The organism is Nonomuraea sp. CA-143628, from assembly GCF_050942315.1.
In the GTDB taxonomy this organism is placed as follows: domain Bacteria; phylum Actinomycetota; class Actinomycetes; order Streptosporangiales; family Streptosporangiaceae; genus Nonomuraea.
Genome location: NZ_CP192072.1, coordinates 2480443 through 2536174 on the forward strand (window position 1 = coordinate 2480443; position 55732 = coordinate 2536174).

General features: G+C 69.8%; 55 protein-coding genes and 1 tRNA gene (2 of these 56 running past the window's edge). 33 read left to right on the plus strand and 23 right to left on the minus strand.

Annotated features, from left to right (window positions below; genetic code table 11):
• Nucleotides 1-848 carry the 3' portion of a coiled-coil domain-containing protein gene (locus ACQP2T_RS11605; RefSeq protein WP_433516145.1) on the plus strand. 43 nt of this gene lie to the left of the window's left edge, so only the last 848 of its 891 coding nucleotides appear in the window; the start codon falls outside the window, past its left edge; its stop codon occupies nucleotides 846-848.
• Between the two features lie 157 nt (nucleotides 849-1005).
• Here the strand turns inward: ACQP2T_RS11605 and ACQP2T_RS11610 are convergent, their stop codons facing one another.
• Nucleotides 1006-2334: a GH1 family beta-glucosidase gene (locus ACQP2T_RS11610; protein ID WP_433516146.1), complete on the minus strand. Its 1329-nt coding sequence runs from the start codon at nucleotides 2332-2334 to the stop codon at nucleotides 1006-1008.
• Between the two features lie 122 nt (nucleotides 2335-2456).
• Between ACQP2T_RS11610 and ACQP2T_RS11615 the strand changes: the two genes are divergently transcribed.
• Nucleotides 2457-3107, plus strand: a complete 651-nt coding sequence (locus ACQP2T_RS11615) for a TetR family transcriptional regulator (RefSeq protein ID WP_357950523.1) — start codon at nucleotides 2457-2459, stop codon at nucleotides 3105-3107.
• Nucleotides 3108-3399: 292 nt separating this feature from the next.
• On the opposite strand, the gene ACQP2T_RS11620 is transcribed toward ACQP2T_RS11615, so the two are convergent.
• Nucleotides 3400-4323: an aldo/keto reductase gene (locus tag ACQP2T_RS11620; protein ID WP_433516147.1), complete on the minus strand. Its 924-nt coding sequence runs from the start codon at nucleotides 4321-4323 to the stop codon at nucleotides 3400-3402.
• Between the two features lie 88 nt (nucleotides 4324-4411).
• Here ACQP2T_RS11620 and ACQP2T_RS11625 point away from each other — a divergent pair, with 88 nt between their 5' ends.
• The 5 genes from ACQP2T_RS11625 (at nucleotide 4412) to ACQP2T_RS11645 (ending at nucleotide 9790) form a co-directional block, all read left to right on the plus strand.
• Complete coding sequence (locus ACQP2T_RS11625; RefSeq protein ID WP_363996845.1) at nucleotides 4412-4771, plus strand: MerR family transcriptional regulator; 360 nt, start codon at nucleotides 4412-4414, stop codon at nucleotides 4769-4771.
• Nucleotides 4772-4806: 35 nt separating this feature from the next.
• The gene (locus ACQP2T_RS11630) at nucleotides 4807-6237 is read left to right on the plus strand and encodes a penicillin-binding transpeptidase domain-containing protein (protein WP_433516148.1); all 1431 of its coding nucleotides are present in this window, start codon (nucleotides 4807-4809) and stop codon (nucleotides 6235-6237) included.
• 458 nt (nucleotides 6238-6695) lie between these two features.
• Complete coding sequence (locus tag ACQP2T_RS11635; RefSeq protein ID WP_433516149.1) at nucleotides 6696-7994, plus strand: ABC transporter substrate-binding protein; 1299 nt, start codon at nucleotides 6696-6698, stop codon at nucleotides 7992-7994.
• 60 nt (nucleotides 7995-8054) lie between these two features.
• On the plus strand, nucleotides 8055-8936 hold the full coding sequence (locus tag ACQP2T_RS11640; protein ID WP_358178362.1) for a carbohydrate ABC transporter permease: 882 nt from the start codon (nucleotides 8055-8057) through the stop codon (nucleotides 8934-8936).
• Nucleotides 8933-9790, plus strand: a complete 858-nt coding sequence (locus ACQP2T_RS11645) for a carbohydrate ABC transporter permease (RefSeq protein WP_358178360.1) — start codon at nucleotides 8933-8935, stop codon at nucleotides 9788-9790. Before ACQP2T_RS11640 ends, ACQP2T_RS11645 begins: the two co-directional genes overlap by 4 nt.
• On the opposite strand, the gene ACQP2T_RS11650 is transcribed toward ACQP2T_RS11645, so the two are convergent.
• From ACQP2T_RS11650 to ACQP2T_RS11690, 9 genes are all read right to left on the minus strand, one after another.
• Nucleotides 9780-10799: a 2-hydroxyacid dehydrogenase gene (locus ACQP2T_RS11650; protein ID WP_433516150.1), complete on the minus strand. Its 1020-nt coding sequence runs from the start codon at nucleotides 10797-10799 to the stop codon at nucleotides 9780-9782. The genes ACQP2T_RS11645 and ACQP2T_RS11650 overlap by 11 nt on opposite strands.
• The gene (locus ACQP2T_RS11655) at nucleotides 10796-11410 is read right to left on the minus strand and encodes a histidine phosphatase family protein (RefSeq protein ID WP_433516151.1); all 615 of its coding nucleotides are present in this window, start codon (nucleotides 11408-11410) and stop codon (nucleotides 10796-10798) included. The genes ACQP2T_RS11650 and ACQP2T_RS11655 overlap by 4 nt, the downstream gene beginning before the upstream one ends.
• A complete protein-coding gene (locus tag ACQP2T_RS11660) occupies nucleotides 11407-12957 on the minus strand; it encodes an FGGY-family carbohydrate kinase (protein WP_433516152.1) in 1551 nt (516 codons plus the stop codon). The genes ACQP2T_RS11655 and ACQP2T_RS11660 overlap by 4 nt, the downstream gene beginning before the upstream one ends.
• Nucleotides 12921-14396: an FGGY family carbohydrate kinase gene (locus ACQP2T_RS11665; RefSeq protein ID WP_433516153.1), complete on the minus strand. Its 1476-nt coding sequence runs from the start codon at nucleotides 14394-14396 to the stop codon at nucleotides 12921-12923. The genes ACQP2T_RS11660 and ACQP2T_RS11665 overlap by 37 nt, the downstream gene beginning before the upstream one ends.
• Nucleotides 14396-15631, minus strand: coding sequence for a sugar ABC transporter permease (locus ACQP2T_RS11670; protein ID WP_433516154.1), 1236 nt, complete (start codon nucleotides 15629-15631; stop codon nucleotides 14396-14398). The genes ACQP2T_RS11665 and ACQP2T_RS11670 overlap by 1 nt, the downstream gene beginning before the upstream one ends.
• Nucleotides 15628-16419: an ATP-binding cassette domain-containing protein gene (locus ACQP2T_RS11675; protein ID WP_225291926.1), complete on the minus strand. Its 792-nt coding sequence runs from the start codon at nucleotides 16417-16419 to the stop codon at nucleotides 15628-15630. The genes ACQP2T_RS11670 and ACQP2T_RS11675 overlap by 4 nt, the downstream gene beginning before the upstream one ends.
• Before the next feature lie 18 nt (nucleotides 16420-16437).
• On the minus strand, nucleotides 16438-17529 hold the full coding sequence (locus ACQP2T_RS11680) for an ABC transporter substrate-binding protein (protein WP_433516155.1): 1092 nt from the start codon (nucleotides 17527-17529) through the stop codon (nucleotides 16438-16440).
• Between the two features lie 235 nt (nucleotides 17530-17764).
• On the minus strand, nucleotides 17765-18730 hold the full coding sequence (locus ACQP2T_RS11685) for a sugar-binding transcriptional regulator (RefSeq protein WP_433516156.1): 966 nt from the start codon (nucleotides 18728-18730) through the stop codon (nucleotides 17765-17767).
• Nucleotides 18731-18852: 122 nt separating this feature from the next.
• Nucleotides 18853-19839 carry an ArsR/SmtB family transcription factor gene (locus ACQP2T_RS11690; RefSeq protein WP_433516157.1) on the minus strand — a complete coding sequence of 329 codons (987 nt, stop codon included), beginning with the start codon at nucleotides 19837-19839 and terminating at the stop codon, nucleotides 18853-18855.
• A 111-nt stretch (nucleotides 19840-19950) separates the two neighbouring features.
• Here ACQP2T_RS11690 and ACQP2T_RS11695 point away from each other — a divergent pair, with 111 nt between their 5' ends.
• Complete coding sequence (locus ACQP2T_RS11695; protein ID WP_433516158.1) at nucleotides 19951-21423, plus strand: MFS transporter; 1473 nt, start codon at nucleotides 19951-19953, stop codon at nucleotides 21421-21423.
• Here ACQP2T_RS11695 and ACQP2T_RS11700 read toward each other — a convergent pair.
• Entirely contained in the window at nucleotides 21389-22369 is a 981-nt protein-coding gene (locus tag ACQP2T_RS11700) for a LacI family DNA-binding transcriptional regulator (RefSeq protein WP_433516159.1), read from the minus strand. The genes ACQP2T_RS11695 and ACQP2T_RS11700 overlap by 35 nt on opposite strands.
• 69 nt (nucleotides 22370-22438) lie before the next feature.
• On the opposite strand from ACQP2T_RS11700, the gene ACQP2T_RS11705 reads away from it, so the two are divergent.
• Complete coding sequence (locus tag ACQP2T_RS11705) at nucleotides 22439-23620, plus strand: CynX/NimT family MFS transporter (RefSeq protein ID WP_433516160.1); 1182 nt, start codon at nucleotides 22439-22441, stop codon at nucleotides 23618-23620.
• A 14-nt stretch (nucleotides 23621-23634) separates the two neighbouring features.
• Nucleotides 23635-24309 carry a hypothetical protein gene (locus tag ACQP2T_RS11710; protein ID WP_433516161.1) on the plus strand — a complete coding sequence of 225 codons (675 nt, stop codon included), beginning with the start codon at nucleotides 23635-23637 and terminating at the stop codon, nucleotides 24307-24309.
• A 15-nt stretch (nucleotides 24310-24324) separates the two neighbouring features.
• Here ACQP2T_RS11710 and ACQP2T_RS11715 read toward each other — a convergent pair whose 3' ends face one another.
• A complete protein-coding gene (locus ACQP2T_RS11715; RefSeq protein ID WP_433516162.1) occupies nucleotides 24325-24882 on the minus strand; it encodes a cysteine dioxygenase in 558 nt (185 codons plus the stop codon).
• The gene (locus ACQP2T_RS11720) at nucleotides 24879-25739 is read right to left on the minus strand and encodes an amidohydrolase family protein (protein WP_433516163.1); all 861 of its coding nucleotides are present in this window, start codon (nucleotides 25737-25739) and stop codon (nucleotides 24879-24881) included. Before ACQP2T_RS11720 ends, ACQP2T_RS11715 begins: the two co-directional genes overlap by 4 nt.
• A gap of 213 nt (nucleotides 25740-25952) precedes the next feature.
• On the opposite strand from ACQP2T_RS11720, the gene ACQP2T_RS11725 reads away from it, so the two are divergent.
• On the plus strand, nucleotides 25953-26957 hold the full coding sequence (locus ACQP2T_RS11725) for a LacI family DNA-binding transcriptional regulator (protein WP_433516164.1): 1005 nt from the start codon (nucleotides 25953-25955) through the stop codon (nucleotides 26955-26957).
• A gap of 432 nt (nucleotides 26958-27389) precedes the next feature.
• On the opposite strand, the gene ACQP2T_RS11730 is transcribed toward ACQP2T_RS11725, so the two are convergent.
• Nucleotides 27390-27767, minus strand: coding sequence for a phage holin family protein (locus ACQP2T_RS11730; RefSeq protein ID WP_357950586.1), 378 nt, complete (start codon nucleotides 27765-27767; stop codon nucleotides 27390-27392).
• Nucleotides 27768-27921: 154 nt separating this feature from the next.
• On the opposite strand from ACQP2T_RS11730, the gene ACQP2T_RS11735 reads away from it, so the two are divergent.
• Nucleotides 27922-28197, plus strand: coding sequence for a hypothetical protein (locus ACQP2T_RS11735; protein WP_225291914.1), 276 nt, complete (start codon nucleotides 27922-27924; stop codon nucleotides 28195-28197).
• A gap of 114 nt (nucleotides 28198-28311) precedes the next feature.
• Here the strand turns inward: ACQP2T_RS11735 and ACQP2T_RS11740 are convergent, their stop codons facing one another.
• Entirely contained in the window at nucleotides 28312-29091 is a 780-nt protein-coding gene (locus tag ACQP2T_RS11740) for an FAD:protein FMN transferase (protein ID WP_433516165.1), read from the minus strand.
• Between the two features lie 49 nt (nucleotides 29092-29140).
• Nucleotides 29141-29854, minus strand: coding sequence for a hypothetical protein (locus ACQP2T_RS11745; RefSeq protein ID WP_433516166.1), 714 nt, complete (start codon nucleotides 29852-29854; stop codon nucleotides 29141-29143).
• A 52-nt stretch (nucleotides 29855-29906) separates the two neighbouring features.
• Here ACQP2T_RS11745 and ACQP2T_RS11750 point away from each other — a divergent pair, with 52 nt between their 5' ends.
• The 3 genes from ACQP2T_RS11750 to ACQP2T_RS11760 all read left to right on the plus strand — a co-directional run bounded on the left by ACQP2T_RS11750 (nucleotide 29907) and on the right by ACQP2T_RS11760 (nucleotide 31596).
• The gene (locus ACQP2T_RS11750) at nucleotides 29907-30299 is read left to right on the plus strand and encodes an OsmC family protein (protein WP_433516167.1); all 393 of its coding nucleotides are present in this window, start codon (nucleotides 29907-29909) and stop codon (nucleotides 30297-30299) included.
• A gap of 250 nt (nucleotides 30300-30549) precedes the next feature.
• Nucleotides 30550-31473: a nucleoside hydrolase gene (locus ACQP2T_RS11755; protein ID WP_433516168.1), complete on the plus strand. Its 924-nt coding sequence runs from the start codon at nucleotides 30550-30552 to the stop codon at nucleotides 31471-31473.
• Nucleotides 31474-31519: 46 nt separating this feature from the next.
• Nucleotides 31520-31596, plus strand: a tRNA-Lys gene (locus ACQP2T_RS11760).
• Between the two features lie 117 nt (nucleotides 31597-31713).
• On the opposite strand, the gene ACQP2T_RS11765 is transcribed toward ACQP2T_RS11760, so the two are convergent.
• From ACQP2T_RS11765 to ACQP2T_RS11775, 3 genes are all read right to left on the minus strand, one after another.
• Nucleotides 31714-32547, minus strand: coding sequence for an ABC transporter permease (locus ACQP2T_RS11765; protein WP_433516169.1), 834 nt, complete (start codon nucleotides 32545-32547; stop codon nucleotides 31714-31716).
• The gene (locus tag ACQP2T_RS11770) at nucleotides 32544-33509 is read right to left on the minus strand and encodes an ATP-binding cassette domain-containing protein (RefSeq protein WP_433516170.1); all 966 of its coding nucleotides are present in this window, start codon (nucleotides 33507-33509) and stop codon (nucleotides 32544-32546) included. Before ACQP2T_RS11770 ends, ACQP2T_RS11765 begins: the two co-directional genes overlap by 4 nt.
• Before the next feature lie 168 nt (nucleotides 33510-33677).
• A complete protein-coding gene (locus ACQP2T_RS11775) occupies nucleotides 33678-34418 on the minus strand; it encodes a TetR/AcrR family transcriptional regulator (RefSeq protein ID WP_433516171.1) in 741 nt (246 codons plus the stop codon).
• A 151-nt stretch (nucleotides 34419-34569) separates the two neighbouring features.
• On the opposite strand from ACQP2T_RS11775, the gene ACQP2T_RS11780 reads away from it, so the two are divergent.
• The 5 genes from ACQP2T_RS11780 to ACQP2T_RS11800 all read left to right on the plus strand — a co-directional run bounded on the left by ACQP2T_RS11780 (nucleotide 34570) and on the right by ACQP2T_RS11800 (nucleotide 39291).
• Nucleotides 34570-35640 (plus strand): isocitrate/isopropylmalate family dehydrogenase, encoded by a 1071-nt coding sequence (locus tag ACQP2T_RS11780; protein WP_433516172.1) that lies wholly within the window; start codon nucleotides 34570-34572, stop codon nucleotides 35638-35640.
• Between the two features lie 10 nt (nucleotides 35641-35650).
• On the plus strand, nucleotides 35651-36307 hold the full coding sequence (locus tag ACQP2T_RS11785; protein ID WP_433516173.1) for a cysteine hydrolase family protein: 657 nt from the start codon (nucleotides 35651-35653) through the stop codon (nucleotides 36305-36307).
• An 87-nt stretch (nucleotides 36308-36394) separates the two neighbouring features.
• Nucleotides 36395-37345 carry an acyltransferase domain-containing protein gene (locus tag ACQP2T_RS11790; RefSeq protein WP_433516174.1) on the plus strand — a complete coding sequence of 317 codons (951 nt, stop codon included), beginning with the start codon at nucleotides 36395-36397 and terminating at the stop codon, nucleotides 37343-37345.
• Between the two features lie 10 nt (nucleotides 37346-37355).
• Nucleotides 37356-38414: a hypothetical protein gene (locus ACQP2T_RS11795; RefSeq protein ID WP_433516175.1), complete on the plus strand. Its 1059-nt coding sequence runs from the start codon at nucleotides 37356-37358 to the stop codon at nucleotides 38412-38414.
• Nucleotide 38415: 1 nt separating this feature from the next.
• Entirely contained in the window at nucleotides 38416-39291 is an 876-nt protein-coding gene (locus tag ACQP2T_RS11800) for an NAD(P)H-binding protein (protein WP_433516176.1), read from the plus strand.
• Between the two features lie 64 nt (nucleotides 39292-39355).
• Here ACQP2T_RS11800 and ACQP2T_RS11805 read toward each other — a convergent pair whose 3' ends face one another.
• Nucleotides 39356-39568 carry a response regulator transcription factor gene (locus ACQP2T_RS11805; protein ID WP_433516177.1) on the minus strand — a complete coding sequence of 71 codons (213 nt, stop codon included), beginning with the start codon at nucleotides 39566-39568 and terminating at the stop codon, nucleotides 39356-39358.
• Between the two features lie 634 nt (nucleotides 39569-40202).
• On the opposite strand from ACQP2T_RS11805, the gene ACQP2T_RS11810 reads away from it, so the two are divergent.
• The 3 genes from ACQP2T_RS11810 (at nucleotide 40203) to ACQP2T_RS11820 (ending at nucleotide 43203) form a co-directional block, all read left to right on the plus strand.
• Nucleotides 40203-40976: an AfsR/SARP family transcriptional regulator gene (locus tag ACQP2T_RS11810; protein ID WP_433516178.1), complete on the plus strand. Its 774-nt coding sequence runs from the start codon at nucleotides 40203-40205 to the stop codon at nucleotides 40974-40976.
• A gap of 179 nt (nucleotides 40977-41155) precedes the next feature.
• On the plus strand, nucleotides 41156-42040 hold the full coding sequence (locus ACQP2T_RS11815; protein WP_433516179.1) for an SDR family NAD(P)-dependent oxidoreductase: 885 nt from the start codon (nucleotides 41156-41158) through the stop codon (nucleotides 42038-42040).
• A gap of 5 nt (nucleotides 42041-42045) precedes the next feature.
• Complete coding sequence (locus ACQP2T_RS11820) at nucleotides 42046-43203, plus strand: hypothetical protein (RefSeq protein ID WP_433519758.1); 1158 nt, start codon at nucleotides 42046-42048, stop codon at nucleotides 43201-43203.
• Nucleotides 43204-43233: 30 nt separating this feature from the next.
• On the opposite strand, the gene ACQP2T_RS11825 is transcribed toward ACQP2T_RS11820, so the two are convergent.
• Nucleotides 43234-44442, minus strand: a complete 1209-nt coding sequence (locus ACQP2T_RS11825) for a nucleotide disphospho-sugar-binding domain-containing protein (protein ID WP_433516180.1) — start codon at nucleotides 44440-44442, stop codon at nucleotides 43234-43236.
• 12 nt (nucleotides 44443-44454) lie between these two features.
• A complete protein-coding gene (locus ACQP2T_RS11830; RefSeq protein WP_433516181.1) occupies nucleotides 44455-44898 on the minus strand; it encodes a nuclear transport factor 2 family protein in 444 nt (147 codons plus the stop codon).
• Between the two features lie 169 nt (nucleotides 44899-45067).
• Between ACQP2T_RS11830 and ACQP2T_RS11835 the strand changes: the two genes are divergently transcribed.
• The 10 genes from ACQP2T_RS11835 to ACQP2T_RS11880 form a co-directional block, all read left to right on the plus strand.
• The gene (locus tag ACQP2T_RS11835) at nucleotides 45068-46018 is read left to right on the plus strand and encodes an aromatase/cyclase (RefSeq protein WP_433516182.1); all 951 of its coding nucleotides are present in this window, start codon (nucleotides 45068-45070) and stop codon (nucleotides 46016-46018) included.
• Nucleotides 46011-47531: a class I adenylate-forming enzyme family protein gene (locus ACQP2T_RS11840; protein WP_433516183.1), complete on the plus strand. Its 1521-nt coding sequence runs from the start codon at nucleotides 46011-46013 to the stop codon at nucleotides 47529-47531. The genes ACQP2T_RS11835 and ACQP2T_RS11840 overlap by 8 nt, the downstream gene beginning before the upstream one ends.
• Before the next feature lie 31 nt (nucleotides 47532-47562).
• Complete coding sequence (locus ACQP2T_RS11845) at nucleotides 47563-47865, plus strand: antibiotic biosynthesis monooxygenase family protein (protein WP_358539798.1); 303 nt, start codon at nucleotides 47563-47565, stop codon at nucleotides 47863-47865.
• Nucleotides 47862-48725, plus strand: coding sequence for an SDR family oxidoreductase (locus ACQP2T_RS11850; protein ID WP_433516184.1), 864 nt, complete (start codon nucleotides 47862-47864; stop codon nucleotides 48723-48725). Before ACQP2T_RS11845 ends, ACQP2T_RS11850 begins: the two co-directional genes overlap by 4 nt.
• Before the next feature lie 121 nt (nucleotides 48726-48846).
• A complete protein-coding gene (locus tag ACQP2T_RS11855) occupies nucleotides 48847-49593 on the plus strand; it encodes an SDR family NAD(P)-dependent oxidoreductase (RefSeq protein WP_433516185.1) in 747 nt (248 codons plus the stop codon).
• A gap of 46 nt (nucleotides 49594-49639) precedes the next feature.
• On the plus strand, nucleotides 49640-50788 hold the full coding sequence (locus ACQP2T_RS11860; RefSeq protein ID WP_433516186.1) for a cytochrome P450 family protein: 1149 nt from the start codon (nucleotides 49640-49642) through the stop codon (nucleotides 50786-50788).
• Nucleotides 50789-50800: 12 nt separating this feature from the next.
• Nucleotides 50801-52027: an FAD-dependent monooxygenase gene (locus tag ACQP2T_RS11865; RefSeq protein ID WP_433516187.1), complete on the plus strand. Its 1227-nt coding sequence runs from the start codon at nucleotides 50801-50803 to the stop codon at nucleotides 52025-52027.
• Nucleotides 52028-52038: 11 nt separating this feature from the next.
• Complete coding sequence (locus tag ACQP2T_RS11870) at nucleotides 52039-52809, plus strand: cyclase family protein (RefSeq protein ID WP_433516188.1); 771 nt, start codon at nucleotides 52039-52041, stop codon at nucleotides 52807-52809.
• A 123-nt stretch (nucleotides 52810-52932) separates the two neighbouring features.
• A complete protein-coding gene (locus tag ACQP2T_RS11875) occupies nucleotides 52933-54825 on the plus strand; it encodes a KedN5 family methylcobalamin-dependent radical SAM C-methyltransferase (RefSeq protein ID WP_433516189.1) in 1893 nt (630 codons plus the stop codon).
• A gap of 35 nt (nucleotides 54826-54860) precedes the next feature.
• Nucleotides 54861-55732 carry the 5' portion of a methyltransferase gene (locus ACQP2T_RS11880; RefSeq protein WP_433516190.1) on the plus strand. It continues 151 nt past the right edge of the window, so the window shows 872 of its 1023 coding nt (coding positions 1-872); the start codon lies at nucleotides 54861-54863; its stop codon lies beyond the right edge, outside the window.

Consider the following 55732-nt stretch of genomic DNA (forward strand, 5'->3'; position numbering starts at 1 on the left):
GGCTGTTCGCGTTCCCCCTTCCGGTCTCCGCGGCTCCCAACCCGGCCGAGCTGCGCAAGCTGACCAAGCAGGCGTCCCAGCTCAACGATCTCTATCGGGGGCAGATCCAGAGCCTGGAGGAAGTACGGATCCAGGCCAAGAAGGCCACCGACAACTCCGGTGACCTGGAGGCCCAGCTCGCCAAGGCCAAGGCCGAGGTGTCCGCGATCGCCCAGAGCACCTACATCGCGGGACCGCTCGACGGCGTCCAGCTGCTCGCCCCGGGCGTCGACCCCACCGTCGCGCTCGGCCAGGCGGCGAACATGACCTACCTGGCCAACGAGCGCGTCAGCAAGGTCCAGAGCATCCAGGGGCTGATCGACAAGTCGGCGGAGGCCAAGCGGACCGTCGCCGAGAAGATCGACAAGCTGAAAAAAGAGATCAAGACCATGCAGGGCAAGCGCCGCCAGATCGAGCGGCTCCTCGCCAAGTACGGCTTCCAGCAGCCGGGCGGCTCCTCGGGGCTCACGCCGCGTCTGATCGCGGTGCGGGCCGAGATCATGCGGAACTTCCCCATGCCGTACGGGGTGGGCTGTCTACGGCCTGGTGACCCCGGTGAGCACGGCAAGGGGCGGGCCTGCGACTTCATGATGTCGAGCGGCGGCCGGGCGGCCGCGGGGGCCGACGCCGACCGGGGTGACGCGCTGGCCGAGTGGCTGATCAAGAACGGGCCCCGGATCGGGGTGATGTACATCATCTGGAAGCAGCGGTATTACGACATCCGGTCGGGGGGTGGGTGGGATCCGATGTCGGACCGGGGTGGGGTCACCGCCAACCACTACGACCATGTGCATGTGTCGGTGTTCTAGCGGCTGTGCGGAACGGCGGTCCGTTGGGGCTGGGGTCCTTGGGTGGGATACTCCCTTCGGGGGAGCGGATGTGGACGGTCCGTTGTGGCTGGGGTCCCTAGGGTGGGATACCCCCTTCGGGGGAGCGGGGATGGACGGTCGGTTGTGGCTGGGGTCCTTACGGTGAGATACCCCCTCCGGGGGAGCGGGAGAAGCCTGCGATGAGGTCGCGGAGCCAGGTGTATGACGCCTTCGGGGTGCGGTGCTGGGTGGGGAAGTCCACGTGCACCAGGCCGAAGCGCTGGTGGTAGCCCTCAGCCCACTCGAAGTTGTCCAGTAGCGACCAGACGAAGTAGCCGCGCACGTCGACGCCCTCCGCCGCCGCCTGTTCCACCGCTCTGATGTGGCCGTCCAGGAAGGCGATGCGGCCCTGGTCGTCGATCGTGCCGTCCGGGCCGGGGACATCCTCCTGGGAGCAGCCGTTCTCCGTGACGTACACCGGCGGCAGCGCGGAGCCGTACCTGGCACGCAGGCCCGTCAGGAGTTCGCGCAGGCCGTCGGGGACGACCGGCCAGCCGAAGGCGGTGGTGGGGTAGCCGGTGATGCCGTGGTCGGTGAAAGGCAGGCCATCGTCCGTGGGCGCGCCGATGCGAGTGGGGTTGTAGTAGTTGATGCCCAGGCCGTCCAGGGGCGCGGAGATGACGGCCAGATCGCCGTCGCGGACCACGTCCATGGCGCCGATGGCCTTCAGGTCCGGATACTCGCCCAGCAGGATCGGGTCGTTGAACAGCCGGTTGTGCAGCGTGTCGTACGCGTCGGCCGCCGCCAGGTCCGCGGCCTCCGCCGAGACGGGCCAGACCGGGGTGCAGTTGTTCGTGATCAGCACCTGCCGCGCCCCGGCCGCGCGCATCGCCTGTACGGCCAGGCCGTGGCCGAGCAGCTGGTGATGGGCGACGGGCAGGGCGTCGAACAGCAGGGCCTGGCCGGGGGCGTGGACGCCCATGCCGTACCCGAAGGCCATGTGCACGAACGGCTCGTTCAGCGTGATCCACATGGGCACCCGGTCGGCGAGGCGCTCGGCCACTATCGCCGCGTATTCGGCGAAGTAGTAGGAAATATCGCGGTTCATCCACCCGCCCATGTCCTGCAGCGCCTGCGGCAGGTCCCAGTGGAACAGGGTCGGCACCGGCGCGATCCCCGCCGCCAGCAGGCCGTCGACCAGCCGGTCGTAGAAGTCGAGGCCCCTCGGCTCCACCCGGCCCGTGCCCAGCGGCAGCACGCGGGGCCAGGCGATCGAGAAGCGGTAGGCGTTGACGCCCAGGCCGGCCATGAGCGCGACGTCCTCGGGCCAGCGGTGGTAGTGGTCGCACGCGACGTCCCCGGTGTGCCCGTCCCGGATGCGGCCCGGCTCGTGGGCGAAGGTGTCCCAGACGGAGGCGCCCCTGCCGTCTTCCTTGACGGCGCCCTCGATCTGGTAGGCGGCCGTGGCCGTACCCCATAGGAACATGCGCACTCCTAAGCGATCTTCCGAGAAGAGATCATCCGAGACCGATCATCCGAGTCGGACTCATGTTAACTCGCGGAGGCTCGGGGAAGCCTACCTGGCGGTAATACGCCAAGATGGGGGGCATGACGAGTACCCTGCGCCGGCGTCCAGCCCAACGCCGCAGCGTGGAGCGAGTCGAACGGATGCTCGACGAGTGCGCACATTTGCTCGACGAGGTCGGTTACGAGGCACTGACCACCAAAGAGGTCGCGCGCCGGGCCGAGGTGCCGATAGGCACGTTCTACCAATTCTTCTCCGACAAGCAGGGCCTGGTGCGAGCGCTGGCCCTGCGCAACCTCGACGCCTTCCTGCAACGCATCACCGAGCGGCTCACGGAGCGGATCGCCGAGTCCGGTCTCGACCATTGGACCGACCTGGTCGACCTGGCCATCGACGAGTTCGTGGTGATGAAGCGGACCACCCCGGGATTCGCCGTGGTCGACTTCGGGGAGGTGCTGACGGCGCCGGGCGGGCCGGCGCTCAAGGGCACCGACCGGATGCTCGACGCCGCGCTGGAGAACAACGTCGTGGTCGCCGACCGGCTGCGAGCCCTCACGGTCGACCTGCTCGACGCTCCTGTCGGGCCGGGGCTCGACCGCGCCCTGCTGGTGGCGGTCGAGGCCACGGACGCGGTGCTCAAGCTGGCCTTCCGGGTACGTCCCGACGGTGACTCCGACCTGATCGCCGAGTGCAAGCAACTGGTCCACCGCTACCTGGCCGACCACCTGCCCTGACCACCCACCTGCCCTGACCACTCACCTGTCGGTAGCCGTTCCGTCTGCCGGACGTCTGCCGGACGGGTGCCGGTGCGGGTGCGGGTTCGCTAGCGGGAAGGGCGAGCGGTCTCGGAGATGTCCTCGACCAGCCACAGGCCGCCTCCCGCCAGCGCCAGTCGGCCTCGCGGCGCGCCGCGGGAGCGCTCCCGCGACCCCTTCGGCCACAGCCGCGACCCCTTCGGCCACAGCCGTGACTGCCCCCGCCACCTGCCGGGTCGTTCTCGCCACTTGCCGGGTCGCCGTGCCGGTCTCAGCACGCCGCGTCCAGCCGGGCGCGTAGTTCGTCGTCCAGCCGTACGTCCGCCGCGCCCAGGACCTCGTTTAGCTGGTCCATCGTGGAGACGCCGACGATCGGGACGTGCCCGTCGGCCAGCAGCCAGGCCAGTACCACCTGGTTGGGCGTCGCCCCCACCTCCGCCGCCACCTCACTCAGGACCGCGAGCCGCCGGGTCGTACCCGGATGCTGGTAAATGTCGGGCATCGGGCGGTCGGCCCGTGTGTAGGCGCCCGCCATCAGCGTGTTGTACGCCCACAGCGTCACGTCGGGCTCGGCGCGTACATACTCCAGCGTCTCGTCCGTCACCAGCGTGTGGGCCGCCTCGACCGGCCGCGTGAGCGGTCGCGGGCGCAGGTAGGTGTGCCGGAGCTGCAGGCATGTGTACGGCAGCCAGCCCCGCGCCGCCGACAGGTTCCTGGCCCGCTCGGCCCGCCAGGTGGCCAGGTTGCTGGTCCCCACGCTGCGGATTCTGCCCTGCCGGGCCAGGTCGTCGAACGCCCCCAGGGTCTCCTCCAGGGGTACGGAGCGGTCCTCGATGTGCGACCAATACACATCGATGTAGTCCGTCCGCAATCTCCGCAGGCTGCCCTCGATCGCCTTGCCGATGGAGGCGGCGGACAGTCCCTCCGCCGAGGCGAGCGTGTCGTCGCCGGGGACGGTGGGCCGGGCGCCGGTCTTCGTGCTCAGGAAGATCCGGTCCCGGTTGCCGCGCGCCGCGAGCCACGAGCCGATGGCCAGCTCGCTCTCGTCGCCCGTGCACCCCGGCATCCAGAACGGATAGTTGTTGGACGTGTCCAGCATGGTGCCCCCGGCCTCGACGAACCGGTCCAGAAGGGCGAAAGTGTCCTTCTCGTCGACCGCGGTGCCGAACGGGATCGTGCCCAGTGCGATGTTCATGGCCGTGATCGTGAAAGCTGGAGTGCACTCCATGTCAAGCCGGAGAATTGGTTGACCTGGAGTCGGCTCCAGGTGCGATGCTTTTGCCGTGAGCGTCTACACACCCGCGGAAGTGGTCGAGGAGACCGGCTTCACCCTGGACACGTTGCGCTACTACGAGAAGATCGGCCTGCTGGAGCCCGTCGGCCGTAACGCCGCAGGTCAGCGCCGGTTCACCGAAGAGGACGTCGGCTGGCTCGGCACGATCCGCTGCCTGCGTGACACCGGAATGCCGATCGCCGAGATGCTGCGCTTCGCCGCCTTGGTCCGGCAGGGCGATCACACGATCGCCGACCGCATCAAGCTCCTGGAGGAGCACGACGGCCGCGTTCGGGAGCAGATCGCCAACCTCACCGAGCGTCAGCGCTACATCCACAACAAGATTTCCTACTACCGCAGAGTCGTCTAGCCCTGTCTTTGGGGTCCGGTTGTTAGACCGGGACCATGGCCGGGCCCAGGGCGAGACGGATCAACATCCCGCTGCGCCGCGTCGCCAAGGGGTGCGCGATGCTGCTGTTCGCGGTGCTGGCCAACATCACGGTGATCCAGGGGTTCGGGGCGCGGGGGCTCAACGCCGATCCGCGCAACCAGCGCTCGGCCATCGCCAGGTTCGACCATCCGCGCGGCGACATCCTCACCTATGACGGCACGACCGTCGCCGTGAGCCGGGCGACGGCCCGCGGGCCGTACGCGTATCGCCGCGTCTACCCCCACGGTGAGCTGTACGCCCCCGTGACCGGGACGGCGTCGCTCAGCCGGACCACGGGCATCGAGGGGGCCGCCGACGACGTCCTGTCCGGCGACGACCCGAGGATCCAGGTCCGCTCGCTCGTCAGGCACGGCAGGGCCCGCGGCGCCGACGTCCGGCTCACGATCATCGACCGCGCGCAGACGGCCGCTTACGAGGGCCTCAAGGCGGCGGGCCGGTCGGGCGCCGTGGTCGCCGTCAACCCGGCGACCGGCGCGATCCTCGCCCTGGCCAGCTACCCGTCGTACGACCCCAACGCCTACACCACCACCGACCCCGCCGAGCTGGCCAAGACGGACCGGCGCCTGCGCGGCGACCCCACCGGGCCGCTGGTCAACCGGGCGGTCAGTCAGAGATATCCGCCCGGCTCCGCGTTCAAGCTGGTCACCACGGCCGCCGCGCTGTCGTCGGGCGAGTACTCGCCCACCTCACGGGTCGACGCGCCCGCCCGGCTGCGGCTGCCCGGCAGCACGGCCTTCCTATCCGGCTTGGGCGGGTCCTGCGGCGATGCCCGGCCGACGCTGCCGGACGCCTTCCGGTCCTCCTGCGACACCGCCTTCGCCGGCATCGGTCTCCAGCTGGGGCAGGACATCCTGCGCGACCAGGCGGAGGCGTTCGGCTTCAACGACCGCGACCTCACGATCCCGCTGCAGGTCACCGCCAGCACCTACCCCCCGAACATGGACCGGGCCCAGACCGCCCTGTCGGCCATCGGGCGGCATGACGTCCGGGCCACGCCGCTGATGATCGCCATGCTGTCGGCCGCCGTCGCCAACCACGGCGTCCTCATGCGCCCGTACCTGGTGGAGGACGTACGCCTTCCGGACGGCTCGCTCATCGACCGGGCCGACCCGGCGCCGTACCGGGTGACCATCCCCGCCACCCTGGCCGGCCAGCTCACCTCGATGATGCTCACGGTCACCGGTGCCGGCGGTTCCGGTACGGCGTCCGCCATCCCGGGCGTGGAGGTGGCGGCCAAGTCGGGGGCCGGGGAGGATCACGCGCTCTTCACGGCGTTCGCCCCGGCGGACACGCCGGAGGTGGCCGTGGGCGTGGTCCTGGAGCACGCCGCGCCGTCGACCGCCGCCCTCATCGCCCGCGCCGTCCTGGAGGCGGCACTCTCCTGAAGCGGGCGCTCACCGGGATGACCTCGGCACACTTCTCCTCCTACATATGGGGCCTGCACAGACCTCTCTACACATCTCCGGGGTCGAACGGTTACATCCTCGAATGGCCATCTCGACGCATGCGGCATCCCGTTCACATGTCTAACGTTCTGCATGTGATCGACCGCACCTTGCGATCTCGCCTCTCAGTCAGGGGGCGTCGTGGCTCGATCCAATGGGGCGTCGCGTGTCCAGGCGGAGCTTGGCCTCCTCGGAGGGGTGGGGGTCTGGTTCCGGACGCGTGACAGCGGGCTCGAGCCGCGCAGGGCTCGGGCCCGCCCACCACCTGCTGGTCGTCGCGCCTATGCGGACCTGTTACCAGCACATGCCTTGACGGCTCCAAGTGCGAAGTGGGTTGATTGCCCTACTGACAACGTTGTCAACCTTCACCACTCGGGGTTTCGAAGGGACGGTGTGCGATGCGACGACGGTGGTTGGCGGCCGTCGCGATCACTATGGCGAGCGTGCTCGGCCTGGCCGGCTGCGGTGGTAGCGGCGGCGGCGCAACGGCGAGCCCGCAGGCCACGGGTGGCGGCGAGAAGAAGCAGGTCGAGGTGTTTTCGTGGTGGACCGGGCCGGGTGAGGCCGACGGTCTGAAGGCGATGCGGGAGATCTTCGAGAAGGAGAACCCGAACTACACCTTCTTCGACGCGGCGGTGGCGGGCGGCTCCGGCGACAAGGCCAAGGCGCTGCTGCAGTCGAAGTTGCAGGCGGACACCCCGCCGGACACTTTCCAGGGTCACGCGGGCGCCGAATTGCAGGGCTACATCAAGGCGGGCGACCTGGAGGACCTCAACTCCCTCTACGACGAGTTGAAGCTGAAGGACGTCTTCCCCTCCCAGCTGATCGACCAGATCAGCGTGGACGGCAAGATCTATTCGGTGCCGGTCAACATCCACCGGTCGAACGTGCTGTGGTTCAACCCGAAGCTGCTGAAGGAGGCGGGGATCGCGGCCGCGCCCAAGTCGGTCGACGAGTTCATCGCCGACCTGGGCAAGGTCAAGGCCAAGGGCAAGATCCCGCTGTCCATCGGCTCGGAGTGGACCGTGGTGCACCTGATGGAGAGCGTGCTGCTCGGCTCGCTCGGCACCGACGCCTACAACGCGCTGTTCAAGCCGGGCGCCAACTGGGGCAGCCCCGAGGTGAAGAAGGCGCTGGAGAGCTTCAAGACGATCATGTCGTACGCGGGCGACCCGCAGGACGACTGGCAGCCCGCGGCCAAGCAGGTGGCCGACGGCGAGGCCGCGTTCAACGTCATGGGCGACTGGGCCTACGGCTACTTCCACAACCCGCCGGACGGCGGTCTGGGCAAGAAGTCGAAGGAGGACTTCGACTGGGCGCCCTCTCCCGGCACCGAGGGCACCTACCTGTGGCTGTCCGACAGCTTCACGCTGCCCAAGGGCGCCAAGAACCGTGACGGGGCCATCGCCTGGCTCAAGGTCGCGGCCAGCAAGGAGGGACAGGACGCCTTCAACCCGAAGAAGGGCTCCATCCCCGCCCGTAAGGACGCCGACCAGTCGCTCTACACCGACTACCTGGCGGACGCGCTGAAGGACTGGTCGAGCAACAAGCTGGCCGGCTCCATCCAGCACGGAGTGTCGGTGAACCAGCCGTGGCTGGCCTCGATCACCGAGGCGGTCGGCCTGTTCATCAGCAGCAAGGACGTCGCGGCCCTGCAGAAGGGGCTCGTCGACGCGGCAACGGCCAACGCGCAGTAATTGCGGTCACCCGGGTACGGCAGGCGTTTCGCGCCTGCCGTACCTCTTGGAGGGGATGTTGTGAGGCGGGCACGCACCTGGCTGCCTGGGTTACTCCTCGTCACGCCGTCCATCATCGCGATCGGCGTGTTCGTGTACGGCATGCTGGGCTGGAACTTCCAGCTGGCCATGACCGACAAGCACGACGAGGTGTCCGAGGGCAAGTTCGTCGGGCTGAAGAACTTCGTCGACATCTGGGACCTGCCTCGATGGCACATCTCGGTGCAGCACGCGATCATGTTCACGCTCGTGTTCGTGCTGGGCGCGCTGGTGCTCGGCTGGTTCCTGGCCTTCCTCATGGAGAAGGGGATCAGGGGCGAGGGGACGTTCCGGGCGATCTACCTGTTCCCGATGGCCATCTCGTTCGTCGCGACCGGCATCGTGTGGCGGTGGCTGATGAACTCGGGGATGGAGCAGCGGGCGGTCGGGCTCAACCGGCTCTTCGACTGGATCGGGCTGCCGCAGTGGCAGTGGTTCCGGGATCCGGACTGGGGGATGGCCGCGATGGCTCTCCCGGCAGTCTGGCAAATGTCCGGATATGTCATGGCGCTGTTCCTGGCGGGGTTCCGTGGCGTGCCGGAGGAGCTGCGCGAGGCGGCGCGGGTCGACGGGTGCAACGAGTGGGGCGTCTACCGGCATGTCGTGCTGCCGATGCTCCGCCCTGTGACGCTGTCGGCGCTGATCATCCTCGGGCACATCTCGCTCAAGGTGTTCGACCTGATCGTGGCGGTGTCGGGCAAGCAGATCATCACCGACGTGCCCGCCGTGTTCATGTGGGTGGCGGTGTTCGACTCCCACGACCCGGCCAAGGGCGCCACCATCGCCTCGTACATCGTGCTGAGCGTGGCCGTCTTCGTCATTCCGTACCTGATCTGGTCCGTGCGTAAGGAGAGGCGTTCATGACCGCGGTGATCGGGCGCCGGCGGGTGTCCACCGGGGTGCGGCTCGTCCTGTTGATCGCCTTCGTGGTGATCTTCCTGATCCCGATCTACGTCCTGCTGGTCACCAGCTTCAAGCCGCTCACCGAGGCGGACCCGAGCCAGGCGTGGAACCTGCCGCGGACCTGGACCTTCGAGGCGTGGCGCGTGGCGTGGGAGAAGCTGGCCCCGGGCCTGTGGAACTCCGTCCTGCTGGCCGTGCCGGGCTCGCTGCTGTCCTGCGTGCTCGGCTCCATGAACGGCTACGTGCTGTCGAAATGGCGCTTCCCGGGCGCGGATGTGCTGTTCACGCTGTTCCTGTTCGGCATGTTCATCCCCTACCAGGGGGTGATGATCCCGCTGGTGCAGCTCCTGGTGAACCTCAACGAGCTGACCGGGCTGCAGGGCGTCTTCTACGGCGGCATCCCCGGGCTGACGCTGGCGCACGTGGTCTACGGCATCCCGATCTGCACGCTGATCTTCCGCAACTACTACGTCACCATCCCGGACGAGCTCATCGAGGCGTCTCGGGTGGACGGCGCGGGGATGCTGCGTACGTACTGGTCGGTCGTGCTGCCGGTGTCCGCGCCGGCCATCGCGGTGGTGATCATCTGGCAGTTCACCTCGATGTGGAACGACTTCCTGTTCGCCGTCTTCCTCACCGGGCCGACCAGCTGGCCGACGACCGTCATGCTCAACAACATCGCCGGCGCCCAGGCCACGCCGTACAGCCAGCAAATGGCGGCGGCGATCCTGGCTTCAGTGCCGACGATGCTGATCTACGTGCTGCTCGGCCGGTTCTTCATGCGCGGGCTGATGGCCGGCGCGCTCAAGGGATGAGGGCCGCCGGGTTGGCCCAGTGCTTGAGCGGTTCCTTGCGGACGTAGCGGGCCACGTCCTCGGCGACGATCTCGGCGGCCTTCATGGCCGTCTCTTTGCTGGCGCCGGCCAGGTGCGGGGTCATCACCAGGTTGGGGGTCGTGAGGAGCCGCGACCCGTCCGGGATGGGCTCCTCGGGGAAGACGTCCACCGCGGCGCCGAACAGGTGACCCGACTCCAGCGCGTCGCACAGGGCGTCGTAGTCGAGCAGCGAGCCGCGCGCGCAGTTGACGATGACGGACCCGCGCGGCATCGCGGCGATCTGCGGCGCGCCGATCATGCCGATGGTCTCGGGGGTGGCCCGCGCGTGCAGGGAGAGGAACTGGGAGCGTTCGAGCAGCTCGGCCAACTCCACCTGTCCTGAAATTTCCACGTAAGGGTCGTAGACGAGGACCTCCGCTCCGAAGCCCTCCAGCATGCGGGCCACCCGGCGGCCGATCGCCCCGTAGCCGACCAGGCCCGCCGTTGAGCCCTCCAGCTCGGGCCCGACGTTGTCATAGGTGTAGTAGTCGCCCCGCCAGACGCCTCCCGCCAGGTCGGCGTGCGTCTGGGGGATGCGGCGGGTGGCCGCGAGGAGCATGGCCAGCGTGTGCTCGGCCGTGGCCACGGCGTTGCGTCCCGGCGCGAACGTGACCGCGACCCCCGCCTCGGTGGCCGCGTCCAGATTGGCGTTGACCGGCCCGCCCCGGCTGACACAGAACAGCTTGAGCTCCGGCGACGCGTCCAGCACCCGCTTCGTCAGGGGGGCCATCTGGGTCACGCATACCTCGACGCCGTGCAGCGCCTCGATCAGCTCGTCCTCCACATCGGACGCCTCGTCCACCTCGCTCACCCGGCCGAACGGCACCTCCGGCCACGGCAGCGTCAGCTCGCTGATCTCCACCTCACCGGGGACCGCGCGCCGGAGCGCGTCGATGAAGAGGCGGTTCTGGACGAAGTGGTCGCCGGCGGCGAGGACTCGGATGGTCAACGAAGAGCTCCAATCGGGGAGTTGTACCGCAGGATCGCCACCTGGCCGTTCCGCGGGCGGATCTCGGTGATGGCGCAGTTGTCCAGCTTGGGGAAGAGCCGCCGGTACTCGTCCAGCGGCACGCCCATGAGCCGGCACAGCGCGATCCTGATGACGGTCGTGTGGGCGACGACCATCACCCGGCCGTCGGGATGGGCGGCGGCGATGTCCCGCAGGCACTCGGTGAACCGGTCGGCCGCGAGCTTCGGGTCCTCGCCGCCCGGCAGCGGGTTCGTGGCGGGGTCGGCCTCGAAGGCGGCGCGGGCCTCGGGGAAGCGCTCGCGCATCTCCGCCGCGGTCAGCCCGTCGGCCTGGCCGAAGTCGAGCTCCCGCAGCCGCTCGTCCACCCGCACCTCGACACCCGCCGCCTCGGCGCTGGCGGCGGCGGTGATGCGGGCCCTGCTCAGCGTGGACGCCCAGACGGCCGACAGCCCGGCCCGGCCCGCCCAGGAGGCCAGCTGCCCGGCCTGGTCGAGGCCGCGCGGGGTCAGCTCGACGTCGCTGAGCCCGGCGTAGCGGTTCTCGGCATGCCAGACGGACTCGCCGTGGCGCACCAGTGCGATGTTGGTCATGGCGCGGTCCTCTCACGGGCGTGGTCGGCGGCGCTCGCGGGCAGCCAGCCGCGTCCTTCCAGTTCGGTGACGAAGCGTAGGTAGGTCTCGTCCATGCGGGGTCCAGCCGGGTCCACGACCGCGCGGGTGCGGATCATCCCGGCCGCGTCTCCCTTGTCTCCTGCGGCCAGTACGGCCATGCCGAGCGCGGGCTCGGCGTTCTCCCGCAGCGTGACGGGACGCCCGAGGACGTCGGCGCGCAGTTGGTTCCAGTACGCGCTCCTGGTGGCTCCGCCGGTGAGGACGATCTCCCCGTCCGCCGGGGCGCCCAGCAGGTCGAGATAGTCGAAGCAGAGCCGCTCGACGAACGCCGCGCCGCGCAGGATCGCCACGTAGCGCTCGATGTCGTCGGCGGGCCGGCCGAGGGTGAACCCCTCGGCCTCGGGCGCCACGAACGGGAACCGCTCCCCGCGCGACACGAGCGGATAGGTGACGACCGGCTCCGCCGCGGTGACGACCGGCTCCCCGGCGCCGCCGGTCGCGGCGGGACCGAAGCGGGCGGCGGGACCGAAGCCGGCGGTTGGGCCGTAGCGGGCGGCGGCCTGGGCGCTCAGCGCGTCGAGGTCCTGTCCGGCGAACTCGCGGGTCAGCACCCCCGCGCCCGTGCTCGACGCGCCACCCGGCAGCCAGGAGCCGTCCGGCGCGCGGTGCGAGTAGACGACGCCCAGCGGGTCGTGGATCAGCTCCCTGGTCACGCCCTTGAGCACCAGCGTGGTGCCCATGACGGAGTTCCAGCTGCCCGGCGTCATCGCCCCGGCGCCGAGCTGCGCCGCGCACCCGTCGGTGGTCCCTGCGATCACCGGGGTGCCGAGCGGGATGCCGGTGATCGCGGCGGCCTCGGCGCAGACCGTGCCGAGCGTGGTGCCGGGCCGTACGACGTCGGGCAGCGTCTCGGCGGACACCCCCAGCTCGTCGAACACCTCGTACGGCCACCGCTCCTCGATCAGGTCCACGCCGGTCTTCAGCGCGTTGCTCAGATCGGTGGCCACGCCGCGCCCGACCAGGCGCCGGTTGACGAAGTCGTTCTGGTGCGCCAGCCGCGCGCCCGGCGGGGCGTCAGGCAGCAGCCACAGCAGCTTGGGCAGCGCCCAGTTGGCCTGCATGCGCTGGTAGCCGAGCCGTTCCCAGACGGCCGCGCCCACCGAGTCGATCCGCGCCACCTCGGCCGCCGCCCGCCGGTCGTCGTACATCAGGCCGGGGGTCAGCGCGGTGCCGTCGGCGCTGGTCAGAAGGATCGTGCCCGAGGTCGCGGCCACGGCGACGCCGCGGATCCGCTCCGGCGGCACGTCGCGCAGCGCCTCGCGGGTGGCGGCGGCGAGCTGCCGCCACCACTCCTCGGGGTCCTGCTCGTGCCGGGGCCCGTCGCGGTGGCTGGTCAGCGGCCTGCTCGCCGCGCCGAGCACCTCGCCGCCGTCCGTGACGGCCATCGCCCGGACGCTCTGCGTGCCCAGGTCCACACCGATCCAGACGCTCACGAGCGCCCCCGCATCTCGGCGAGCAGCGGCCATGATCGGGCGCTGCTCTCGCGCAGCGCCAGGAAGTCCTGGTACGCCGTCCCGTACGCGCCGGACTCGGGTCGTACGGCATCCCGCAACCGGACGAACCGGTCGGCGGCCGCCTCGATGCTCGTGGCCGCGCCCGTGGCGACCAGGCCGACCAGGAAGGCGCCCCTGGCGCCGACCTCGGCGTCACCCGATCGGAAGACCGGCAGGCCGGTGACGTCGGAGATCATCCGCAGCCACAGCGCGCTGGCCGAGCCGCCGCCGCACACCCGCAGCTCGCGCGGCCCGTCACCGGAGGCGGCCAGGCAGTCCTGGATGACGAGCGTGAGCCCTTCGAGCACGGCTCGGGCGACGTGCTCGCGCCCATGCTCGAAGGACAGGCCGAGGAAGGCGCCCCTGGCCAGCGGATCGGAGAACGGCGCGCGCTCACCGGCGGGGGAGAAGTAGGGCTGGAACGACAGCCCGCCCGCACCCGGTGGGCCGGTGGCGGCCAGCTCGCCCAGCTCGGCCGGGCCGTCCAGGCCGAGCAGCCGGCAGGCCCACTGCAGGACCTCGGTCCCGGCGAAGGTGGGGAAGGCGCGCAGGTAGCCGTCGGGCATCGCGATCGTGATGCCGACGGGCTCGCCGTCCAGGTCGGGCCGCTCGACGACGGTCTCCGTGCAGAGCGTGGTGCCCAGGATGCTGCACGCCTGACCGGGGCCGACGGAGCCGGCGCCGATCGCGGTGGCGGCGATGTCGTAGGGCGCCATCACGACCGGCGTCCCGGCGGGTAGCCCGAGGAGCTCGGCGGCCTCCCGCGTCAGGGCGCCCACCCGGCGCGTGTCGTCGCGCAGCTCGGGCAGCAGGCGATCGGCCCACTCCAGGCCGAACATGGCCAGGAGCGCGGGGGAGTAGGCGCGGGTGCGCAGGTCCATGAAGGGGGCCGAGCCGTCGGACTCGTCGGCGGCCAGCTCGCCGGTCAGCCGGGAGAAGATCCAGCCGCCGCACGACAGGTTGGCGGCCGAGCGGGTCAGCCGGTCGGGGTCGTGCTCGTTCAGCCAGGTCAGGATCGCGTGGGGGAGACCCGAGGCGGCGGAGGAGCCGTTGACGCGGAAGGCGTCGGCGGCCAGCCCCGAGCGGTTCCAGCGGTCGACCGTGGCGGCGGCGCGGCCGTCGTTCCACAGGATCGCCGGACCGGTGGGCCGGCCCGCCGCGTCGACCAGCCAGCAGCCGTCTCCCTGCGCGGTCACGGCCACGAAGTCGGGCGCGGTGCCGAGCCGGGACGCGACCTCGCGGACCGTGCCGGCGACCGCGTCCCAGACGGAGTCCATGTCCTGCTCGGCCTGGCCCGGCGCGGGCCTGGAGACGGTGGTGCCGTGCCGGGCGACGGCCGTCTCGGCGCCCGTTTCGTCGTATCCGACGGCCTTGATGACCGTGGTCCCCGCGTCTACGCAGATGACCGCCATCAGGCTCGTCCGTGGGAGGTACGCGACTTGCGGGCGATCGAGTCGACGACCACCGCGAGCAGCAGGACGATGCCCGTGACCACGAAGCGGATGGAGGAGTCGAGGTTGAGCAGGGTCAGCCCGCTGGAGATCGACTGGATGACGATGATGCCGAGCAGCGCGCCGAAGGCCGTGCCGCGCCCGCCGAACAGGCTCGTCCCGCCGATCACCGCCGCGGCGATGGCGTTGAGGTTGACGTCGCCCGAGCCGCTGCTCTGGTTCGCCGCGGCCAGCCGGGCCGCCGCGAGGATGCCGCCCACCGCCGCGAACGACGAGCAGAGCACGAACACCGAGGTGTAGACGGCCTTGACGTTGATGCCCGCGCGGCGCGCGGCCTCCACGTTGCCGCCGACCGCGTAGACGGACCTGCCCCACTTGGTACGCGACAGCATGTAGTGCATGACCAGCACCAGCGCCACGAAGAAGATGAACATCCAGCCGATGCCGCGGGTCTGCCCGAGGTAGTAGACCACGAAGGCCAGCACGGCCAGCAGCGCCAGGCTCCTGACGAGCAGCATGGACAGGCTCCTGGCCGACAGCCCGGCGCGCCGCCGCTCCTGGGCGTGCAGGTAACCGCTGGCGAACAGCCAGACGGCCGCGATCACCGCGAAGCAGTAGGACAGCCAGGCTGGTACGAAGTCGAGCTGCGCGAAGTTCACCAGGCCCGAGTCGAACGGCAGGTTGATCGAGCCCTTGGCGCCCAGCACATAGAGCTGCAGTCCGAGGAAGGCCAGCAGGCCGGCCATCGTGATGACGAAGCTCGGCACCCCGAAGCGGTTGAACAGCTGCGCGTACACCCAGCCGATCACCGCGCCCATGATGACCGCGGCCAGGATGGCCAGCCAGACCGGCAGCCCCTTGACCACGAAGAGCACGGCGAGCACGGCCCCCGACAGGCCGCTGACCGAGCCGACTGACAGGTCGATCTGGCCGACCAGCAGCACGCAGACGATGCCCAGCGCGATGATGCCGGTCGCGGCCGACTCCAGCGTGAGGTTCACCAGGTTCGCGCTGGACAGGAAGATCGGGTTGAGGATCTGCAGCACCGTCCAGATGACGATGAGCCCCACCACGACGGGGATCACGCCCAGGTCGCCGCCACGGGCCCGCTCGACCACGTCGGCGATCGCGCCGCGCAGCCCTTCGTTCCCGCTCAGCCGCTCGTCCTGGCGGTCCGTGGTGAGCGTGCTGTTCATGAGGGCAGACCTTCCTTGCGGCGCGCCTGGCGCTGGGAGACCGCGTTGTCGGTGGCGCCGGTGATGGCGGCGATGATCTCCTCGGTGGAGACCGCGCCCACGTCGAACACCCCGTTGTTGCGGCCGAGCCGCAGCACGGCCACGGTGTCGGCCACGGCCTGCACGTCGGCCATGTTGTGGCTGATCATGATGACACCGAGGCCGTTCTCGCGCAGCCGCTCGACCAGGTTGAGCACCTCCGCCGTCTGGGCGACGCCCAGGGCGGCGGTCGGCTCGTCGAGGATGATCACCTTGGGGTCGCCGAGCAGCGACCTGGCGATGGCCACCGTCTGCCGCTGGCCACCGGAGAGCGCGGCCACCGGCACGCGGACACTCGGGATCTTCGCCGACAGCTGGCGGAGCAGGTCCCAGGAGCGGGTCTCCATCGCCACGTCGTTCAGCCGGAGCGGGCGGACCTCCTGGCCCAGGAACAGGTTCTGGATCACGTTGAGGTTCTCGCACAGGGCGAGGTCCTGGAACACGGTGGCGATGCCGAGCTTGTGCGCCGCCGCCGGCGTCGGGATGTGGATGTCCCGCGACTCGAAGGTGATCGTCCCCGAATCGGGCGGATGCACCCCCGACAGGATCTTGACCAGCGTCGACTTGCCCGCGCCGTTGTCGCCGACGATGGCCATGACCTGGCCCGCCGCGACATCGAGGTCGATGTCGGTGAGCGCGGCGACCGCTCCGAACGTCTTGCTGATCCCCCGCAGGGACAGAACGCTGTCCGCTTGCTGTGTGGGCGACAAGGCCGCTCCTCCCTAGCCCTACTTGATGTCCAGGTCGGCGCAGCCCTTGGCGTATTCGCCGGTGCACACTTCACTGGCCTTCATGATGCCGCTGTCGAACAGGACCGCCTTGATGTTCTCCTTGGTCACGACCGTGGGGACGAACAGCTGGGACGGCGTGTTGTAGAGCGTGGTCTTGCCCGCGGGCTTCTTGCCCTGCATGAACTGGTAGGCGACGTCGGCCGACGCCTCCGCCACGATCTTGATCGGCTTGGAGATCGTGTTGTACTGGTCGCCGGCGATGATCCGCTGGGCGGCGGCCGGCTCGGCGTCGTTGCCCGTGACCGGCGGCACCTTCACGCCGGCCGCCTTGAACGCGGCGATCGAGCCGCCGCCGGTGCCGTCGTTGGCCGCGACCACGCCGGCGATCTGGTCCTTGAACTGCGTGATCTGGCCGCTGACCCAGGTCTGGGCCTTCTCCGGCTGCCAGTCGGGGGTGTCATACTCGGCCAGCAGCTTGAAGCCGCTCGGGTCGATCGCGCTGTGGATGCCCTTCTTGATCAGGCCGGCCGCCGCGTCCGTGGGCGAGCCGTTGACCTCCAGGAGGCCGCCCTGGATGTTCTCCTTCTTGAGGTGGTCGACCAGGGACTGGGCGATCATGTTGCCGATCTTCCCGTTGTCGAACGAGATGTAGTAGTCGGCGGGCGTGGCCGGGATCGGCCGGTCGTAGGCGATGACCGCGACTCCCTGCGACTGCGCCGTCTTGACCATCGTGGCCGCGGCGGCCGAGTCGACCGGGTCGAGCACGATGGCCTTCACACCCTGCGCCAGGGCCGAGTTCGCCTGTTGCTGCTGCTTGGCCGCGTCGGAGTCGGCGTTCTGGTAGATGACCGTGCAGCTCGGGCAGAGCTGCTTCATCTTGGCCTCGAACAGGGGCTTGTCCTGCAGTTCGTACCTGGTGGAGGCGAGGTCGGGCATGAGGAAGGCCACCTTGGCGTTCTCCGCGCCTGCCTTGGTGCCGCTGGAGCCGCTGTCACCACCGGTGGAACCGGAGCCGCAGGCGGCCAGCGCCGACCCTGCGATGACTACAACCGCGGCGAACGCGGAGGTCCGCATCTGAACTCTCTTCACGGGTTCTTTCCTCACTCACTACGTCCTCACGGACTCGCTGATCGCGTCGCTCCCCCGAAAACGCCACGGGAGACAAGCCGCTCACAACCGGCCACGTCCTGTGGTGTGGCTCACGCTAGCGCGAGGTCTGAATAATTGTCCAGCAAAAGTGTTCAGGGCACGAGCCTGGTTTTGGTCAAGATGTAGTCGTTTGGGGTTCGTTCCCGGTTTGTCGGGTGTTTATCAGGACGTCGTGTCAGGAACGGCGTGCCGCGGCCAGGAGGCCCTCGGCGGTCAGGACGTCGGTGACCAGCTGGTTGAAGTAGCCGCCCTTGGCGCCCGCGATGATCGACAGCACCTTCTCGGCGCCCACCGCGACGGCGATCGACGACGGGATGCGGCGTAGTTCGTGCAGGCCGGGGGCCACCAGGCGCTCGCTGCCCGGGTAGGAGACCGGCTCGCCGGCGCGGTCGTACACACGCATGCAGACGTCGCCCACGGCCTCGCGCAGGCTCTCCGCGTCGCGCGGCATGAAGGCGGGCACGACCTGCCGCATCAGCGGCGCGGAGCCGACGCCGACGATGGCGCACTTGGCGTGCGCCCACAGGTCCATGACCTTGCGCACCGACGGCTCGTGCTGGAGCGAGTAGAACAGCTCGGGCCCCGGCAGCGCGGGCGCGTACAGGTAACTGGGCACGCCGCCGACGCGTTCGGCCAGGATGCGGGTGGTCTCGTTGGTCTGGAACCACGGCTGCGGCTCCTCCTGCCCGCCCACGGCCGGTGCGATGGTGACGCCGGGGAACTGCCCGAGCCCTTCACGCGCGCACTCGTACACCGTGCTGCCGGACGAGACCAGCACCACGTCGCCCGACTCCAGCCCGACCCCGGCCAGGGCGCGGGCCAGCCCCGGAGCCAGCCAGGGGCCCAGCGCCGGGCCGCTGACCTTGGGGACCAGGTGGACGCGCCGCAGCCGCAGCGCCTCGGCCACGCTGGCGGCCAGGGGGCCGTCCTCGAGGGTGGCGGGCCGGTGCACCTTGATCTCGACGATGCCCTGGCGGCGGGCCTCGGTGAGCAGTCTGCTCACGGTCGCCCTGCTGACGCCCATCCGCTTGGCGATGTCGGCCTGGGTGGCGTCTTCGAGGTAGTACTGGGTCGCCGCCGCGTACATGAGATCGTGCGGGAACCGGGCCTGCGCCTCTGGCGCGACATCGGCGGCCTTCATGCGCGCGCTCCCTCGGCCTGAACAGTTGTGCTGGACGGATGTGACTATACCTTCGTGCCCTCAGATCACGGGGGTATCGAGTCTGCCGAACTATCATCGGTCCTCGCGCGCGTGCCCGTGCTTCAGTTGTTTCCCGCTATGAGGGCGTCGCCGAGTGGAGTGCGGGCGTACAGGACGGCGCGGCCGGTACGGGTGCCCGCGATGAGGCCGGTGCGGCGCAGGGCGGCCAGGTGGCCGCCGGTGGTGCCGAGGCTGTGCCCGAGCAGGGCGGCGAGGTGGGTGGTGGTGGCGGGCACGGCGAGTTCGGCGAGGATGCGGGCCCGGGTGCGGCCGATCAGCACCGCCAGGCCCGCCCCCGCTCCCGTCGCGGGCGTCTCGACGGCCGTGCCACGGGCCGGGTACGTGAGCGCGTACGGCCAGGCGTCCTCCAGGTAGGCGCCCACGGCGGGCACGAACACCGACGGCAGGAACAGCAGCCCCTTGCCGCCGAGCCGGTGCCGCTCGTCGCTCTGGCCCATCCGGACCTCGATGTACCCGTCGCCGTGCCACCGGACCTGCTCGCTCAGGTCGTCGAGCGCGGCCGCCCAGCCGTAGGCGGCGAGCCGGCCCGCCCGTTGCACCACGTCGCGCTCCAGGATCGCCTGGAAGCGCGGCCAGTCCTTGGAAAGGATCTCCGTCCACAGCGTCTCGTAGGCGTCGGCCAGCACCTGGACGACGTCGGGTCCGAGCAGCAACTCCCTGGTCCACTCCGGCACGGGTGGCCGCTGGGCCAGGACCGAGGCGATCTCGGCGTGCGCCTGCCCGACCGGAGTCGTGCGCATCGCGGCCAGTTCGGTCTCGAACGGCACGCTCATCCCGGCGGGCGGCGGCGCGATGAAGTCGACGTTGCCGCTGCCCTTGTTGCCGGTGATCGCCGCCATGGCGCGCAGGGCGGGGAGGCGGCCGGCGAGCTCGATGTACCGCTCGTGCCACCTGTCCACCCACCGCCGGTGCGCGCCCGCCCTGGTCCGGCCTTCGAGCACCCACTGCGCGTGCATGGTCTCGATCAGCGGCGAGATGGCGAACCGGCTGGCCACCACGTCCTGCGGGGTGACCTCGATCCTGAACACCTTTCGTTTATATCCGAAAGAGTCGCCCTGGCCAGGCGTGGTCCCGCAGCATCGTGACCGGCGGCTCCGAGACCTCCCTCCGGAGCCGCCCTTTCACCATGGGGGTGCGGGTTGACCGAGCGTGGGGCCACCTTCGGGCAGGTGTTCGCGGTACGGGAGTTCCGGGTGCTGTTCGGCAGCTTCGCGCTGCTGATCTCCGGGGACTCGATCAAGATGCTGGCGCTGTCGGTGCTGGTGTACGCGGAGACGGGGTCGCCGGGGCTCTCGGCCGCCGCGTACATGGCCGGGTGGCTGCCGTACATCCTGGGCGGGATGTTCCTGCTCTCGCTGGCCGACCGGCTGCCGCCTCGGGCGGTGATGGTCGCGGGGGAGCTGGTCAGGGTGGTGGTGTGCCTGCTGCTGGCCTTCGCCGGATTGCCGGTGCCGGTGATGCTCGGGCTGGTGCTGGTGACGGGGTTGTTCGCGCCGGTGTTCGGGGCGGCGCGCAGTGCGTTGCTGCCGGACGTACTGCCTGGGGACGCGTTCGTGCTGGCGCGGTCGCTGATGGGGGTCACCTCGGCCGGCGCCCAGATCGCGGGGCTGGCCGTGGGGGGTGCCTTCCTGGCGGTCACGGGGCCGCGCGGGGCGCTGGCGGTGACGGCGGCGCTCTCGGCGGTGGCCGCCCTGGTGCTGCGGTACGGCCTGCCCTACCGGCCCGGCCGGGGCGCGGCTGCCGGTGGTGCGGCGGGTGGCGGTGCGGCTGCAGATGGTGCGGCGGCTGGTGGTGCGGCGGCGGGTCGCGGCGCGGGCGGTGGGGCCGTGCGGGTGACTCTGCGGGTGAATCGGTTGCTGTTGGTCGATCGGCGGGTGCGGGGGCTGCTGCTGGCGAGCTGGCTACCGTGCATGTGCATGGCCGGGGCCGAGGCGATGGTCGTGCCCTATCTGGGCGGTCAGGGGCAGGCGGGGGCGGTGCTGGCGGCGGCGGCCGGTGGGATGGCGGTCGGGGAGTTCGCGGTGGGGCGGTTCGCGGCTCCGGCGCTCAGGGAGCGGCTGTCGCTGCCGCTGGCGGTGCTGATCGGGCTGCCATGGCTGGCCTTCCTGGCGGCGCCCGGCGTGGCGTGGGCGGCCGTGCTCGCCGCCGTGTCCGCCGCCGGGCTGTCCTACCAACTCGGGTTGCAGCGGCGCTTCGTGGACGCGGTGCCGGAGGAGGCGCGCGGCCAGGCGTTCGGGCTGCTGTCGGCCGGGCTGATGACCGGGCAGGCGATCGGCGCGGCGGTGGTCGGCGTCCTGGGTGAGGCGATCGGCCCGGGACCGGCGATCTTCGCGGCGGGGATCGCGGGCGTCCTCGTCGCCCTGGCCCTGTCCGGCGCGCTCCGCCCGGAAGCTCGCCCGGCCGGAGACCTCCGCCCTGCCTCCGCCGAAGACGATCGCCTCGCTTCCGCCGAGGGCCTCCGCCCCGCTTCCGCCGAAGACGCCCGCCCCGCCTCCGGCGAGGATCTCCGCCTCGCCTCAGCCGGAGACGCTCGCCCTGGCCTCGGCGGAGACGTTGGTCCGGAGCCGGGCCCGGAGGTCACGGAGGTAGTTCGCCCGAGCCGCGGGGGATGAGGCGCACCGGCAGCTCGACGTGCTCCGATGGCCCGCCGTCCCCCGCCAGGCGGCGGAACAGCAGCTCGGCGGCCACCCGGCCCATCCCGGCCGGGTCCTGGGCCACCACCGTCACCCCGGGCGTCAGCAGGTCGGCCAGCTCGAAGTCGTCGAACCCGACCAGCCCCATCCGCCGCCCGCCCAAGGCACGCAGCGCCGTCACGGTGAGCCGCCCGTTGCCGGTGAACAGGGCGGTCGGCGGCGCGTCGAGCGCCAGCATCCGCTCCAGGTCGTCCCGGACCGTCTCGGGCGTGGGGGCGCGCATCGCCACCAGCCGGGGGTCGTAGAGCGGGCCGAGGGCCGCGCGGTACCCTGCCAGCCGCTCGGCCGCCGTGTAGATCGACGGATGGTCGCCGAGCATGGCGATCCGCCGGTGGCCGTGCGCCAGGAGGTGGCCGACGGCCTCCCTGGCGCCGCCCGCGTTGTCGCTGAGCACGGTGTCGACGTCCAGCCCGGGGCCGGGCGGCCGGTCGGCGAACACCGCGGGCGTCCCGGCGTCGAGCTCGGGACGCAGGTAGGAGTGGTCGTCACCGGCCGGCACCACGATCAGCCCGTCGACCCGGCGGGCGCAGAAGGTGCGTACCAGCTCGCGCTCCCTGGCCGGCTTCTCGCCGGACGAGCCGCTCAGCAGCAGGCAGCCCTCGACGATGACCACGTCCTCGACCGCCCGGCTCAGCCCCGAGTAGAACGGGTCGGCGACGTCCTCGATGACCAGCCCGACGGTCGCGGTGCGGCCCCTGCGCAGCACGCGCGCGCTCTCGTTGCGGCTGTAGCCCAGCCGGTCGATGGCCTCGCGCACCCGTTCGGCCGTCGCCGGGTTGACGCCCGGCTCGCCGTTCACGACGCGCGAGACCGTCTTGAGCGCCACCCCGGCTGCCGTGGCGACATCCTTCATCGTCGGTCTCACCCTTGGATCCTTTCCCAAGTAAGACGGCCAGACAACGTTGTCAGAGCGTTATGCGAGAGTAGAGGTTCTATGCCCCTGAGATCCGCACTCCTCGTCGCCGGATTCGTGCTGGCCGCGCTGAACCTGCGGCCCGCCATCGCCGGCATCTCCCCGCTCCTCGACGAGATCATGAACGACGTCGGTCTCACGCCCGCCGCCGGCGGCGGCATCACCACGGTGATGGTGGTCTGCCTGGGCGTGTTCGGGCCGATCGCGCCGCTGCTCGCGCGCCGGATCGGGCTGGATCGCACGCTGCTCGCCGGGCTGCTCGTGCTGGCCGCCGGCGTGGTGCTGCGCGGCCTCGACGGCATCCCCGCCCTGTACGCGGGCTCGGCCATCGCGGCCACCGCCATCGCCGTGATGAACGTGGCCATGCCCGGCATCACCAAGGAATATTTCCCCGACCGGGTCAACCTGATGACCGGCGTCTACAGCTCCGCGATCGTGGGCGGCGCCGCGACCGCCTCGGCACTGGTCATCCCCATCGAGCACGCCACGGGTTACGGCTGGCGCGGCATGTCGGCGCTGATGGCCGTGCCCGCGCTGCTGGCCGCGTTGCTCTGGCTGCCGCAGGCGCTGCGCGGGCAGGCCGGGCCGCAGGGCGGGCCGCGGCCGTTCGGGGTGGTGCTGCGCAGCCGGGTCACCTGGTACGTGACCGCCTTGATGGGCCTGCAGTCGTTCACCTTCTACGTGCTGCTGGCCTGGCTGCCGACGATCTTCCACGACGCCGGCCTGCCCGCCGACCAGGCCGGCTACCTGCTCAGCGTGACGAACCTGGTCCAGGTGGGCGCCACCCTCGGCGTGCCGATCCTGGCCGGGCGGCGGCCGTCGCAGGTGCCGTTCGTGATCGGGGCGGGGCTGCTGACCGTGGCGGGTTACCTCGGCTTGTTGCTGGCCCCGGTCGCCGCGCCGTGGCTGCCGTGGTTGTGGATGGTCGTGCTCGGCGTCGGGCAGGGGGCCTCGTTCGCGCTGGCGCTGCTGCTGATCGCGCTGCGTGCGCCCGATCCGGCGTCGGTGACCGCGCTGTCGTCGGTGGCGCAGTCGGTGGGGTACGCGGTGGCCGCGCTGGGGCCGGTGCTGTTCGGTCTGCTCAGGCAGGTGTCCGGCGGGTGGACGGTGCCCTTGCTGACAGGGCTCGGGGTGCTGGGGGCGCAGCTCCTGGCCGGCTGGTTCGCGGGACGCCCTGCTACGTTGGGCCAGGCTTACCGGTAAAAGGTTTACCGGTAGTGGAAGGACTTCACGTGCTCACGGAGGCGCTCCAGCGGCTGGCCGACGAGCGCGGCGGGGTGATCGGGGTCGAACCCGAGCTGGTCATCACGCCGGACGAGACCTGGACGGCCGCCTCGGAGCTGCTGCGCCCGCCGTACACCCTGCTGGAGGAGCTGGTCGACCAGACGGCGGCGCGCTGGAGCGCCCCGCGCCACGTCGGTGCCGCGCTGTTCTGGAAGACCTACGGCTACTGGCACACGCTGCCGATGGCGCTCGGCTGGGCGCTCGACGGGCGGGTGCCGACCATGCGGCCGGCCGAGACGTACTTCAAGGTGTCCGGGGCGGGGGTGACGATCGCGGCCAGCCGGGTGAGCTGGGGGTCCGGCGTCGCGCCGATCAGGCGGGCGCTGGCCGAGTCGCAGGAGCCGCTCGTACGCGTGCTCAGCCGGATGGTCAGAGTGGGTGAGCGGACGCTCTGGGGTTCGACCGCGGAGGCGTTCGCCCACCCGTTGACGCAGTTCGTGGCGGCTGACTACATGGCGCTGCTGGCCGAGATCGGCAAGCCGGTCGACGGGCTGATCGAGCCCGCCGGCGACGGCTACTTCCGCAGGACCTGCTGCCTGTGGATCGCGCTGCCCGACGTGGAGCCCTGCGCGAGCTGCTGCGTGCTCAGGCCCGCACGCCGTTCCTAGCCACGACGACCTCTCCTAAGCCACCACGGCGTCGTCCATCGGACGAAGCTCGTCGGCGTAGCTGACCGAGACGCGGCGCATGACGCCTGTGTCGTCGATGGAGTACTGGCCGAGCCGCCACAGCGGCGGCGAATAGGCGTGGATCGAGACGCTGTTGTCCACGGCGCCGTTGAGCCGGTGGATGTGGTCCGGGCCGAACGAGAACGACTGGCCCTCCGACACCACGGTCTCCAGGTGCTCGCCGCCGATGCGCGGGTTGCACTCCAGCAGCGCCCCCTGGACCACGTGGACCGCGCCCGAGGAGATGTCGTGGTCGTGCCAGCCCGTGTCGTCCTCGGGCCGCCAGCACAGGAGCCAGACGTCGACGTAGGCGTCACGGTAGAGCGAGGCGTAGTGCCGGCCGCCGTCGGCGGGGAACTCCACCTGATCGCGCCACTCGGCCGGGTCGGCTGCCAGCTCGTTCACCAGCTTGCGCAGCTCGCGCCGGTCCAGTGTGCGCTCCGGGAGCTGAGCACAGGCACCCCCGTCCTGGATCTGGTTGATGCCGGGGTGCTCGATGGTCTGCTCGCTCACGTACGGGTCTCCTTTCGGCCTAGTAGACGACGGGGGTTGGTGACCCGGATGGCGTGGGCGGCTGCCTCGCCGAGTCCCGGGTCGGGTGCGGTGGCGTAGGGGGCGTCGGAGCCGTTGACCACGACGTCGACGCCGAGCTCGCGGACGATCGCGTCGATCGCGCGCGGGCCGTACGAGGAGGTCTCCACGAAGCAGCCGGGGTCCACCAGGCCGCGGCCCGTGCCGCCCCTCGCGATCAATCGCTCCGAGTGGAGCGGGGCCAGCCCGGCCAGCAGCGCGAAACACACGCGCAGCCTGGGGTGGCGCGGCCGGACGACCGCGTGGAAGTAGTGCCACGACGCGTGCATCTGCTGGACGTACGGCACGAGCGCGGGCCACCAGGACGGTGTGCCGGGCGTGGCCGCGGCCGGGCCCGGATGGACGAACAGCGGCAGGTCCCGCTCCGTGAGCACGTCCAGCAGGCGGTCGTCGGGCAGGGCCGTCGCCGGGATCTGCAGCCCGGCGAACCCGCGGTCGAGGTCCTTGGCCAGGCGCTCGGGGTCGGGCTCACTGTGGCAGGTCGAGGCCCACGCGCCGAACGGCTCGGGCAGCCCGAGCGCGCCATCGTGGTAGGCGTCGAGCAGCGGCCACGCCTCCTCCGGAGGCAGGAACTCGATGCCGAGCGGGCTGGACAGCGAGACCAGGGCCAGCTCCAGCCCGGTGACGTCCCGGTCGGCGTGGTCGGCGGGGTCGACCTCGTAGGGCGGCTCGCCGTCGAGGATCAGCGTCCAGCCGTCGAGGTAGGGGGGTGCGGTCCGATCGCGGAGCGCTTCGACGAATGTTCCGGTCCACAAATGCTGATGGATGTCGATGCTCACGACCACACCTCCCTCTATTTCCTACTAGTATTGCAGGTAAACCTATCACGCTGGAACTTCTGAGTTGTGAACCGTTTCAGTGATACGGTTCAGTGAACCGCTTCACCGGACAAATGTCAACGGTTGGCCGCATGTCCCACGAGAGGGACGAACCCCGCCTGCGGCCCCTTCGGCATGCGAGCTTCTGTCGGTGCCACGCAATAGGCTGGCTGAATGCCACGGAAGAGAGCGACGATCCGGGAAGTGGCCCAGGCGACCGGTCTGTCGCCGGCCGCTGTCTCCTACGCGCTGCGTGGCATGCAGGTCTCCGAGGAGACCATGGAGCGCGTCCGCGCCGCCGCCGCCGAGCTCGGCTACGAGGCCGACCCCATCGCCAGGGCCCTGGCCAGCGGGCGCACCAACATGATCGGGCTGCTCTGCGGCTCGCTCGAAGACCTCTGGCAGCAGTCGCTGGCCGTCGGCATCAGCAGGGGCCTGCGGGAGAAGGACCGCTACGCGCTGATCCTCGACGCGGTCGGCGACCCGGCCCGCGAGCGGGCGCTGGCCCAGCAGCTGCGCGACCAGCGGGTCGACGGCATGATCGTGCAGCCCGTCGATCCGGCGGCGCCGTTCTGGTCGGAGCTGTGCGAGTCGCTGCCGGTGGTGGCGATCGGCGACTCACTGGCGGGCACGGCCGGCGAAGTGGTCTTCGACAACCGCCGCGGCGTGACTCTCGCGCTGGAGCACCTCCACGCGATGGGCCACCGGCGGATCGCCCTCCTGACGCCGACTTTGACCAGCACCCCCGACCGTCCGGCCGACGTGCTCGTCACCTCCGAGGCCGACCGCCTCGGCCTCGACATCGTGGTGGCCACCGCGCCCCACGGCCTGGCGGCGGCCACCGAGGCGGCTCACCGCATCCTCGACGCGCACCGGCCGAGCGCGGTGTTCTGCTTCGCCGACTCGATCGCCTATGGCGTCTACGCGGCGGCGGCGGAGCTGGGGCTGTCTATCCCGGGCGACGTCTCGGTCATGGGTTATGACAACCACCCGATGTCGGGCCTGCTCACACCGGGGCTCACGTCGGTCGACTGGGACATCGACGGCATCGTGCGGGCCGCGGTCCGCCTCATGTCGGCGGCGGCCGACGGGGGGACGCGGCGCCGCCGGGTGGTGCAGCAGCCGACACTCCGCGAACGCGGCTCGGTGGGGCGCCTGTCGGGCGCCGGCGGGTCGTAGCGGCGGGTTGGCGGTCGTGGGCGGGTCGTAGGGGCGTTGCCCGTCTTCGGCGGCTGTGGCGGCGCGCGAGCGCGCTGTCTGTCGTCGGTGGGTCCGTGATGGCGGGGCTGCGTGTCTACTGGCCGTGGGCCGGGCCGTGGCGGTGAGCGGACGGGGTCTTCCGCGGGTCGTTACGGCGGGATATTCGTGCCGGTCAGCGGCCGTCTTCCTGGAGGTCCTCAGCCCCGTGCGGTGGGTGGCGGGTGCCCGCCGCTTGCCGTACAAGACCGAAAGGTTGTGAGTTCAACGCCCGTCCGGCGTCGAGATCATCCGAGAGGGAAGGGCGCGCGGCCCGGGCCCGATCCAGTGAGGAGATCGTGACCCGGGCCGCGCCGTACGCCACCGAATGGACCTGCGCGCAGGTCAGACCGGCACCGTCGAGCTCCACCGGACTCAATCGTTGTCGGGGATGAACAGGCCGAGCAGCCAGCTGACGACGCTGATGATGATCGCGCCCCAGAAGGCGGCCGGATAGAAGTTGGCGACATGGAAGGGGATGTCGAGCTGGCCGGAGATCCAGCTCGTCAGCAGCAGCATGGCCGCGTTGATCACGAGGAGGAACAACCCCAGCGTCAGCACGATCAGTGCGCAGCCCAGCGTTTTGATGATCGGCTTCACGATGGCGTTGATGAGGCCGAAGATCAGGGCGACGATGAGCAGGGTGCCCCAGTATTTGGGGGTGTTCGACCCGGCGATCTGAATGCCAGGGACGAACTGGATGGCGACCCAGAGGGCGACCGCGGCCGCCAGGGTTCTGATGATGAATCTCACGCTGGTTGATCCTCCCATTACCGATCGGTGCTCCGATAGAGGCACTCCGTGATGAGCGGATATGTGTCACTCGGCCACCCGCTGTGATAGGCCTTGTCGATAGGCGTTACCGAGGGGCGACGCTGGGAAGAGGCAGTCGGGGGAAGGGAGCGAGATGGACTCGGATGGATTCGAATCGCTGTCGGCCAGCGAGCTGCACGATCGCGCGGTCAGCTACGCCGTACGCCACGGCGATCTGGGCTTTCTGTGGAACCTGTTGCGGGTGATCCCGGCGGCCGAGGCCGCCAGCGGTCACGACACCGAGACCGCCAACGACCTCAGCCGGGTGTCCGCGCTGCTCAGCGATGCCCTGGCGGCCGGCGAAGGCGAGCTCGGCGAGGCTCTGCGGCCGGTCTACATCGAATATCTGAGCAAGCATCCCGAGGCCTAGCGCTTCCACCCCACAGCTGTTCTGTTCCGCACCGATCGAAAGCCGCGCGACTCGCGAAACCGCGCGCCCGCAAAGTCGCGCGATCCCACATCGCCGCGCCGCCCGAAGGCCGTCTCAGCCCGCCAGGAGGGCTTCCGGGCTGCTGTAGGCGGCGAAGCCGGGCGTGGTGATGATCTCCTGGTCGTCACGGCCGATGATCATCGTCTGGTACGGCCCGGCCACCGCGAGCTCCATGGCGAAGCGCCTGCCCAGCACCGGCCCCATGGCGTACATCGCCGTCGCGTAGGCGTCGGCGGCGCCCAGGTCGGGGCCGAGCACGGTGACCGACCCGAGAGCGTCCTGCTTGATTCCGGTGCGCGGATCGACGACCTTCGCGCCGCCCGTGGTGGCGATGCCCAGGTCGTGGGTGAACACGACGGTGCGCACCCGATCGGTACGCGGATCACGGATGGCGATCTGCCAGCGCTTGCCGGGGGCGGCCGAGCCGCGCACCCTGATGTCCCCACCGGCGTTGATTCGGTGGTCGACGGCGCCGGCGTTGGTCAGCGCGCGGGAGAGCCGTTCGAGTGCCCAGCCCTTGATGTAGCCGGAGGCGTCTATGACGCCGTTGATGCGGGACTCGAACCACCCGCCGGTCGCCTCGCTGAGCTCGTCGCAGCGATGCAGCACCTCGATGAGCTCCGGGATCTGCCGGATGGTCCCGCCGCGGTTCAGCGCGCTGATCTGGCTGCCCTCCCTGGCGGGGTTGAACGTCTCGTCCACCCAGCGCAGCCAGGCGAAGGCGTCGTCGAGTACGGGGGCCAGCTCGCGCCGTGGCAGGGCGGTACGGATGTCCACACTGACCGGTATGCCCATGACCATTTCGACACGGGCGCTTCCGGGGAAAGTCGTCACCTTGCCTCCTTGTTCGCAGCAACCGTCCCACGGCGCGCGTAATGCCTGGTTAAACCCTAGGCTTGGGTTTGAAACGAGTTGTCCTGACCTGCGCCTTTGGAACGGATAGCCGGGTCAGGGCGCCCCGGACGTACCTCTGGAAGGGCCGGGGTCCGGCGACGATCACGGTACGTTCGGCGATGTCGGGCACCTGGCGGCGCAGTCCCGAGGCGCTGAGCCGCTCCTTGGCACGGGGGTCGTGCTCCTCGCCCTCGACGAGCACCAGGCCGTGCTCGGCCTCCAGCTCGCGCAGTTCGTCCGTCACCCGGTCGGTCCGGTAGACGGTCACGGTGTCGCCCGTGCTGGTGGCGAGCAGGTCACGCAGCCCGGCGGGTTCGAGATCGGCGACGATGAGCAGGGAGCCCCGTGTGGTGGCCCGTACGCCGTGCTGCCAGACGGCCATCACGGCCGCGATGCCGTACAGGAGGAGCGAGCCGGTGCGGCTGGCGCTGGTCACATAGGCGGTGGAGCTGAGCTGGTGCGTCACCAGCAGCGTGCCCGCCACGTACCCGGCCAGGCGCAGGCGCCGCCTGACCTGCTCCGAACGGAGGAGTTCCGGCGCTCTGGCGGACAGCAGCCCGAGCGTCACCAGCAGTCCGGCGACGGCCCACGCGGAGGGACGCCATGGGTAACCGAACCCCGGCTGGATCGCCCCGAACTCCGCGACCGCCACACCGCACCAGAACACGATGAGAGGCTGATTCGCCTTTGCCTCGCTAGCCATGAGATAGACGATGCTCGCCGAACATGAGAGACGTCTGAGTAGTGTCTGAAACATGGCTAACGTACGTGTTGAGCGGACCGAAGACGGCGGATTCCGGGCGACGAACGCCCGTGGCGCGGAGGTACAGATCGGGGCCGGCGACGAGGAGGGCGCGTTCACGCCCGTCGAGCTGCTGCTCGCGGCGGTGGGCGGGTGCAACATCGTGACCGTGGAGCCCCTGACCGCCAAGCGCGGGCAAAGGCTGATCCGTCTGGCGATGACCGTCGAATCGGAGAAGGTCGAGCCGAACCTGCTGGGTCCCGTCACAGTGACCTATGACGTCGAAGTCCCCTCCGAGCAGGCGGATGAGGTCTTCCGGGCGGTAGCGAATCGGGTGCACGCGAAGTACTGCACGGTCAGCCGCTCCCTCCAGGAAGGTACGGAGGTCCGTTTGGTAATCCCGTAACCGGATTAGGCGGACATTCGACCCCCCTATGACACGTTCGTTGCATTCGTCTCGGTAGTGTCGAGGCAGGTCAAGAGTCCTGCGACTGACTTGCAGACTTTTACCGAAGAGCGGACGCGGAGGGGGACCGTCGTTCGCAGTGCGGGACCGCCGGCGTTTTTGGGGGAAAGCGTCGGCCTGGACCGCCCTCGGTCGGGGCCGGACAGTTGGGGGACTGTCCGGCCCCGATTCATGCGTATTGTTCGGTTCTGTGACAAAGGTCCTCATTGACTGCGATCCCGGCATCGACGACGCGCTGGCCCTGGCGCTCGTGGCGGGCACCCCGGCCCTCGAACTCGTGGGCATCACCACGGTAGGCGGCAACGTCGACCTCGCGCTGACCACGGCCAACGCGCTGGCACTCAGGGAATTTCTCGACCTCGGCGACGTTCCGGTCGTTCCGGGCAGCGCGAGCGCGCTGGTGTGCCCCACGGTCCGCGCCGCCGACATCCATGGCCTGTCCGGCCTCGGCGACGCCGTCCTCCCACCGGCGACCCGCCCCGTTTCCGACGGCCACGCCGTGGACTTCATCGTGGAGAGCCTGCGGGCCGCTCCGGGCGAGATCACGCTGGTCGCCATCGGCCCGCTGACCAACATCGCGCTGGCCGTACGCCGGGAGCCACGCGTCGTGGAGTGGGCCCGCGACTTCGTGATCATGGGCGGCTCCTACACCCGCGGCAACACGACTCCCGCGGCGGAGTTCAACATGAAGGCCGACCCGGAGGCGGCCGCCATCGTCTTCGACGCCGGTTGGACGGTGAAGATGCTCGGCCTCGACGTGACCCTCACGGCCGAGGTGACCACCGATGTCCTGGACCGGATGCGCCCGCTCGGCCGGCTGTCCGACCTGCTGGTCCCGGCCGCCCAGTCCTACGGCAAGGTCACGGCCGACTCCGGACCGGCCATCCATGACGCGTGCGCCGTGGCGTACGTGCTCGACCCGGCGCTTTTCACCTGCGTACCGGCGCGGGTGGATGTGGAGACGATCGGCCGGCACACCTCGGGAATGACGGTCACCGACTTCAAACTCCGTGACGCGCGGCCCAACGCCCTGGTGGCCACATCGCTGGACGTGAAGCGGTTCTGGGAGACGGTGCTGGAGGCGTACGAGGGGCTGGGCGAGCGGCTCGGATGATGTGCTGGGTGGTGCGCGGTGGCTGCTACAGTTACTTCTGTTGCGGGCGCCGCTAGCTCAGTTGGTTAGAGCAGCTGACTCTTAATCAGCGGGTCCGGGGTTCGAGTCCCTGGCGGCGCACCAGCGAAGGTCTTCTGGCCAGGTAAAACCGCCTAGTTCGCTAGGCGGTTTTACTGTTTTCTGGGCCGGGATCGACGTCTTCAGGCGGTGACACCCCGCCGTCACTGGAAAAGACCGGCTCTACCGGGTGGTTCGCTGGAATCTCCATGTCGCCAGTGGGATGAAGACGACCAGGATGGCGATGGACCAGGCCAGGGTGGCGGTGAGTGGGTGCTGCAGCGGCCATGACCCCTCTGCGGGGGTGATGGTGGGGTTTCCGAAGAGCTGGCGGCTGGCGGCGACGAGGGCGCTGATGGGATTCCAGTCGGCGATGAAGCGTAGCCAGGCGGGCATCCCGTCGGTGGGGACGAAGCTGTTGGACAGCGCCGAGATCGGGAAAAGGATGGGAATGAGGGCGTTCGCGGTCTCGGGGCTGATGGACAGGCCGACGGTGACGCCGATCCAGCTGACCGCGAAGCGGACGAGAAGGATGAGGCCGAATCCGGCCAGTGTGGCCGCCAGGCCGTTGTGGGCCCGCCAGCCGACCAGGAGCCCCACGCCGGCCATCATGGCGGTGGTGATGATGCCGGTGGCCAGGTCGGCGAGGGTGCGGCCGAAGGGGATGGCCGAGCGTGCCATGGGCATGGAGCGGAATCGGTCCATGACGCCTTCGGCGATGTCCTTGGAGATGAGCAGGGCGCTGGCGATGACTCCGGTGATGGCGGTCATGGCGAACAGCCCCGGCATGAGATATTCGCGGTAGCTGCCACCGCCCGGCACGTTGATGGCGCTTCCGAAGACGTAGCCGAACAGAAGCACCATGATGACCGGGACGATCATCGCGCCGACCAGTTCGCCGGGGTGGTGGCGGAGTTGGCTGAACTCCCGGCCTGCCACTGCCCATCCGTCGCGGATGGCCCAGCCCAGCCGGGAGAGCGGGCCCGCGACCACGGGCGCTGCGGATGTGGACGTCACGGTGTCTCCTGCTCTTCGGTGGTGGTGTGGCCGGTAAGACGGAGGAAGACGTCGTCGAGTGTCGGCCTGCGCAGGGTGATGTCCTCGACGGTGACGTCCGCCGCGTCCAGCGCGCGGACGGCGGTCAGCAGGTCGTCCCTGGCGCCTTCGGTCAGCGCGCTGACCCGGCGGGCGCCAGGGGTGATGTGGGGTTCGGTGGTGAACGCCTGGGCGAGTGCCGCGGCGGCGGCCGGCAGGGTGGCCGGGTCTTCGACCACGACCTCGACGCGTGCGCCGCCGATGCTGGCCTTGAGGTCGGTGGGGGTGCCGTCGGCGATCAGCCGGCCGCGGTCGATGACCGCGATCCGGTCGGCGAGCTGGTCGGCCTCGTCGAGATATTGCGTCGTCAGGAGCACCGTGGTCCCGTCGCGGACCAGGCCGCGGACCAGGTCCCAGACCTGGTTGCGGCTACGTGGGTCCAGCCCGGTGGTCGGCTCGTCGAGAAACAGCACGGCCGGCTCGATCATGAGGCTGGCCGCCACGTCCAGGCGGCGGCGCATGCCGCCGGAGTAGGTCCGCACCACCCGTCCGGCGGCCTCTAACAGGTCGAACCGAGCCAGTAGTTCCTCGGCACGCTGCCGGATCAGTTGTCCCGGCAGATGGTAGAGGCGGCCGAACAGGCGTAGGTTCTCTCGTCCCGTCAACTTCTCGTCCACGGCGGCGAACTGGCCGGTCAACCCGATCTGATAGCGCACCGCGGTCGCCTGGCGGACGACATCGTGTCCGGCCACCCGGGCGGTGCCGGCGTCCGGCCGCAGAAGGGTCGACAGGATCCGGATCATCGTCGTCTTGCCCGCGCCGTTGGGGCCGAGCAGGCCGTAGACGGTGCCGGTCGGAACGGACAGATCAACATCTTGCAGGGCGGTCGTCGAGCCGAAGCGTTTCATGATGCCGCGCGCTTCGACAACGGGCTGCGTTGTCATACCTGCTCCCAGAGAGTTGCGAGTGGCGCACCTTGGGGGGCTTCCCCGGCGGCGGAGCACTCGGAGGAAGCTGGTCGATCACGTCGGGTTGATGTCGTCTGTCACAGCATCAACATAAGTAGCGTACCAGAATTGGGTTGGTGCCAACAATGGTATCGATCTAATCGGCTACTCCGATCCACTGAGGCCGGTGTCCAGGATGTCCAGTGCGCGGCCGACCGTCTCGGTGAGGGCGGCGGTGATCTGCTCCGCCGGTTGGCCTCCGGCCCGTAGCCGCATCGCCTCTTCGACCATGGCGGTGACCGTGGTCAGGATGAAGGCGGCGAGTGCGCGCGCCGCGACGGGTCCCAGCCGCGCGGGCACCCGGTCGGACAGGATCGCCGCCAGGTCCTCCTGGTAGCGGCTGCCGCGTCGCCGCAACGCGTCCTGTATCGAGGGGCTCTTCATGATGATCGCCCCCAAGAGGGCGAGGCGCGGGTCGCCCCCGGCTCGCCCGCCGCCTTGCGGGGCGGCCGCGGCCCGTCCGCCGCCTTGGGGGCCTGCGGCCCGTCCGCCGCCGCCTTCGGGGGCCTTCGGCGTCTCCGGCAGTTTCGCGAACATACGCGGGAGTTCCTCCTTGAGGAACTCCGGTAGCGGGGTGCTCAGGGGGAGCTGGTCGATCAGGTCGATCACGTCGGCCTCCACCGGGCGGTGCCAGGCCAGGAGGAGGTCCTCCTTGGCCGGGAAGTGGTTGACGACGGTCTGTTTCGCGACGTCCGCGGCCTCGGCGATCTCGGCGATGGTCACCGCGTCGTAGCCGCGCTCGCTGAACAGGGTCAGGGCCGTGTCGGCGATCCGTTCCCTGGTCTGGATCCGCCGCCGTTCGTGTCGGGTCTTCACGGTCTCTTCGTGAGGCTGGTCTGTACTCATACAAGTACCGTACCATAGTTGGTCTCATATCAATATTGGGATCGGTCTTATTTTCTCGGAGTCGATGGCTGCTCGATCGCGTTCCGATGGCGGCCTGCTGAGGTTGCCCTCAGTACTCGCGGATCCATCCGACCGACGATGAGGACAAAGCATGGGCAGCAAGGTTCAGATCGGCCTGGCGGTGGGCCGGGGCACGGGTGCCGAACTGGCGAGCGCGTTCGAGCAGGTCATCGGGAAGCTCGGGGACATCTACGCGGTGCGGCCCGTGATCAGCCGATCACCTCGGATCTACGGCTCGTATTTCTCGCTGCTTCCAGAGCTCGACGCCGGGCGCATCAAGGAGGCGACGGCCGAGGACGCGCGTCACTATGAGGAGTTCTGCCGCGGTCAGGCGAGCCGGGGAGTCACGGCGATCTTCCGGACCGCGATCAACGCCCAGTCGCTGTACATCGTGCGAGAGCGCCTGCACTCGGTCAAGGTCGACGCCCTCGACACGGATCTCGTGTCACTCCTCCTGGTTCGCGACCAGGCGCAGGGTTTCTACACCGGCTTCAACACACACCACGACGGTGTCGTGACGCGTACGTTCCAGTTCAGCAGGCACACCACCGAGAAGGTCGTCTCGTTCGCGCTGGAGCGGGCCCGGCTGCACTGGGGGGACCGGCCGATCGACCGTGTGATCATGGCGTACAAGTTCCACCTGCTCGATGGCGCGCTGAGCGGCTGGGTGAGCGAACTCTCCCGGCGCTACGACATCGAGATCGAACTGTGCCAGCCGGACACCGCCAACCGCGACCTCATCGCCGGCGGACTGTCCGGCCGGGTGCTCGTCATCGGCGGCAACGAATGGGCCGACATCATGCACGTGGTGCTGCTGGACTGGCTCGGTCTGGGCCGCCAGGAGAGCCGCTTCAGCGAGAACGTGTATCTCCACCCCGACCTGGCCGGGCTGGCCGAGTTCCAGACGGTGCACGGCTCCGCCGACAATCTGGAGGGGAAGGACCTGGTCAACCCGACCGCGGCCATCCGGGCCGCGGCCGCCATCATGCAGCGGCATGCCGCCTGCGACGGCGCCGAGCGACTCGTCGAGCACGGGCTGGAGCGGCTCACCGAGCGCGGTCTGGTCACCGCCGACATGGGCGGCAGACAGAGCACCACGTCGGTGGTGAACGCTCTGTGCGAAGCCCTGGAGTCACGCCGCGGGTGGTCAGGGACCCGGTAGGGCATCGGCCATGACCACCCGGAAGACCACGGTGACACCCGCCGCCGAGAACGGCGCGGCCGGACGGCGAGCCGCGCTGCTCGTGATCGACATGCAGAACGACTTCTGCCTCAGCGACAGCTCCGGTTCCGGTCGCCCGCTCGACCGGGCCACGGTGTCCGCGGTGGTGGAGAACACCCGCCGGTCCGTCGGGGCGGCCAGACAAGCGGGCGTGGAGGTCATCTTCGTCCGCTTCCTCGGAGACGAGAAGTACCAGGGACCTAGCTGGCGGGAACGCAATCGGCGACTGGGCAAGCGACCGCGGTGCCGGGAACATACCTGGGGCGCCGAGTTCCACCGCGTGGGGCCGGCACCGGGCGAACGGGTGTTCACCAAGCGCGCCCACTTCGACGCGTTCCTCACCCCGGGATTCGAGGAGTATCTGGCCTCGCGAGGCGTGAGCACGGTGGTGCTGGCCGGGCTCTACAGCGATGTCTGCGTCGACTCGACCGCGCGGACGGCATTCCAGAAGGGGTACCACGTCACGGTCCTGTCCGACTGCACGACCAGCCTCCACCTCGACCCGGCCGCCGTGCTGCGCTTCATGGAGGTGTTGTACGGCGCCCGGATCACCTCATGGGAGGACATGGCGCGGACCGGGCTGTGGGCGACCGAGCCGGCCGGGTGAGCGGCACTCCACGGGCACTCCAAGCGGCTCCGAGCCGGCGGTGTGACATTTCAGGAACCAGTGAAATCCACGGTTAGGGGCGAGAGCATGGCGTTGGCTTACATCATCGACGGTGGGCTGCACGATCAACCGGGACTCGGCGCCGATCTGTACGAGGCGTACCCCGCCGTGAGCAGGGTCTACGGGCAGGTGGCCGAGTGGACCGGCGTGCCGGTGGAACGGCTGCTCTCCTGGGGGGCGGATCCGTTCGCCGAATACCGGGAAGTGGGTGCGATCAGGCGGGCGGCGGTGGTGCTCGGCCTCTGCGATGTGCTGGCCGAGCAGGGCGTCCGGCCGGACATCGTCGCGGGAATGAGCGTGGGAGCCATGACCGCCGCCGCGGTCGTCGGCGCCGTGGGGAGGCGGGAGCTGTTCGAGCTCCTCGCGCGCCTGCGCGAGATACCGCTGAGGTTCGACCCGCCGCAGGGCATGGCCAAGCTGTTCGTGCCCGCCGGCCTCGATCCCGAGGAGTTCGTCGGCGGGTTCCCGGAGGGGGTGTACGTCGCGGTGGAGATCGGGCGCGTCGCCGGCAGGTCCTCGCGGCTGGTGCAGCTCGCCGGCCATCGGGAAGCCCTGGACCGGCTCGCCGAGCGGATGCCGGACAAGGAGGCGCTCGAGATTCCGCCGGAGAGCTCCATAGCCTTTCACTCACCACTGCGGAACTACGTCCGCGAAGCCCTGGAACCCCAGATCGCCACCATGGCCTTCGCGAACCCTGAGGTCCCGTTCTGCGGGGGCATGGAGCCCGGTCTGTACGCGACCGCGGACCAGGTGCGCGAGGTGTTCCGCAGGAACCAGACCGATCCCCTCAGCCTCCCCCGGATGCTCGAATGCCTCGACCGGCACGAGGTCGAGCTGTCCTTCCTGATCGGCCCCGCCGCGGTGGATCTTTACCTCGGGGCGCTGGAACACGCCGCCGTCCATATCGACAAGCCGAAGCATCTGTCCGAGGCGCTGGACGCCATCCAGGAATTCGGGATGCTGCCGACCGAGCGGTGAGGAGGCCGTCGTGGACGCCCTGATCGAACAGTTCCTGGACCAGGACCTCGACGAGTGGACCCGAAAGGTGATCGCGCGGCACTTCGACCCCGAGGGCGGAAGCCCCTACTGGCTCAAGCGCGCGGCCAGCCTGCCCTTCGACCCGAGGGACGTGACCCGCTACGAGGAGATGGCCGCGTTCGGCCCGTTCCCGCTGGTCGATCTGCGTACGCTCGATCCCGCCGACCTCGTGCCCAGGTCGGTGCCGAGGCCGTTGATCGGGCGCGTCTTCGACTCGGGCGGCACCACCGGCGATCCTTGCCGAGTCTTCTACACCGCGCGGATGCTGCGCCAGCGCGGCGTCTGGCGCCGCTGGTCGTTGCGGGCCGAGGGGTTCGAACCGGGGCGGGCGTGGCTGCAGGCGACGCCGACCGGGCCGCACATCATCGGTCACGGCGTCACGGAGCTCACGGAGTATGACGACGCGCGCGTGTTCGTGATCGACGTCGATCCAAGGTGGGTCAAACGCCTGGTACGTGCGGGCCGGCCGGCGGAGGCCGAGGCGTACACCCACCACGTCGTCGACCAGATCGCCAACATCGTCGAGCTTCAGGCCATCGACTACATGAGCACGACCCCCACCTTGTTCCGGGCCTTCGTGCAGGAGGCACCTGACTTGGCGCGGACGCTGAAGGGAATCAGGGTGGCCGGCACGCAGATCACCCCGGCCATGAACCGCGCCTTCAGGGAGGTCCTGTCCGGCGGAATCGTCGGGCGTACCTACGGCAACACCTTCGGCGTCGCCGCGGGACTGCCCGCCGCACCGGACGGCGGGATCCTGCCCTACGTACCGACGTATCCGCACGTCACCATGGCCGTCACCGACAAGCAGGACTGGCGGCGGGTGGTCAGCTACGGCGCGATGGGACGCGTACGCCTGACCGTGCTGCACGAGGACCTCTTCCTGCCGAACATCCTTGAGCGCGACCAGGCGATGCGGTACGACACGGGCCCGGAATGGCCCTGCGACGGTGTCGCCAATGTCCGTCCACTCCAGATCACCCGCGCCACCCCCGAAGGCATCTACTGACATGATTCTTGTGTGCGGGGCGACGGGCACTGTGGGGCGCGAGGTGGTGGAGCAGCTCCGCCACACCGGGGAGAAGGTCCGCGCGCTGACCCGTGACCCGGCGGCGGTCTCCTTCCCGCCCGACGTGGAGGTGGCGGGTGGCGACCTGGGCGATCCGGCCACCCTGGCGGCGCCGCTGCGCGGGATTCGGTCGGTGTTCCTGACCGGGATGACGCACCTGCGGGCCGAACACGACCGGAATCTCGTCGAGGCGGCGGAAGCCGCCGGTGTGCGGCACATCGTCCAGCTCTCCTCGCTCGCCGTCGAGGAGCGCGATGGCGGCGCGCTCGCCCGCTGGCAACGGGCGGCCGAGGACGCGCTGCGCCGCTCGGACATGGGATGGACGATCCTGCGCGCCAGCGGTTTCATGTCCAACGCGCTGCGGTGGGCGCCGCAGATCGTCGTCGCGGGGGTGATCCGGGCGCCGTTCGGCGCGTCGCCGTCGGTCCCCATCGATCCGCGCGACCTCGCGGCCGTCGCGGTGGCCGCGCTCGTCGGCGAGGGGCACCGGCGCCAGGTATATCCGGTGACGGGGCCCGAGGTGCTGACCACTTTCGATCAGGTGCGCGTCCTCGGCGACGTCCTCGACCGGGCCCTGCGCCTGGAGGAGATCACCCCGGCCGACGCCAGACGGGCCATGCTCCGGCACCTGCCGGAGGAGATGGTGGACGCTCTGGTCGGGATGTGGGGCAGCGCCGACGTCGAGCTGCGGACCCGCGTCCAACCGACCGTCGAGCGGCTCACACGCTGGCCGGCCCGGACCTTCCGGGAGTGGGCCGCCGATCACGCCGACCGCTTCGCGCCGGGCACGTGGGCTGGCGAGCGCCGTTCGCACTGAGACGGGCGAGCGCCGTTCGCGGTGAGACGGGTGCCGCCCCGCCCCGCGCGGGGCACCCGGTGACTCAGGCGGCGCGGTTACGGGGAGTCACGCGCGCCGCGCACCGCGGGGGCCACACTCCGTGCAGGAGTATCCCGGAGGCGTAACCGTGGGCGACCAGGCCCGCCCGGCTCCTGCGGCCAGACTTGCGCAGCATGTTCCTGACGTGGCTCTCCACCGTCCGGACGCTGATCCCGAGCTCCGTCGCGATCTCGGAGTTCGCACACTCCGTCGCCACCAAAACGAGGACATCTACTTCACGCCGGGTAAAACGCGGCTTCGAATACTCGACTGTCATGGCAGATTACTCACTGTACGCATCTGGCCCCCCGCTCTGCCTGGTTACGCAGTTAGGCATGGCCGTGATCATGTCTACTCACTCATACCCAGGAAAAGATCCGTGCCACCCGTGATGTTTTTAGACCTTGCTTGAGGCAGATTGAGGGAATCAAGAAGCACGCTAGAGGCACTGTTAAATGCGGCACATACCGCATGCGTACGGATGATCGACCGGCACGTGCGCGGGGGCCGTAGAAGATCACACTCTTCGCGGAGTGCGGGGCAGGGCGACGAGGGGGTGGCGTGTGGCAGCCGAATGCCGTTCCGGTGCCGGCGGATCCGCCGAGTCCACCGGGCGGCTCGCCGTCGAGGGCAGGGTGGAGCTCCCGGCTCGGCCCCGCGCACGTGCGCCGCCCGGTCGCCGTCGGCCTCAGTCGCCGGTCGACCGGCGGCGCCCGGGCCGACTGACAACGTGCCTCCCGTCGAACGCGAAGACCCCGAATTCCCAAGACCATGAAAAGGCAATTCTATTCTTATTGATGCGTAGTCGAGAACGGGTTCCGAACCCTCGGAGAAGTGCGGAGCGTCGGTTCATGAGAATTTCCATGCTGGGGGCTTTTCAGGTCGAACTCAACGGCAAATCAGACTTCACCCCTGATCCGCCCAAAGAAAGGACGGTGCTCGCTCTCATCGCGCTCCACGCGAATCGTGTGGTGAGCATCGACACCATCATCGGCGAGATTTGGGGTGATGGGCCGCCGAGAACCTCGGTGGCGACCGCTCGCACGTATATCTACCACCTGCGCAAGATATTCATCGAACGCCTCGGACCGGCCGGCGTCGACCTCCTGGCGACAAAGACCCACGGCTATCTGCTGCGACTCGCCGACGATATGGTGGATGCCAATATCTTCTGCGATCTCGTGGCGAAGGGGCGTCAACTACTCGGTGACGACCAGCCCGAGGACGCCGCCATCACGCTGCGTGAAGCGCTGGACATGTGGCGGGGCCCCGCACTCGGGAACGTGCCGCTGGGCCAGACCTTGAGCGCGTACGCCACCTTCCTCGAAGAGGAGCGCAGGAGCGCCAAGGAGCTCCGGATCATGGCGGACATGCGATTAGGCCGCCATCGGGAACTGATCTCGGAGATCCGCTCGCTGGTCGTCGAGGATCCCGTGAACGAGTGGCTGAGCGCCCAGCTCATGATCACCCTCAGCCGGTGCGGTCGCCGGGGAGAGGCGCTCGGCGTGTACGCCGATCTGCGCAGCCAGCTGGCCACGCAGCTCGGCCTCGACCCGTCGCGGGACCTCCAGCGGCTGCATCACCAGGTGCTGGTCGCCGACCAGCAGCCAGTGCTCTTCTCGTGACCGGCCGACTCTCGTGACCGGCCGACCAGCGGGTCTGTACAGCGTTGATACGCCGTCGATCCGCGTGCCGTGTCCTATCCGTGAATCGTCCTGAATTGTCCTGCCCGTGAATCCCGCCGTCACGTCGTTTCCGCACCGGACGGCTCGCGACGCCGGCACCGAGCGAAGGAGCCGCACCAGTGGAGTGGAAAGGTCGTAGCGCGCTGGTCACCGGGAGTTCTCGGGGGATCGGGAAGAGCACGGCGCTGGCGCTGGCCCGGCGCGGCATGCGGGTGTACGCGGGAGTTCGCTCGGCGGAGGACGGGGAGCGGCTGCGCGCCGCCGCCGAGACGATCACGGCGATCCGGCTCGACGTCCGCGAGCTGCCGGACGTCAAGGCCGCCGCCGCGCGCATCGAAGCCGAGGTGGGCGAGTCGGGACTGGACGTGCTGGTGAACAACGCCGGTGCCGTGGCGATGGCGCCGATCGAGCATGTGACCCCCGACGAGCTGCGCAACCTGTTCGAGGTCAACGTCCTCGGACAGGTCGCGGTCATCCAGGCGATGCTCCCCCTGCTGCGCAGGGCCGGTGGCCGGATCGTCAACATCGGCTCCGACGCCGCCAAGTTCACCCTGCCGCTGACGGGGCCGTACGGATCCGCCAAGGCGGCCTTCGAGGCCATCGCGGTGGCGCTGCGCCGGGAGGTGCGTGCGCAGGGAGTGACCGTGGTGGCCTTCCAGCCCGGCTCGGTCAACACCAGGTTGTGGGACCGCATCGTCGCGGACCTGCGCGCGGGCCGGGGTTCCTGGTCCGGCCATCCGGACTATCAGGCTTTCGCCGCCGGTGTCGCGGCGGTGGCCGAGCGCGGGCGGCACCAGGGGCGGTCGCCGGAGGCGGTGGCGGAAGAGGTGGTCCGGCTGGTGTCCATGCGCCGGCCCCCGGTGCTGCGCCGGCTGGGATGGGACGCCAGGATGCGCAGCCTGATCATCGACCTGCTGCCCGCCCGCGCGGTCGACAACATGATCATAAAAAGTCTGACCGCGCACGGCGGCCGTCGGACGGCTCACGCCCCGGAATCGAGGTGACGCCCATGTCCTCGAACGACAAGCTCGACGCCGAGCACGTCGAGCGACTGATCACCGCCGGCACCGCGCCGGACGCGGCCGTCGCCGAACTGGTCGACGAGCTCGGTCTGGACACCGTCGGTGAGATCCTCATCGATGAGATCGTCTTTCGTTGCCCCCCGCCGGAGAACACCACGGCGGTCACCATCGCCCTGGAAGTCGTACACGGTGCGCGACGGTGCGGGACCCTACTCCGAGTAATGCGCGACGAGCCGATTCGCCAGGTGAACGGCGATGGTCACGCCGTCCAGATGGTGCTGGAGATCGACGTCCTGGATCTCGTCCACCGCATTTTCGGGCCGGTCGGACACCGGCGCACAGGGGACTTCCGTAACGCGTTCCTCCCTTCGGGACTCGAACATCTCGGGTATCTTCGCGACACGGCTCTCGCGACCGACACGCTTCTCTCTGGATGCGGTAACGACTCGGTCGATCTGGGTAGCCTCGCTGTCCGCTACGGATCGGACAAATGGGCCAGCCTCCATTGGTACGCCCCCCACTACGAACACCATTTCGAGCGGTTCAGGGACCATCCCGTCCGCTTGTTGGAGATCGGCATCGGCGGCGAGGATCGCGAGTTGGGCGGCGCTTCTCTGAAGATGTGGAAGAGGTATTTCCACCGCGGGCTCATCGTCGGTGTCGACATATTTGACAAGTCGCTGCTGAATCAACGCCGGCTGACCGCCGCCGTGGCCGATCAGCGAGTGGCCGAGGAGTTGGCCGCGATCGGTGACCTATACGGTCCGTTCGACATTGTCATCGACGACGGCAGCCATGTCGCCGAGGACATCCGGACGGCCTTTCACGCGCTGCTGCCGTACTTGCGGCACGACGGGATCTATGTGATCGAGGACCTGCAGACGTCGTACCTGCCGGAATTCGGGGGCAGCGCGGGAGACACCGCTGAACCGTACACGGCGGTCGGGCTGGTCAAGCAGCTCGTGGATGACCTGCACTTCCAGGAGCGCGCGTCGGCCGCCGACCAGCCCCCGACGCTCACCCAGGCCTGCGTCACCGGGATCCACGTCTATCACAACATCGTCTTCTTGGAGAAAGGCACGAACGGCGAGGAAGGCTTTCCCCATTGGCTCCGGCAGTTACTCGCCGGCCCCGGACATTCGTAAACAACTGTTTTCCGAGCTGCCGAAGGCACCTCAACCGGCCAGGCCATCCCATCGGGACACCGTGTCCCCGAGCGTCGGCTGATCGAGGATGTGCTGCCGCAGAGCCAGCGCGGCCTGGCGATGGCCGTTGGAGCCGAGCAGCGGCGCGAGAGCCTGCTCGACGGCCGCGGCCGTCGCGGCGCCGGCCGCCAGGTGCCGGCCCGCGCCGGCGGCGGCGAGCCGTTCCGCCGCGAGTATCTGTTCGTGCAGCGTGGGAATGACCAGTTGCGGCACGCCGAGCAGCGACGCGGTCATCAGGGTGCCCGCGCCGCCCTCGTGCACGATCGCCGTGCACGACTCCAGCACCGTTCGCAACGGCATCCAGCCCGTCGCGGTGACGTTCTCCGGCAACGCGCCCAGCCGGGACACCTGTTCGCCGGACGCCGCGACCACGACGTCGACGTCGTGGGCCGCCAGGGCGCGCAGCACCTCGCCGGCCGGAAACTGGGCCTTGCCGGCCAGCTGCTCCACCGTGGTTCCCCAGGTCACGCACACTCTCGGCCGCCGGGAGGCGGCCATGATCCGGCTGGCGCCGGCGTCCGGCCCGTTGTACGGCACGTACCGCGCCGAGGTGGTGTGGGCCTCCGGCGGCAGCTGCAACCGGGGCGGGCAGATGTCGAGGCACAGGTCCTCGCGGACGCGTTCGACCGGTACGTCGTGCTCGGCCAGGAGCGCACGCAGATCGGCTGGCCAGTCGTCGTACAGCCGCATGGAGCGGGCGCTGTCCAAGCCCCACGTATGGCGTACGGAAAGCGCGCCGGCCGCGCGGGCCGCGATGGCGCCGGCGAAGGTGATCGGATCCCAGACGACCACGTCGGCGGCCCACCCCTTGGCGAGCCTGACCGTGTCGTCGGCCATGGCGCGCGCCAGCGCGCCGTAGACCTCGAGCACCAGCAGCCGCGGATCCGCCGGCCCGCTGGCGCGCGGTGCGCGTGGTGCGCCCGGCGCGCCTGGCGTGGTCAGCTTGGTCAGGCGGCCATCGGCGTCCTTGGCCTTGGCCATCCGGTTCCTGAACATGCCGGCCGTGTCAAGATCGGCACCGACGCACGCGGCGGGCAGCCCGCTGTCACGGAGGGTCTTCTGCAGCGCCGGCTGGGTGGCGACGAGCACCTCGTGCCCGGCCGCCCAGCTGGCCCACGCCGTCGGCACCATCGGGAAGAAGTGCGAGGGCCACGCCCAGACCACGAAGAGAATCCGCATGACCGCCTCCCTTCAGGCAGGCTGACCGTCGCGGGTGACCCGGCGATGCCGGACCAGCCAGCCCCGGTCGGTGCGCACCAGCAGGTCCTCGCAGACACATGCCTGGTGCAGCCGCGGCTCGCCACCCGCCGGGGTCACGAAGATCAGCGCATAGCAGGTCACCCGTACGCAATCCGCGTCTTCGGCCGGCCGTACGGACACCATGCCGTGCCAGTGACGGTGCGTCTCGCCCTTCCGCGCGCGTTCGGCCGCCGCGCGCGCGGAGGCGTCCGCCAGGTTGTCCCGCCCGCGCACCGCGGGCCGCGGTGGCGGCGGCTCGAAGGTCCCGTCCTCGGTGAAGGTGGCCGCCCATCCCGCCGTGTCGCCGCTGTCCAGCAGGTGCATGTGCTCGGCGTAGAACTGCTGGATCTCCACGTACCGCGTGTCGAGCCGGGTCGGCTCGGTGTCAACGTTCACGTCGTCTCCGTCTCCGGCAGCGAATGTCGATTTCTCGTCGCCGAGGCTCGTCGCCGTACATCGAGCGCGACACGAGAACGAACCGAACGACCCTCTGTCTCAGCTCGGCGTCCGCTCGACCAGGCCACGCCAGCGTTGTCTCCAAAGACCGGCGGAAAGGATGCGGTTCATGTCGGAGATGCAGCGTGAGGTCGTGGTCCGTGACGTCACCGTTCCAGCGCCCGCGGAAACGGTCTACGCGATCGTTGCCGACCTGTCGTCGTGGCCACAGTTCCACCCGTGGGCCGTGCACGCCGAGGTGTGCCGGCGGGACATCTCCGGCACTCTCGTCCAGCACTGGGCCCTGACGGACCGGGCGGCGGTGCGGACCTGGCGGGCGCGCTGGCGCTTCGACCCCGCCGTGCGCCGGATCCGGTTCACGCACGAGACGCCGCCGGCGCCGCTGCGGTCCCTGGAAGGCGAGTGGACCTTCGACGACAAGCCCGGCGGCACCTGTCAGGTGACGCTGCGCCACACCATGACCTACCTGCCCGGCGAGCGGGATCAGGTACGCGACCTCGCCCTGGCGATCGAGCGCAACACGCAGGAACTGCTGGAGACCGCCAGGGACACGGCCACGCGCTGGGAGGAGCTGCGCTCGCTCGTGCTCTCGTTCGAGGACCGCGTGTTCATCGCCGGCTCGGTCCACGACGTCTACAGCTTCCTGTACGAGGCCGGCGCGTGGCCGGACCGCATTCCGCACGTCTCCCGGCTCGTCCTGGAGGAGCCGTCCCCCGGCATCCAGTTCTTCGACATGGACACCAAGGCACCTGACGGCTCGACGCACAGCACCCGATCGGTGCGCGTCTGCCGCCCGCACCACCTGATCGTCTACAAGCAGACCGTCCTGCCGGCCCTGCTGGACGCGCACACCGGCCACTGGTCGTTCCTGGAGACGCCCGAGGGTGTGCTCGCGTCGGCCCGGCACACGGTGACGATCAAGAGATCGGCGCTCGGCCTGCTCGGTGACACGGCGACGGTGAGCGACGCGCGGCGCTACCTGCGCCGGGCGCTGAGCATCCACAGCGTGCGGAACCTGAACCTGGCCAAGGACCACGCCGAGGAGCCGGTCGGTGTCTGACGCACTCGACGCCCGCCCGCTCTCGCTACCGGAGATCCGTCTGGACGAGCGGCTCCATCAGACGGCGGAGCGGCTGCCGACCCGCCCGGCGATCAGGTGCGGTGATGTCCTGCTCACCTTCGCCCAACTGGACGCCGCGGTGTCCCGGCTCGCCGACACGCTGCGCGACCTCACGGCGCCCGGTGGCTGCGTCATCGGCCTCGCGAACGCCTTCGACCCGTGCTTCGCGGTGGCGTACTACGCGATCCTGCGCAGCGGCAACACACTGGCGATCCTGAACCGGCTCCAGAGCGGGCAGGCCCTGGCGCACATGCTGCGCACGGCGGGTGTCCGGCTGGCGTTCGTGACCGATGACATGCGTACGCGGCTGGCCCCCGAGCTGGCGGATGCCGACCGGGTCGACCTGGTTCCGGTGCCGGCCGCGCTCACCCCGTCGTCGATCTCCACCGGTGTGGCCGCCGCGCCCGGACCGCGAGGGGCGGCCTGCGTGCTGTTCACCAGCGGTACCACCGGACTGCCCAAGGGTGTCCTGCTGTCGCACCGCAACCTGGTGGCCAACGCCGCCCAGATCGTCCGCGCGCACCGGCTCAGCCCCAACAGCGTGACGGTGAACCACCTGCCGAGCTTCCACCCGATGCACCTGAACTCCGCCGTGTGGTCGGGCGCCACGCAGGTGCTCTGCACCGACCCGGATCCGGTCGCGGCCACCCGCCTGGCGGTCGAGGTCGAGGCGACGCACTATTACAGCCTCCCGATGCGGCTCGCCCAGCTCGCCCGGGACACCCGGCTGCGCGAGCTCCGGCTGGACACCGTCAGGGCGATCCTGTCAGGTGGATCAGCGCTGGCCCCGGCGTCCGCCCGCGCGCTGACCGACCACTTCGGCGTCGCGGTGATGCAGGGGTACGGACTGGCCGAGACCTCGCCGCTGACCCACTGCGACCAGCCGCCCTGGCCGAAATACGGCTCGGTCGGTCCCCCCGTCGCCGAGACCGGGTGCCGGATCGTCGACGTCACGACCCGCGCGGTGCTGCCGGCCGGAGAGCGGGGCGAGGTACAGGTCCGCGGCCCCCAGATCATGCTGGGCTACCTCGACACCCGGGAGCCCTCGCCGATCGACGCCGACGGCTGGCTGTCCACGGGAGACATCGGACGCCTCGACCAGGACGGCTACCTGTTCCTCATCGACCGGCTCAAGGACACCTTCAAGTACGACGACAACCTGGTGGCGCCGGCCGAGATCGAGCAGGTTCTCGCCACCCACCCCGCGGTGGCCGACTGCGTGGTCGTCGACACCCCGGACCCGCTGCACGGCGCCGTCGCCAACGCGCTGGTGGTGCCGCGTGCGGAAGGCATTACCGGGGACGAGATAGCCATGTTCCTCAACGACCGGGTGCCGGTGTACCAGCGGCTGGCGCGGGTGGTCCTGACCACCTCGATTCCGCGCGGACCCGGTGGCAAGACCAGCCGCGCCGCGCTTCGCGACCTGCTCGGCGATCCGACGGCGATCCAGTGAATCCGATTTCCCGAGAAGACGGAGTACGTTCATGGTCACCCTGGTGAACAAGCTGACCTGCACCGGAGATCTCACCGAATTCACCCGCATCCTGGAGCACCTGACCGAGTACATGCGGGCCCAGCCCGGCTACCTGTCCTCCGAGCTGCTGCGGTCCGTCCACCACCCGGAGGTGTACGTCGAGGTGGCGCGGTGGGAGAGCGCCGAGGCCCACCGGAACGCCGTCACCGGCGACGGCTTCCGCGAGCGGGTCGCCGGCCTCGGCGCCCTCGCCACCGTTGACCCCGATGTGTACGACGTCGTCCACGAGAACCTGGGGACGGCGGGACGATGACCGATCCCCAGCCGACCGATCCCCAACCGGCCGATCCCCAACCGGCCGATCCCCAAAAGGTCGATCCCCAAAAGGTCGATCCCCAGGAGCACCCGCGCGGATCCGCCGGCGTCGCCCAGAGGGTGGCGCTGGTCACCGGATCAAGCCGGGGCATCGGCGCCGCCATCGCACGGGAGCTGGCCGCGCGAGGAGCGTCGGTCGCGGTCAACTACCGGCGCCGCGAGAGCGACGCGCGGCAGGTCGTGGCCGACATCGAGTCCGCCGGCGGCCGGGCGGTGGCCGTGGGCGCGGACGTGACCAGCAAGGCCGAGGTCGAGGAGATGGTCAAGCGGGTCGAGGCCACGCTAGGCCCGATCGGCATCCTGGTGATCAACGCGCACGGGTTCGACGAGTCCATCCGCGATTTCCCGCTCGACGTCGACGTCGAGGATCTGACGGCCATCGTGTCCGGCCAGATCCGCGCGGTGCTGCTCAGCGTGCAGGCCTGCGTTCCCGGCATGGTGGAGCGCGGCGCGGGCGCGGTGGTGACGATCTCCGCGCTCCAGGCGCGAGATCCGTGGATCCGGTCGATCACGCACGGTACGGCGAAGGCGGCGATGGAGGCGATCGCCAAGTTCCTCGCCCGCTACCTCGCCCCCACCGGGGTCAGGGTCAACACCGTCATCGCGGGAGTGACCAGAACGGAGTCGTCGGCGCAGATCCGGCCGGAGCGGCTCGCGGCCGCCGTCGAGATGGTCCCGATGAAGCGGATGGGCGAGCCCGAGGACATCGCCCGCCTGGTGGCCGCGCTCGCGTCGGACGACTCCTCCTACGTCACCGGGGCCTTCGTGCCCGCGTGCGGAGGGGCGCTGATCCTGTGAAGGGCACCCGGTCGCCCGTGCGGAGGGGCGCTGATCCTGTGAAGGGCACCCGGTCGCCCGTGCGGAGGGGCGCTGATCCTGTGAAGGGCGCCCGGCCACGGGTGCGGGAGAAGGGCCGATCATGGATCTCGGGCTGACCGGCCGCGTCGTCCTGGTGACAGGGGCGACGGGAGAGATCGGCGCGGCCATTGCCACGGCGTTCGCCGCGGAGGGCGCCAGGGTCGCGGTCGCCTACCACACCGACAAGGCCGCCGCGGCGGACCTGGCCGAGCACCTCGGTGCTGTGGCGGTCCCCTACGAGCTCGCCGACCCCGACTCGCCGGCCGGCACGCTGGCCGAGGTGGCCGAGCGCCTCGGCCCCGTGGAGGTGCTCGTCGCCAACGCGATGCGCTGGGGCCGCCGCCGAGGACCCGAGGAGCGGTTCGAGGACGTCGCGCCCGCCGACTGGTCGCCGGTGATCGCGGAGAATCTCACCCCCACCATCAGGACCGCACAGCACGCCGTCGCCGCGATGCGAGGCGGCGGCTGGGGCCGGATCGCGCTGATCTCGTCGCACGTGGCCGTCGACGGCCACCGTGGGCAGGAGTTCTACGGCGCGACGAAGGCGGGCCTGCACGGCTTCGCCAGGAGCCTGGCCTGGGACGTGGGCCGGGACGGCGTCCTGGTCAACGTGGTGTGCCCGGGACTCACGCTCACCCGGCGGGTCAGCACCGGCCTGCCGCTCGCGCTCCGGCAGAGGGAGACCGACCGTACGGCGACCGGGCGGCTCAGCCGCGCGGAGGACATAGCCGCCGCCGTGGTCTTCCTGTGTTCCTCGGCGAACAACAACATCACCGGAGAGGTGCTCACGGTCGCCGGCGGCCGGTGACACGGCTCCGCAGGTCACCGATCCCATCGCCAAGGAGGCGCATGCCATGCCCACCGCACCGTCGGCGCCGGTCGCCTACAGCCCCGGCTTCCAGCTCGACCCGTTCCCGACCCTGGCCCGGCTGCGCGAGGAGGCGCCGCTCAACCGGGTGAAGCATCCGGAGGTCGGCGACGCCTGGCTGGCCATCCGCTACGACCTCGTCAAGACGCTCTCGGCGGACAGGCGGCTGGTCAAACCGCCCAATCCGCTGGACGGCAACTCGCTGAACAGTCCGCCACCGGTGCACACCAGGCTGCGCAAGCTGGCCCAGGCCGGCTTCACCACTCAGCGGATCGAGGCCCTGCGCGGCTGGAGCGAGCAGGTCACCGGGCAGATCCTCGACGACATGGCCGAGCGGGGCACCGTCGAGCTGCTCGGCACCCTGGCCGATCCGCTGCCCATCGCGGTGATCTGCAGGCTGCTCGGCGTGCCGTACGAGGAGATGGAGGAGGTCGGCCACTGCGCGCGGGGCTTTCTGACGGAGACGGAAGAGGTCCGCGACAAGGCGTTCGGTACGGCGCGCGAGTACGTGCTCCGCCTCGTGGCGCACAAGCGCCGCAACCCCGGCGACGACGTCACCAGCGCCCTGATCGCCGTCAGGGACGGGCAGGACCGGCTCGACGAGGACGAGCTCGTCCGGATGGTGATGGCGCTGCTGGTGAACGGCTCCATCACGACGACCACCATCATCGGCACCGGAACGCAGCTGCTGCTGACGCACCCGGACCAGCGCGAACTGCTCCGGCGCCGACCCGGACTCGTGCGCGGCGCGGTGGAGGAGATCCTGCGGCTGGAGGCGCCCATCAGCGCGCTGACCTGGCTGGCCATCGAGGAGATCGCGGTGGAGGGGTTCGTCATCGGCGCGGGCGAGTACGTCATGACCTGTGTGCAGGGCGCGAACCGGGACCCGTCCTGGTTCGACCGGCCGGACGAGTTCGACATCACCCGCAGCCCCAATCCGCACCTGACCTTCTCGCACGGCATCCACCACTGCCTCGGCGCGCCGCTGGCGCGGATGGAGGCGCAGGTGGTGCTGGGCGGGCTGGTACGCAGGTTCCCCGACATACGGCCGGCGGGCGACCCGGTCTGGCGCGACGGCCATATGGTGCGCGGCCTGACGCACCTGCCCGTAGCCGTCGGCGCCCCCTCGATGTGAGCGGCGGCCGGCATGAGTGACGAGGTGTCGGCGGACGTGTGCGTGGTCGGCGGCGGTCCTGCCGGTCTCACACTGGCGCTGTTGCTGGTGCGCTCCGGCGTGAGCGTGGTGATGCTGGAGAAGAGCCCGCTGCTGACCCGCGAGTACTGGGGCGAGATCCTGCAGCCGGGAGGGCTGGCGATACTCGACCAGCTCGGCGTGCTCGACGCGGCCAGGCAGCGCGGCGGGCACGAGCTGGCCAGGTTCCGGTTCGTCGACAAGGGCACGACGGTGCTGGACATCGACTACCGGTCGCTGCCCCCGCCGCACAACTACCTGCTGAGCATGCCGCAGCGGAATCTGCTGGCCGCCCTGCTCGACGCCGTCCGGCGCTATGACCGTTTCGTCTACCGGGACGGCTGCCGGGCCACGGAGCTCGTTCACGAGGACGGCCGGGTTCGTGGCGTCGTGGGCCGCGGCGCGACCGGCACCACGGTGGTCCGGGCCCGGTATGTGGTCGGGGCCGATGGCCGGTTCTCTCCTGTGCGGCGCCTGGCCGGGATCCCCAGTGGTCGCCGGGACGTGTTCGACTTCGACGTGCTGTGGGTCAAGCTGCCCGCCACCGAGCGGACCCCGCCGTACGCCCAGATCTTCCGGGATGGCGGCACCCCGCTCCTGGCCTACCCGTCCTGGCCGGACCACCTGCAGCTGGGCTGGACCGTCCCGCACGGCGGGTACGCGAAGATCATCGCGGCGGGGCTGGAGGAGGTGAAGGCCCGGCTGGGGCGGGCCGCTCCGCCGTACGCGTCCCTGATCGACGCCGCCATCACCAGCCCGGCCGACCTCTCCCTGCTGGACGTGTTCGCCGCCAGGGCGCCGCGTTGGGCGGCGCCCGGCCTGGTCCTGACCGGTGACAGCGCGCACACCCACAGCCCGCTCGGGGCGCAGGGCATCAACCTGGCCATCCAGGACGCCGCCGTCCTGCACCCGCTGCTGCTGGCCGCGCTGCGGGACCGGGACGAGGCCGTCACCATCGAGGAATTCGAGCGGCTGCGGGGGCCCGACATCGAACGGATGATGCGGATCCAGACCATGCAGGCCCGTGGCATGCGCTCCGGTGGACTGAAAGGCCGGTTGGCCCGCCTGTTCGTGGCGCGGGTCCTGTCGCGTACTCCGCTGTTCACCAAGGTCACCCGCGAGATCGTCTACGGCAATCCGAACATCCGCGTGGCGACCGACCTCTTCCTGACACCCCTCTAAGGAGTGATCACGTGCGTGTCATCGACCTGTCGACCCCGGTCGACGCGGCCGGCTTCGAACCCAATCCGGTACGTCATGAGATCCTTTCCCCCGCCGAGGGGGCCCGTCACATGAGCGACGAGATGCGCACCCATTTCGGGCTGGAACTGGATCCGTCCGCGCTGCCGGACGGGGAGTTCCTCTCGCTGGACACCCTGACCCTCACCACGCATACCGGCACCCATGTCGACGCGCCTTCGCACTACGGATCGACCGCCTCCTACGGCAGGCCGCGGAACATCGACGAGATGCCGCTGGAGTGGTTCATCGGGCCCGGTTGCGTGCTGGACGCGACCGGCGAGCCGGTGGGCGCGCTCGACGCCGACTGGGTCCGTGGGGCGCTGCGCCGGATCGACCACCACGTACGGCCCGGCGACATCGTCCTGCTGAACACCGGGGCCGCCGCGCGGTGCGGGACACCTGAGTATTTCTCGAAGTTCGTCGGCCTTGACGCCTCCGCCGTACACGTCCTGCTCGACCTCGGCGTCCGGGTGATCGGAACCGACGCGTTCAGCCTGGACGCGCCGTTCGCCCACATCGTCACCACGTTCGCCGAGACCGGCGACCGGTCGGTGCTGTGGCCGGCGCATCTCGTCGGCCGCGACCGTGAGTATTGCCAGCTCGAACGGCTCGGCAACCTCGACGCGCTGCCCGCGCCGACCGGGTTCCAGGTCTGCTGCTTCCCGGTGAAGATCAGCGGCGCCGGAGCCGGCTGGGCCCGAGCGGTGGCCATCGTCTCATGAGCGGTTCTCTTTTCCCCGCGCGAAGCGGCCTCTAACCCATTTCGAGCAAGCGTCTACCCGGCTGGCCGATGATTTTCCACAACCGCCTCCGCCGGAGCGTTCCCGGGAAAGGGAGAATCGACGATGCTGACCATCGGTCTCGTGCAACAGGGCGCATGGGACATGCCATTGGAGTCGATGCCGCTCGCGGCCGGATATCTCAAGGCCGTGCTGGACGCGGACCCGGTCACCGCGGCCGCCGTCGACGTCAAGATAAACAATTTCCGTGGTGGCGTGGCGCTGACCGCGATGGCCCAGGACCTGTTCGGCGCAGAGATTCCCGAGGTGCTCGGTTTCTCGGTGCTCGGCTGGAACTACCGGAGCTTCGGCTGCCTGGCGGAGACGTTCAAACAGCTGAATCCGCGGGGCGTCGTGATATTCGGCGGAAACCACGTGGCGAATCAGGCGGATCGCGTCTTCCGCGAAATGCCGCAGGTGGACTACGTGGTGAACGGCGAGGGGGAGACGACTCTTCCCGCACTCGTCCGGTATCTGCTGGACAACCCCGGCGGCCGGGATCCGGCGAATGTCCCGGGAATCTCCTACCTCAGGGAACCCGGCAGCGTCCACACCACGCCGGACGCCGCGCGGATCGAGAACCTGGATGTCGTCCCGTCGCCGTTCCTGACCGGCGCCATCCCCATGAACTGGCCCAACGGCCGCTTCCGCTACGACGTCGCGCTGATGGAGACCAACCGCGGCTGCCCGTACAAGTGCTCGTTCTGCTACTGGGGCGGCGCCGTCGGCCAGCGGGTGCGCTCGTTCTCCCGGCAGCGACTCGTCGAGGAACTGGACTTCTTCGGCTTCCACGAGGTCCCGACCGTCGTCCTGTGCGACGCCAACTTCGGACTGCTGGAAAGCGACGAGGAATTCGTCGAGGATCTGATCAAGACGCGGGAGCGCCGCGGATTTCCGCGCGCGATCGAGACGAGCTGGGCGAAGAACAAATCAGCCAGATTCCACCGCATCGTCACCGAACTGCGGCAGCACGGATTCAAGAGTTCCTTCACGCTCGCCCTCCAGACGCTCTCCGACGACGCACTGACCGAAATGCATCGCAGGAACATGAAGGTGAATCAGTGGGAGAGCCTGGCCACCTGGCTCGCCGACGAAGGGCTCGACTGTTACGCGGAGCTCATCTGGGGCGCGCCGGGAGAGACTCCGGACTCATTCTTCGAGGGCTATGATCGGCTCGCCGGCAAGGTTTCCAGAATCGCGGTTTATCCGCTCCTGCTCCTGCCGAACACCTCCTACAGCGAGCAGCGCGCGGACCACGGTTTCGTGACGTTGCGCGGTGAGCACGACGACTTCGAATATGTTCTGGCCAATCGCAGCGCGACGCTGAACGAACATGTCCGGATGCAGCGTTTCATGCTGTGGGCCAGGGTGCTCGGCGAGAACCAGTTCTTGCGGCACGTCTGGCGGCCGGCCGCCGCGCTGACCGGGCAGACCCAGTCCGCTCTCATCACGAGCCTCATGCGCTGGTTCGAGTCGTCCGCCACGCCGGAGGCCAGGGAGTTCTGCGCGGCCATCCCGGTCATCGCGGAATCGCCGTCGGTGGTGCGGGCGCTCCGCGCGCTGTACGGCAGCCACGCGCTGGAACGGGAGATCGAGATGTGGTGGCGGACCGTGATGGTCCCGCGGTTCCCCGAGCGGTGGCGCCCGTTCGCCGAGGAGCTCTACACCTACGAACACTGGACCCGCCCGGTGTACGTCGACCCGAACCTCGGGCCGCCGCCCGGCTGGCGAGCCGACGGCACCTCGTACCAGACGGACCCGATCCGCTTCTCGCATGACATGCGCCGGGCGCTGCAGCAGGGCGAGTGGGATCGGGACAAGCCTCCCGAGGCGGAGACGGTCTGGTACGTGTTCGACGCCAAGCCGGGCTTCTACGAACACATGGACAACCACGAGACCGCCGCCCACTACGCCGCGGAACCGCTACGGGTCGACCCGGCCCTTTCGCACGGAATGTGAACCTGCTGTTCGCGTGATCGAGGAAGCGAGATGACATGCTTGTGGACAAGGTAGACGACGCGTCGTCCATCCTTCAGCTGGGCACGGCGTACGCGCCCGCCAAGATCCTTCACAGCGCGGTGGAGATCGGCCTGTTCGAAGCGCTCCACGACGAGCCGGCCGATCTGGCGAAGGTGTGCTCGACGCTGGGGTTGCACCCCAGGCTCATGCGGGACTTTCTCGAAGCGCTCGTGGTGCTGGGGCTCCTGGACAAGGCCAACGGTGAATACCAGGCCAGCGAGACGGCGAAGAAGTTCCTCGTTCCCGGTCACTCCGGCTACGTCGGCGGCCGCATCAAGATCGGCAGCCGGCTGCATTATCCCGCCTGGCAGTCGCTGGCCGACGCGCTGCGCGACGGAAAGCCGAAGGCCAACATCGAGGCGGACGCGAAGGCGTACGAGCGCCTGTACAACGACCCCGAGAAGGCGCGCGTCTTCCTGTCCCACATGGACGCCAGCAACGTCATGGTGGCGCCGCAGCTCGACGAGTGCGTCACCTGGTCGGAGCACGAGTCGTTCCTCGACGTCGGCGGCGCGCGCGGCCAGGTGGCCGCGATCCTGGCGAGCAGGAACCGGCATCTGCGGGGCGGCGTGTTCGACTTCCCCATCGTGCGCCCGTACTTCGACGAGATCATGGAGCGGTACGGCACCGCGTCCCAGGTCACCTTCCACCCGGGCGACTTCTTCCTGAACGCGCTGCCGGAGGCCGACGTGTACCTCATCGGTCACGTGCTGCACGACTGGCCGGTCGAAGAACGACGCCGGATCGTCGAACGGATCTCCGAGGCGGCCCGGCCGGGCAGCCTGCTGCTGGTCTACGACCACATGATCGACGAAGAGCGGCCCGATCTCCAGAGCCTGATCACCAG

What these genes read in the sequence shown, in the direction of transcription:
- ACQP2T_RS11800 (WP_433516176.1), top strand. Translation starts at nt 38,416, where the DNA reads ATGATTCTTGTGTGCGGGGCGACGGGCACTGTGGGGCGCGAGGTGGTG.
- ACQP2T_RS11785 (WP_433516173.1), top strand. Translation starts at nt 35,651, where the DNA reads ATGACCACCCGGAAGACCACGGTGACACCCGCCGCCGAGAACGGCGCG.
- ACQP2T_RS11810 (WP_433516178.1), top strand. Translation starts at nt 40,203, where the DNA reads ATGAGAATTTCCATGCTGGGGGCTTTTCAGGTCGAACTCAACGGCAAA.
- ACQP2T_RS11655 (WP_433516151.1), bottom strand. Translation starts at nt 11,410, where the DNA reads ATGACCAACATCGCACTGGTGCGCCACGGCGAGTCCGTCTGGCATGCC.
- ACQP2T_RS11820 (WP_433519758.1), top strand. Translation starts at nt 42,046, where the DNA reads ATGTCCTCGAACGACAAGCTCGACGCCGAGCACGTCGAGCGACTGATC.
- ACQP2T_RS11645 (WP_358178360.1), top strand. Translation starts at nt 8,933, where the DNA reads ATGACCGCGGTGATCGGGCGCCGGCGGGTGTCCACCGGGGTGCGGCTC.
- ACQP2T_RS11790 (WP_433516174.1), top strand. Translation starts at nt 36,395, where the DNA reads ATGGCGTTGGCTTACATCATCGACGGTGGGCTGCACGATCAACCGGGA.
- ACQP2T_RS11735 (WP_225291914.1), top strand. Translation starts at nt 27,922, where the DNA reads ATGGACTCGGATGGATTCGAATCGCTGTCGGCCAGCGAGCTGCACGAT.
- ACQP2T_RS11685 (WP_433516156.1), bottom strand. Translation starts at nt 18,730, where the DNA reads ATGAAGGCCGCCGATGTCGCGCCAGAGGCGCAGGCCCGGTTCCCGCAC.
- ACQP2T_RS11665 (WP_433516153.1), bottom strand. Translation starts at nt 14,396, where the DNA reads ATGGCGGTCATCTGCGTAGACGCGGGGACCACGGTCATCAAGGCCGTC.
- ACQP2T_RS11845 (WP_358539798.1), top strand. Translation starts at nt 47,563, where the DNA reads ATGGTCACCCTGGTGAACAAGCTGACCTGCACCGGAGATCTCACCGAA.
- ACQP2T_RS11780 (WP_433516172.1), top strand. Translation starts at nt 34,570, where the DNA reads ATGGGCAGCAAGGTTCAGATCGGCCTGGCGGTGGGCCGGGGCACGGGT.
- ACQP2T_RS11835 (WP_433516182.1), top strand. Translation starts at nt 45,068, where the DNA reads ATGTCGGAGATGCAGCGTGAGGTCGTGGTCCGTGACGTCACCGTTCCA.
- ACQP2T_RS11705 (WP_433516160.1), top strand. Translation starts at nt 22,439, where the DNA reads ATGCCCCTGAGATCCGCACTCCTCGTCGCCGGATTCGTGCTGGCCGCG.
- ACQP2T_RS11825 (WP_433516180.1), bottom strand. Translation starts at nt 44,442, where the DNA reads ATGCGGATTCTCTTCGTGGTCTGGGCGTGGCCCTCGCACTTCTTCCCG.
- ACQP2T_RS11620 (WP_433516147.1), bottom strand. Translation starts at nt 4,323, where the DNA reads ATGAACATCGCACTGGGCACGATCCCGTTCGGCACCGCGGTCGACGAG.
- ACQP2T_RS11610 (WP_433516146.1), bottom strand. Translation starts at nt 2,334, where the DNA reads ATGTTCCTATGGGGTACGGCCACGGCCGCCTACCAGATCGAGGGCGCC.
- ACQP2T_RS11860 (WP_433516186.1), top strand. Translation starts at nt 49,640, where the DNA reads ATGCCCACCGCACCGTCGGCGCCGGTCGCCTACAGCCCCGGCTTCCAG.
- ACQP2T_RS11745 (WP_433516166.1), bottom strand. Translation starts at nt 29,854, where the DNA reads ATGGCTAGCGAGGCAAAGGCGAATCAGCCTCTCATCGTGTTCTGGTGC.
- ACQP2T_RS11750 (WP_433516167.1), top strand. Translation starts at nt 29,907, where the DNA reads ATGGCTAACGTACGTGTTGAGCGGACCGAAGACGGCGGATTCCGGGCG.
- ACQP2T_RS11855 (WP_433516185.1), top strand. Translation starts at nt 48,847, where the DNA reads ATGGATCTCGGGCTGACCGGCCGCGTCGTCCTGGTGACAGGGGCGACG.
- ACQP2T_RS11630 (WP_433516148.1), top strand. Translation starts at nt 4,807, where the DNA reads ATGGCCGGGCCCAGGGCGAGACGGATCAACATCCCGCTGCGCCGCGTC.
- ACQP2T_RS11875 (WP_433516189.1), top strand. Translation starts at nt 52,933, where the DNA reads ATGCTGACCATCGGTCTCGTGCAACAGGGCGCATGGGACATGCCATTG.
- ACQP2T_RS11615 (WP_357950523.1), top strand. Translation starts at nt 2,457, where the DNA reads ATGACGAGTACCCTGCGCCGGCGTCCAGCCCAACGCCGCAGCGTGGAG.
- ACQP2T_RS11775 (WP_433516171.1), bottom strand. Translation starts at nt 34,418, where the DNA reads ATGAGTACAGACCAGCCTCACGAAGAGACCGTGAAGACCCGACACGAA.
- ACQP2T_RS11725 (WP_433516164.1), top strand. Translation starts at nt 25,953, where the DNA reads ATGCCACGGAAGAGAGCGACGATCCGGGAAGTGGCCCAGGCGACCGGT.
- ACQP2T_RS11850 (WP_433516184.1), top strand. Translation starts at nt 47,862, where the DNA reads ATGACCGATCCCCAGCCGACCGATCCCCAACCGGCCGATCCCCAACCG.
- ACQP2T_RS11670 (WP_433516154.1), bottom strand. Translation starts at nt 15,631, where the DNA reads ATGAACAGCACGCTCACCACGGACCGCCAGGACGAGCGGCTGAGCGGG.
- ACQP2T_RS11865 (WP_433516187.1), top strand. Translation starts at nt 50,801, where the DNA reads ATGAGTGACGAGGTGTCGGCGGACGTGTGCGTGGTCGGCGGCGGTCCT.
- ACQP2T_RS11635 (WP_433516149.1), top strand. Translation starts at nt 6,696, where the DNA reads ATGCGACGACGGTGGTTGGCGGCCGTCGCGATCACTATGGCGAGCGTG.
- ACQP2T_RS11770 (WP_433516170.1), bottom strand. Translation starts at nt 33,509, where the DNA reads ATGACAACGCAGCCCGTTGTCGAAGCGCGCGGCATCATGAAACGCTTC.
- ACQP2T_RS11660 (WP_433516152.1), bottom strand. Translation starts at nt 12,957, where the DNA reads ATGGCCGCTGCTCGCCGAGATGCGGGGGCGCTCGTGAGCGTCTGGATC.